Here is a 54139-nt window from a genome sequence, read left to right as displayed (position 1 = left end):
ACTGGTCCTGCAATCGCTCGATGACGACAAGGCCGAGGATGTCGTGCAGATCGACCTGCGCGGCCGCTCGTCCGTTGCCGATCACATGGTGATCTGTTCGGGCCGGTCCTCGCGTCAGGTGGCGGCGATCGCCGAAAAGCTGCTGCAGCGCCTGAAAGAGACCTATCGCATCACGGCCCGCTCCGAGGGCAAGGAAACCGGCGACTGGGTGCTGATCGATACCGGCGATGTTGTGGTGCATGTCTTCCGCCCGGAAGTCCGCGATTTCTATCAGCTCGAACGCATGTGGCAGGTGCCGCCCAGCAAGCCCTGAATGCTTAGGGCCTTTGCGGCGCGGTGCCATGCGCCGCGGCTCTGAGCGAACCGACGGAGCCGCGTCATGCGTCTGCATATCTGTGCCATGGGCCGCCTGCGCGGCGGGGCCGAGCGCGACCTGATCGACGATTACCTCAAACGCCTTGACCGCACGGGCCGCCCGATGGGGCTGGGACCGACGAGCGAGCACCAGCTCGACGACCGCAAGGGCGGCGGGATGGAGGCCGAGGCGGCGCTTCTGGACAAGGCCTGTCCCGCCGGCGCTGTCCGCGTCATGCTGGACGAGCGCGGCGAGGTGCTGTCCTCGCCCGAATTCGCGCGCAAGATCGAGCGCTGGCGCGATACCGGCGCGCAGGACGTGGCCTTTTTCATCGGCGGCGCCGACGGCCTGTCGCCGGGGCTCCGTGAGACCGGCGATGCCGCGATCTCGCTCGGGCGGATGGTCTGGCCGCATGCGCTGGTCCGGGTGATGCTGGCCGAACAGCTTTATCGCGCGGCGACGATCCTTGCGGGATCGCCCTATCACCGGGTGTGATACCGCCCGGCGTGGGCGCCCCATGCCGGTCGTCGATGAGTATTTGCGGCAGAATGAAAGCGCAGGGCGCGCGTTACCCGGCGCGATTCTCCGGGGGCGGGTTCAGCAGCACGGCGCGCGAATGCGAGGCGTATTCGCGCGACCAGATCAGCCAGGTGACGAAGGCGGTCGAGGCGAGCAGCGTCCAGGGTCCGAACAGCCAGGCCAGCGAGGCGAGGGCGAAATAGGTCGCGCGGAGCCCCCGGTTGAAGTTGAAGGCGGCGCGGATGTTGATCTCGGCCGATTGCCGGGCGCGGGGATAGGCGAGGGGATCTTCGGGGTCGTTCGGTACTGTCGACATCATGATCGAGGCATAGCCGAAGAGCCTGTTCGACCACAGGAATTTCAGAAATCCGTGCGACAGGAACAGCGCGGCCAGCAGTAGGCGCATCTCGAAGGCGCGTTCGCTGGGCGCGTCGAGGACCAGATCCTGTGCCACGCCGCGCAACTGCTCGGGATTGCCGATCAGCGCGAGCAGCCCGCCCAGCGCCAGCAGCGTCGTCGAGGCCAGCCAGTTGGTGCTCTGGCGCAGGCTGGAAATCACCGAGGCGTCGTAGATCCGGGGTTGGCGCGTGACGAAATGCACCAGCCATTCGCGTCGGTAATCGGCCATCAGGATCGTCACCGACGGCGTTTTCGCATCCACTTTCTCGATCCGCCAGCCCAGCAGGTACCAGCTGAGCGCCATCACCCCCAGCGCGAGGGCGTCGAGGGGCGAGAGCAGCGAGGTGAGCGTGGCCAGCGTCATGTCTCCGGTGTCCGATGCGGGGGATGCCCTGTCAAGATGCTGGACTTTGCCCTCAATTGGTATATTTTTCTTACCAAAGTGGCCGAAGGAGAGTGCCATGCAGATGCCAGCCCCCAGCGCCGATATTCTCGCCCGGCGTACCCGCATCACCCGGCGCCTGCGCGAGGTGCTGCCCGGGGACGCGGTGATCGACGATCCGATCGAGACCCGCGCCTATGAATGCGACGGGCTGACAGCCTATCGCTGCCCGCCGCTGGCCGCTGTGCTGCCCTCGACGACCGAGGAAGTGGCGGCGGTGCTGCGGCTTTGCCATGATGAGGGCGTGCCGGTCGTGCCGCGTGGTGCGGGGACCAGCCTTGCGGGCGGCGCGCTGCCCACCGCCGACAGCGTGATCCTGGGCGTGGCGCGGCTGACGCAGGTGCTGGAAACCGATTACGACAACCGCTTCATCCGCGTGCAGACCGGGCGCACCAACCTGTCGGTGACGGGTGCGGTCGAGGCCGACGGGTTCTTCTACGCGCCCGACCCCTCGTCGCAGCTGGCCTGCGCGATTGCCGGGAATATCGGCATGAATTCGGGCGGCGCGCATTGCCTGAAATACGGCGTGACCACCAACAACCTGCTGGGTGTCACGCTTGTGCAGATGGATGGCACGGTGCTGGAACTGGGCGGTGCGCATATGGATGCGGGCGGCTATGACCTGCTGGGGTTGATCTGCGGCTCGGAAGGGCAGCTGGGTGTCGTCACCGAGGCCACGCTGCGCATCCTGCCCAAGCCCGAAGGCGCGCGGCCCGTGCTGATCGGGTTCGGCTCGAACGAAGTGGCAGGCGCCTGCGTGTCCGACATCATCAAGGCCGGGATCCTGCCCGTGGCCATCGAGTTCATGGACCGACCGTGCATCGTCGCCACCGAGAATTTCGCCCATGCGGGCTATCCCGATTGCGAGGCGCTGCTGATCGTCGAGGTCGAGGGATCCGAGGCCGAGATCGACGCGCAGCTGGGCCTGATCCGCCAGATCGCGGCGCGCCACGATCCCGTCGAGTTCCGCGAAAGCCAGTCCGAGGACGAGGCGCGCAAGATCTGGCTGGGGCGGAAATCGGCCTTTGGGGCGATGGGGGTGATGGGCGACTACATCTGTCTTGATGGCACGATCCCGGTTTCGGAGCTGCCCTTCGTGCTGCGCCGCATCGGCGAATTGTCCGAGCAATTCGGGCTGAAGGTCGCCAATGTGTTCCATGCGGGCGATGGCAACATGCATCCGCTGATCCTGTTTGATGCCAACAAGCCCGGTGATCTGGAAACCTGCGAGGTGATGGGCGCCGAGATCCTGAAACTCTGCGTCGAGGTGGGCGGTTGTCTGACCGGCGAACACGGGGTGGGGATCGAAAAGCGTGACCTGATGAATGTGCAATTCGCGCCCGAGGATCTGGAAGCGCAGATGCGCGTCAAGGACGTGTTCGATCCGAAATGGCTGCTCAACCCCGCCAAGGTCTTTCCGCTCGCGGCCAGCGAAAGCCGCCGCGCGGGCTGATCCTGCACCTTCGTTATCGGATAACACATTTCCGCCACCGCATAACCGGGACACGATTTTGCCTGACCTGAGCCCCTGCCTGCACCTTGTTGCCATGACCTTCGGCGCCGATCCCGATCGCGCCGGACGGATCCATCGCAACCAAGGATTCAGCCATGCTCAGCCGCTTTCCAAAAACCGCCCTGACCGCCGGTCTTCTGGCGGCGCTCTCGTTCGCCGGGCCGGCCCTGACCAGCCCGGCTTTCGCCCTCGATACCGACAGCCCGCAGTTTGCGCAGCGAATGGCGGCGCATACGCCGCCCGGTTTCGCGTCGGCGCGGCCCTTGTTGCGCGCCGAGACGGTCGCGGGCCATCGCACGCCGATGTACAGTACAGCGCGGCGCGTGCGTCCGGCGATGCGGTGCATGGTGGGCGGCTCGCCCTCGGACTTTCCCGAAGACATCATGATGACCGCGACCGTCCCCATCTCGCAGGGGGCGGTGGCCAACTGGTCGATCGACGGCAGCCCGTTTCGCGGCACCGTGGTGCTGCCGCAGATGCGCGCGGGACAATCGGTCTTCGTGCCGCATGTGTTGCCGGGGGGACTGCCCGCCGGGATACCCTGTACCGCGCGGGTTATCTGGCACTAAGCGCCGCGCCCGTTCGCGCCATCGCAACCCCGGCAGGCCTTTGCCCGCCGGGGTTTTCCCCGTGCCCGCCCGCCGAAAGGAGCCCCCGATGACCGCCGATGCCCTCGCCGTCATCCGCCCGCAATCTGAAGCCGAGCTGGCGGAGGTGCTGCGCGGCGCCAGCGCGCCGGTGGCGATCCGGGGCGGCGGCACGCGGCCTGTCGGGCTGATCCAGCCGGGCGGGGTGCTGGAAACTGGCGGGCTGTCCGGGATCACGCTGTACGAGCCGGGCGCGCTGACGCTGGTCGCGCGCGCCGGCACGCCGCTGGCCGAGGTCGAGGCGGCCCTCGCCGCCGAGGGTCAGCGCCTGCCGTTCGAGCCGATGGACCACCGCGCGCTTCTGGGCACCACGGGCGCGCCCACGCTGGGCGGCATGGTCGCCGCCAATGCCTCGGGGCCGCGGCGGGTGGTGGCGGGCGCCTGCCGCGACAGCCTGATCGGGGTGCGCTTCGTCGATGGCACCGGCAACGTGGTCAAGAATGGCGGGCGGGTGATGAAGAACGTCACCGGCTACGATCTGGTCAAGCTGATGGCGGGAAGCTGGGGCACGCTGGGCGTGTTGACCGAGGTCAGCTTCAAGCTGCTGCCCGCCCCCGACAGCGCGGCGACGCTGGTCTGGGACGGTCTCGACGCCGCGCAGGCGGTGGCGCTGATGTCCACCGCCCTGAGCCTGCCATGGGAGGTGAACGCCGCCTCCCATCTGCCCGACGGCCGCACCGCCCTGCGGATCGAGGGGTTCGAAGCCTCGGTCGAATACCGTGCCGAGGAACTTGCCACGGCGCTTGCGCGGTTTGGCCGCTCGGTGCGCCTGTCGCGCAAGGATAGCGTCACGCTGTGGCAGCAGGTGCGCGACGTCACGCCCTTCGCGTCGGGGCAGGGCGCGGGCGATGTCTGGCGTCTGTCGGTAAAACCCTCGGACGCGCCCGCGCTGGCGGCAAGCGCCGGGGGCGACGCGCTTTTCGACTGGGGCGGCGGGCTGGTCTGGCTGCGCCTGGCCGAGGGCACCGACCTGCGCGCCCGGCTGGGGACGTTCCGGGGGCACGCCACCCTCATCCGCGCCAGCGTCGAGGCGCGGCGCAACCTGCCCAGCTTTCAGCCCGAACCGGCCCCCGTCGCCGCGCTGTCGCTGGGCCTGCGCGCACGGTTCGACCCGCGCGGGCTGTTCAATCCCGGTCTGATGGGCTGAGCGGATGGATATCGTCCTGCTCATCCTCAGTCCCGCGCTGGTCGGCCTCGCCACGATCTTGCTGATGCGCCGGATCATCATCGGCCGCCGCGACCCCGAAAGCGGCGCGACTACCGGCATCGCGCTGTCGCTGACCATCGCCATCGCCGCGATGCTGTGCGTCGTCCTGCTGCGCGCGCCGGGCTACAGCCTGCGCGCCGAGGCCGCCTTTCTCTCGCTCATCGTTACGCTCTACAGCGTCTCTTGCGGCGCTTTCGGCGCGGCGTTGACGCAAACCCCGCTGCCCAAGGCGCTGGGCTTTGCCGTCGCCCTTCTGGCGCCGCTGACTTTCTGGATCTGGGGATAGACATGCAGACCACGTTCACGCCCGAACAGCTCAAGGCCCCCGCGATCCAACGTGCCAACGAGGTGTTGCGCACTTGCGTGCATTGCGGCTTCTGCACCGCCACATGCCCGACCTATCAGGTGCTGGGGGATGAACTCGACAGTCCGCGCGGGCGTATCTACCTGATCAAGGACATGCTCGAACAAGACCGCCCGGCGGATGAAAAGACCGTCAAGCATATCGACCGCTGCCTGTCCTGCCTTGCCTGCATGACGACCTGTCCGTCGGGCGTGCATTACATGCATCTCGTGGACATTGCCCGCGCGCATATCGAAAAGACCTATAAGCGCCCGCTCATGGACCGCTTCCTGCGCTGGACACTGGCGCGGATCCTGCCGCATCCCACCCGCTTTCGGCTGGCGCTGCTGGGCGCCAAGATCGGTCGTCCCTTCGCTTTCCTGATGCCCGATGCGCGGCTGAAGGCGATGCTGGCCATGGCGCCGAAACAGATCCCGCCCGTCAGCCGCAACGACGCGCCACAGGTCTTCCCGGTGCAGGGGCCGCGCCGGATGCGCGTCGCGCTGATGACCGGCTGCGCGCAAAAGGCGCTCAACACCGATATCAACGACGCCACGATCCGCGTGCTGACCCGGCTGGGCTGCGAGGTTGTCGTGGCCAGGGGCGCGGGCTGCTGCGGCGCGCTGACCCACCATATGGGCCAGACGGATCAGAGCCATGCCTCCGCCGCGCAGAATATCCGCGCCTGGATGGCCGAGGTCAGGGGCGAGGGCCTCGACGCCGTGGTCATCAACACCTCGGGCTGCGGCACCACGGTCAAGGATTACGGGCACATGTTCCGCAACGATCCGCTGGCCGACGACGCCGCGACGATTGCCGGGCTGGCGCGCGACGTGTCCGAGGTCCTGACCCAACTCAAGCCCGAGGGCGCGGCGCCTGAGCCCCTGCGCGTGGCCTATCACGCCGCCTGCTCGCTGCAGCATGGCCAGCAGATCAAGGACGCGCCGAAGGCGCTGCTCAAGCGGCTGGGATTCACGGTCGTCGAACCCGCCGATCCCCATCTGTGCTGCGGCTCGGCGGGGACCTACAACCTGCTCCAGCCCGAGATTTCGGGCGAGCTGAAACGCCGCAAGGTCGCCACGCTCGAAGCCAAGACGCCCGACGTGATCTCGGCAGGCAATATCGGCTGCATGATGCAGATCGGCTCCGGCACCGGCGTGCCGGTGGTGCACACGGTCGAGCTGGTCGATTGGGCGACAGGGGGCCCGAGGCCGGCGGCGCTGGGCGAGAGGGCGGGCGTGCCGGTCCTGACCTGATCCCGTCGGGTGCGTGCCCGCACGCACCCCCTCACCCCGGATTGCCCGCATACCGCGCCTTCGCTACCGTGCTGCGTGTGCAAGGCAGGTGCGTGCGATGGATGCGAGCGAGATCAGGGATGGAGAAAGCCTGAGGGCGTGGCTGGAAAGCCTGCCTGACCGCATCGGAGAAGAGGAAGCGCAGCGATGGGCCGTCCTGATCGCGCACAGGGCGGCGATGCGGGTCTTGCCGATTTATTGGCGGTGGCAACAGGTTGCGAAGCACAACAACCGTGATGCTAACGCGAACGAAGTACTGCGCGTGAACCTGATTGGCGGAGTTGGGGGTACCTATCCAACCCCGCCAATCAGGCAAGCCGTCGCCCACGCCGCCCATGCCGCGGGCCCCGCCGCCCATGCCACTAATCCTGCCGGCAATGCTGCGGCTGATGCCTCCCGAGCGGCAATCTTCGCCGCCGATGCATCCCTTGCTTCCCGTGCCGCTTTTGCGGCCGCCTATGCATCCCATGCCGCTGCCGGTACTGCCGTTGCTGTCTTTGCCGCCTGTGCCACCGACGCCTCCGCCCTGGAGGCAGGCACAGACCTCAATGCCGTACGGCTTTGGCCCGAGGAAAATCCGTTCGAATCGCAATGGTCCGAAATCCGCGACACCCTCTCGGATCAGGGGCCCGGCTGGCACTTCTGGCTCGACTGGTACGACAAGGCCCTCAAAGGCGAGGCACAGGACTGGGACCTCCTGACCAAGATCGCGCTGATCGACGACGCGGACTGGGACAAACCCGAAGCAGAAGTCAACGCGCTGATCGCCGGTATCGTGCATGAACATCGGTCTCAGGCGACGAAGCCACCAGACCCTCCGCAAATCACCGACGTTGAACGTTCACATATCCAACTCGTGCTCGCGACGCCGACCGCCTCGCGGCGCTCCGCTGAGTTCTTGCGCGTTCAGTTCGAGACCATGGAAGCAGCGTATCTGCGGCAAGTAGGCTGCCCCAATGAGACGCCGCCGGAACTCGAGCCGATTGTAACACTTGCGAAGACCTTCGGAAAAATCGCGCAATTGCTGGCCGAGACCTCTGACAAGGAGCTGCTCATCGTCAGGCTCGAAGAACAAATCAGAGTTCTCAAACAGCAAAACGCCACTCTCATCGCCTCGGCCAACGGTCCGAAAGCATCGTTGATGCGCGAAGTGTTTGCCGGATGTCTCGGCAGCGCAACGGGTGCGCTGCTCGCAACAATGATTACCACGAATTTCAGCTTCTTCGGCGGTCCCGCCGTGGCCGAAGGCGCAGAAGCTCTAAGCAATATTATCGAACCTTTGGAGCCCGGACCGGTCATCCCTATCTGGCCTTCTATTCCAAGAGATTAAGAAGTGGCGTCTCAAACTCTGATTGTTTGCTGATTTCACCCTGCCCCCAATACTCCCGCCGGAGGCGTCCCCACCCCTCCGCCAAAATTCCGCCACCATCGCCGGGCACACCCGTCTCAACCCCGCCTGCGAGACCCCATGCGCCTGATCGCCCTTCTCCTTGCCGTGTTTCCGCTCGCCGTGCAGGCCCAGCAGGACAGCCGCCTGCAGAGCCTGCAGACCGGCGATGCCAGCCGGGGGTGGGAGGCCGTGGGTCGGCTCAACATGCAGGGCGTGGGCTTTTGTACCGCGACGCTGATCTCGGACACGCTGGTGCTGACCGCCGCGCATTGCCTGTTCGACCGCCGCACCGGTGTGCGGCTGCCCGAGGACCGTCTGGAATTCCTCGCCGGGTGGCGCACGGGCCGGGCCGAGGCGATCCGCGGCATCCGGCGGTCGTCGATCTGGCCGCAATTCGACTTCGCCGCCGGGGCCGAGCTGGGCAATGTCCCTGCCGATATCGCGCTGCTCGAACTCGACCGCCCGGTGCGGACCACGGCGATCCTGCCCTTCCGGGTGGCCGATCGCGGTGTCGAGACCGGCGATTCGGTGGCCGTGATCAGCTATGCCCGCAACCGCGCCGAGGCCCCTTCGATTCAGGAAAGCTGCCATGTCGTCGAGCAGCGCCATGACGGGATCACCGTGTTCTCGTGCGATATCGATTACGGCGCGTCCGGCTCGCCGGTTTTCATCGTCGAGGCGGGCGAGCCACGCATCGTCTCGGTGATCTCGGCGCGGGTCGAAAGCAGCGACCGGCCGCTCTCGCTGGGCATGGTGTTCGGCGAGCGGGTGCGCCAGCTTGCCGATCAGCTGAGCCCGGGCGCGGGCGCTGCCGGGGCGCCCGTGCGTCCCGGCCAGCAGGGCGCGCGCGATTCGGCGCGTTTCGTGCGGCCCTGAGATCCGCCCTTCGACCGGCTCGTTTCTCCCTTTTTGTCGCCGGTGATCGGGGGTCTTGAAACCCCGTTCAAGGCTTCCCACATCCATTGCATCGGGCGCCCATCAGGGGCCCGGTACCCCGCCCGGCCGGATGATCCGGCGGGCAAAACACTGATAACGCTTATCAAAGCAGACATCGCTTATCGAAGGATGACTCACATGCGTACGTTTGACCCGACCCCGCTGTTCCGCGCCTCGGTTGGTTTCGACCGGATGGCCGACCTGATGGATCGCGTTCTCGCTGCCGAACCCGTGCAGCCGACCTACCCGCCCTACAACATCGAAAAGACCGACGAGAATGCCTATCGCATCTCGGTCGCGGTTGCCGGTTTCAGCGCCGATGAGCTGAACGTCGAGATGAAGGAAAACGGCCTGACCATCTCGGGCCGCAAAGGCGAGGACAAGGACGAGCAGCGCAGCTATCTGCATCGTGGCATCGCCACCCGCGCCTTCGAGCGCCGCTTCCACCTTGCCGACCATGTCCGCGTCTCGGGCGCGACCCATGCCGACGGCATGCTGCATATCGATCTCGTGCGCGAGATCCCCGAAGCGCTCAAGCCGCGCCGGATCGAAATCGCCAGCGCGCATTCGGGCGAGCAACTGGTCGATGCCTCCGCGGCGTAAAAGTTGACGCCTCGGCGGCTCCGAGGTCTCCGCTGCCGAAGCGTGAAGGAGGGCGTGCCTGCAAGGGCGCGCCCTTTTCGCTGCGCGCATGCGCCCCTTCCGCAGTGCGCCGCTTCCGGGTTACCACTCGGGGAACGCGAACAGAGAGGCCCGCCGCGTCATGCTGAATTTCGAAACCTGGGATGTCTTCACCCGCACGCCGTTTTCCGGCAATCCGCTGGCTATCGTCCACGACGCGGGCGATCTGACCGTGGCGCAGATGCAAACCATCGCGCGCGAATTCAACCTGTCGGAAACCATCTTCACCCTGCCACCGCGTGACCCGGCGCACCGGGCGCGCGTGCGGATCTTCTTTCCCACCGCCGAGATCCCCTTTGCCGGTCATCCGACGATTGGTTGCGCAATCGCCCTGTCTGGTCTGGCCGAACCGGGGCCGGATGCCACCGCGCAGCTGGTGCTCGAGGAAGAAGCGGGCCTTGTCCCGGTCACCATCACCCGCAAGAGCAACGCGGTCAGCGCCGAATTCACGGCGCCCGTGACACCGCATGCCGCGCCCGGCAAGGCCGATCCGGCGCTTTGCGCAGCGGCGCTGGGCGTCAAAACGCTGGGTACCGAGGGGCACGCCGCCCCGGTGATCTGGCAGGGCGGACCCACCTTCCTGTACATCCCGCTGCCCGATCTCGCCACGCTGCAAGCCGCGCGCCCGATCGAGCCGCATTGGTCCCGGCTGATGGACGAAGCCGGGGTCGATAGCGCGTGGTGCTATGTGAAAACGCCCGAGGGCTACCGCGCCCGGATGTTTTCGCCCACTGCCGGCATTCCCGAAGACCCCGCCACCGGTTCGGCCAGCGCGATCTTCGCCGCCGAGCTTCACGCCCGCGGATTGCTGCCCGAGGGCGCCACGCCGATCCGCATCGATCAGGGTGTCGAGATGGGGCGTCCCTCGCAGATCTTCGTCACGCCCGAAATCGTGCAGGGCATGCTGCAGGCCGTTCGTGTCGCCGGGAGCGCGGTGAAAATCGCCGAAGGCCGCATCGCGCCGCCCCCGGCCTGAGCGCGCGCGCGCCCCTTCATTCTGCCGAAAATACTCACCCGCGCGACTGGAACCCGCGCGGCGGCCCGGATGTTCAGAACACAGCCGCCACCTCGTACATCACCGGCTCGAAGCGCGAACACAGCGCCGAGATCGCGCGATTGCGCTCGCGCATTTCGGGCGTGCGCAGCATGGCCTGAAAATCGCCGCGCTTCTCCCAGCGCGAATAGGTGCTGATCCGGGTCTGCGCGTCGTTCACGTGGATCGCGCCGCCCAGAAAGCCCGGCTGGTGCTGGATTACCGAGTCATAGGCATCCGTCAGCATCTCCAGAACGTCGCTGCAGGTGCCCGGCGTCATCTCGAAGGTCGAGATCACGGTCTGACCGTCGAAATCGGGGGTAATGGCAATGGGCATGAGAGTCCTCCCTTGGCTGGCCCCATGGTGCCCCCTTGCGGGCGCGGTGCAAAGGGTTATGTTGCCGCGTACCTCGGGGGGCCGGCGAACGCTGGCTGAGATGTGGCACGGCCGCGGACCCGTTGAACCTGAACCGGTTAAGACCGGCGGAGGGAAGGTGACAGGTTTTTCCTCACCCCGACCCCGCCCGTCGCAATGGAGGATAGACCATGACCAATCCGACCCTTGCCACGGGACTGCTTTCGGCCTTGTGCCTTGCCGTCCCCGCCACGCTTCCGCTCGCCGCGTCGGCGCAGACGCCGGAATTGCGCGTGCTGACCTATGACAGCTTCACCGCCGAATGGGGCCCCGGCCCGCAGATCGAAGCCGCGTTCGAAGAGACCTGCGGCTGCGATCTGGTCTTCGAATCGGCGGGCGACGGCGCGGCGATGCTGGCGCGGCTGATGCTGACCGGCGACCGGACCGAAGCCGACGTCGTGGTCGGTCTCGACACCAACCTGACCGCCGCCGCGCTGGACGCGGGGCTGATCGCGGAACACGGACTTTCGCCCGATCTCGACCTGCCGATCGCGTGGGATGACGCGCATTTCATCCCCTTCGACTGGAGCTGGTTCGCTTTCGTCTACGACACCACCCGCATCGACACCCCGCCCGCCAGCTTCGCCGAGCTGATCGACAGCGACCTGAGCGTGGTGATTCAGGATCCGCGCTCCTCCACGCCGGGGCTTGGCCTGTTGATGTGGGTCGAGGCGGCCTATGGCGATGAAGCCCCGGCGATCTGGGAAGGGCTGGCGCCGCGCATCCTCACCGTCACCCCCGGCTGGTCCGAGGCTTATGGCCTGTTCCTTGAAGGCGAGGCCGATATGGTGCTGAGCTACACCACCTCGCCCGCCTATCACATCATCGCCGAGGACGATGAGACCAAGGCCGCGGCCCTGTTCGAGGAAGGCCATTACATGCAGGTCGAGGTCGCGGGCATCGTCGCCAATACCGACCAGCCGGACCTGGCCGCGCAGTTCATGGAATTCGTGACCTCGGACACGTTCCAGTCGATCATCCCCGAAACCAACTGGATGTACCCGTCCGTGATGCCCGACGCGGGCCTCGCCGAAGGGTTCCAGGGTCTGATCCGTCCCGAAACCTCGCTGCTTTTCCCGGCGGACGAGGCACAGGCGCGGCGCGATGCGGCGCTTGATGTGTGGCGGGATGCGCTGGCACGCTGAGCCCCTGTGGATGAAGACCGGCGCCGCCCTTGTGGCGGCGCTTCTTCTTGCGCTGAATTTCGGCGCGCTGGTCGCCGTTGCACTGCGCGCCGAGCATAGCACCGGCTGGGGCGCCGCTGACTGGGCCGCGCTGCGCTTCACGCTTTGGCAGGCGGCCCTGTCGGCGCTGGTCTCCGTCGCGCTGGCGATCCCCGTCGCCCGCGCGCTGGCGCGGCGTCGCTTCGCCGGGCGCCGCGCGCTGATCGTGCTGATGGGCGCGCCCTTCATCCTGCCGGTTCTGGTGGCAGTCGTGGGTTTGCTGGCGCTCTTGGGACGCAACGGGATTCTCAACGACCTGCTCGACCTTGCCGGGCTGCCCCGGCTGCAGATCTACGGGCTGCATGGTGTGGTGCTGGCGCATGTCTTCCTGAACCTCCCGCTCTCGGTCCGGCTGTTGTTGCAGGGCTGGGCACGCATCCCGGCCGAGCATCTGCGCCTGCAGGCGGCTCTGGGCTTTGGCGGGCTGGCGCGGTTCCGGCTGATCGAGGCGCCGATGCTGGCCCGTATTGTGCCCGGCACGCTGGCGGTGGTGTTTCTCATCTGCCTGACCTCGTTCGCGGTGGCGTTGACGCTGGGCGGAGGGCCGCGCGCGACGACGCTGGAGCTGGCGATCTATCAGGCCTTCCGTTTCGATTTCGACCTTGGGCGCGCGGCGCTGCTGGCAGCGGTGCAGGCCGGGGTGGGGCTGGCGGCACTCTTGCTGCTTGCGCGGCTGGCCCTGCCGGAAACCGGCGCCGTGGGCATGGACCGCCCCGCGCCCGCGCCGCCCGGCGGGCTGGTCCGCGTGCTTGATGCCACGGCGATCGGGCTTGCCGCTTTGTTCCTGCTGGCGCCCTTGACGCTGGTGATCCTGCGCGGGCTGCCCTATGTCGCCGGGCTGCCACCGGTGATCTGGTGGGCGACCGGGCGCTCGCTGCTGGTGGCTTCGGCCTCGGTTCTGTTGCTGGCTGTGTTCGCGGCGCTTCTGACCGCCGCCGCCTTGCGCCGCACTTGGCCCGAGATCCTTGGCGCCTCGGCGCTCGTGGCCTCGCCCCTCGTGATCGGTACCGGGTTGTTCCTGATGGTCAATCCGTGGATCGACCCGCAGCGTCTTGCCCTGCCGGTGACCGCGCTGGTCAACGCGGCGATGGCGCTGCCCTTCGTGCTGCGCGCGATCATTCCCGCCGCGCGCCGGGCCGAGGCCGATTTCGCCCGGCTTTCGGCCTCGCTCGGGCTTGGGCCGGTGGCGCATTGGCGGCTGGTTCTGTGGCCACGGCTGCGCCGCCCGGCGGGCTTCGCGCTGGGGCTGGGCGCGGCGCTGTCGCTGGGCGATCTGGGGGTCATCGTGCTGTTCGCGCAAACGGGCTCTGAAACCCTGCCGATGGAGATGCACCGCCTTCTGGGCGCCTATCGCAGCGGCGATTCCTCGGGCGCGGCTGTTCTGCTGCTGGGCCTGTCGCTGGGCGCCTTCGTCGCGCTCGAACGTCTGATCGGAGGCCGCCATGCTGAGGCTTGAGAACACCGACATCACGCTGGGCAGCTTCCGGCTGCAAGCGGATCTGAGCGTCGCCGACGGCGCGCGGGTGGCGGTGATGGGGCCGTCAGGCGCGGGGAAATCCACGCTGATCGGCGCGGTGGCGGGTTTCGTGCCGCTCCGTTCCGGGCAGGTGCTGTGGGACGGGACCCGCATCGACACGCTTGCCCCGGCCAAGCGCCCGCTTTCCATCCTGTTTCAGGATAACAACCTGCTGCCGCATCTGAGCGTGTTCGACAACGTCGCGCTGGGCGCCGATCCCAATCTTCGGCTGAAGCCCGATCAACGTGGGGCGGTGAAGCAGGCGCTGGCTGAAACCGGGCTCGACGGGCTGGAGGCCCGCAAACCCGGTCAGCTTTCGGGCGGGCAGATCAGCCGCGCGGGGCTTGCGCGGGTTCTGCTGCGCGCGCGTCCTGTGATCTTGCTCGACGAACCCTTCGCCGCGCTGGGTCCGGCGTTGAAGCGGCAGATGCTGGACCTTGTCGCGCGTATCGCGGACGAGACGGGCGCGACGGTGCTGATGATCACCCATGACCCCGAGGACGCGCGCCGGCTGTGCGACTCTATCCTGCTCGTGGCCGATGGCGTGGCGCATCCGCCCGCGCCGACCGAGGCTTTGCTGGCCGATCCGCCGCCCGCTCTGAAAGCGTATCTGGGCTAGATCCCGCAGAGCCGTGCGACGGTCGCCCGGGCCGCGCCGGTGCCCGACAGGCGGAAGCGGGTGACGCTTTCGCCGGAACTGTCGCGCATCTCCATGCCCAGACCGCCCGCCAGCGCGTCGAGGAATTCGGGCGTCAATCCGCCATCGGCCAGCCAATAGCGGTCGTTGGGGCGGTATTCGAACGTGCCTGAAAAGGGCTGTCCGTCGATCAGCAGCGTCACCGACTCGCGGCCCGGCTGTTCGGGTGACAGCACCGATTCCGCCAGCCCCGGTCCGCGATAGGCGTCGAAGATCATGCGCCCGCGCGGATTGCCGGCGTCGCAAGACAGCGTCAGCCGGCCCAGATGGTTGTCGCCCTCGGCCGACATCTCGACCCGGCCACCGCGCTCCAGCACCATCCAGCGACCGGGCTGCACGTAGCGAAAGCCCGTCTCGTCGCCCCAGCGCCCGGCGGCGATCCACTGCGCCTGCGCGGGCAGGGCGGCGGCAAGGGTCAGAAGCGGCAGCAGGGCAAGGAAAGCGGTTCGAACCATGGTAACAACGTCTCGGCTGAAATCGGGCGCCGAAACCCTAGCGGCGGGAAATTGTCGTTTCCAGACCGCCAAACGCAAAACGCGCCCCGAAGGGCGCGTTTCGACAGATTTGTGATCGACGAGGCTCAGCCCTGCTTGGCCTGGTTCTTGATCGGCGCCCAGAGGCGCTTGTTGGTCAGGTACAGCAGCGAGGCCAGCATGGCGAGGAACAGCACGCCGATGAAGCCCCACATCTTGCGCTGCGGCAGGTGCGGCTCGGCCGCCCACATCAGGAATGCCGCGACGTCCTGCGCCATCTGCTCTTCGGTGGCCGGGGTGCCGTCCGAATACTCGACCAGATCCTCGAACAGGACCGGGGGCATGGCGACATTGCCGCCGAACGCTTCGTTCTCGTAGAACAGCGCGCCCGCCATCTCGGTTTCCTCGCCGGTGAAGCCGGTCAGGAACGACGCGATGTATTCCGGGCCACCCATCCCGTGGATGAGCTGGTTGATGCCCAGACCATAGGGGCCGTGGAAACCGGCGCGGGCCTTGGCCATCAGGCTCAGGTCCGGCGCGTTTTCCAGCGACGAGCCGGGGAAGTGGTCGGTCAGTTCAGCGGCGCGGTAACCGCCCTCGCCGTCCTCGACTTCATGCTCGGCGGCGAAGGCGCGAAGCGTGTCGCCCTCGACCGCCGGGCCGGTTTCGTCCGACAGCGAACGGAACGCGACCATGGTCAGGCCGTGACAGGCCGAACAGACCTCGTTGTAGACCTGCAGGCCGCGCTGAAGCTGCGCGCGGTCATAGGTGCCGAACGGACCCTCGAACGAGAAGGCGAAGTCGTGGACATGGCCACCTTCGCCCGCCGCCAGCGCCGGAGCGCTGCCGAGCGAGAGGACCGCCAGGGTCGAAAGGAGTAGTTTGCGGAACATGGGTATCACCTTTTCCTTTCGATCACTCGGCCGGGATCTGTTCAGGCGCGGGGCCCGACTTCTTGGCTTTGAGATGCGACTTGAAGTCCTGCTCGATGGTCGCCGGCGGGGTCTTCGGACGCTCAAGCACGCCCAGAAGCGGCAGAACCACCAGGAAGTAGGCGAACCAGTAGGTCGCACCGATCAGCGAGATCGTCGAGTAGGGCGGTTCGGCGGGCATGGCACCGGCCCACATCAGCACGACAAAGTCGATCACCAGCAGCCAGAAGAACGACTTGAACATCGGACGATAGCGGCCCGAGCGCACCGACGAGGTGTCCAGCCACGGCGTCAGAGCCATGACCGCGATCGCGCCGAACATCGCCAGCACGCCGAAGAACTTGGCGTCGATGATGCCGAACGAGATCCAGTTGGCGAACATCACGACCCAGACATCGGCGGTGAAGGCGCGCAGGATCGCGTAGAACGGCAGGAAGTACCATTCCGGGACGATATGCGCCGGCGTCGAAAGCGGGTTGGCCATGACGTAGTTGTCGGGGTGGCCCAGGAAGTTCGGCATGAAGGCGACGATCGCCCAGAACACCAGCAGCACAACGACCAGCGCGAACAGGTCCTTGATCACGAAGTACGGCCAGAAGGGCAGGGTGTCCTTCTCAGCTTCTTCCTTCGAGCCGCGACGCACTTCGACGCCCGTCGGGTTGTTGTTGCCGGTGGTGTGGAAGGCCCAGATGTGGACGATCACAAGACCCGCAATGACGAAGGGCAGCAGGTAGTGCAGCGAGAAGAAGCGGTTCAGCGTGGCGTTGCCGACCGCCGGTCCGCCCAGCAGCCATTGCTGGATCGGTTCGCCGATACCCGGGATCGCGCCGAACAGGCCGGTGATCACGGTGGCGCCCCAGAACGACATCTGACCCCACGGCAGCACGTAGCCCATGAAGCCCGTGGCCATCATCAGCAGGTAGATCAGCATGCCGACGATCCAGGTCACTTCGCGCGGGGTCTTGTAGCTACCGTAGTAGAGGCCGCGGAAGATGTGGATGTAGACGGCGAAGAAGAACAGCGAAGCGCCGTTGGCGTGCAGATAGCGCAGCATGTAGCCGCCGTTCACGTCGCGCATGATGTGCTCGACCGAACGGAAGGCCATGTCGGCATGCGGCGTGTAGTGCATCACCAGCACGATGCCGGTGACGATCTGCAGCGCCAGGCAGAAAGCAAGGACGATGCCCCAGATCCACCACCAGTTCAGGTTCTTCGGCGTGGGGATCATCAGGGTGTCGTAGAGAAGCCCGACGATCGGCAGGCGGCGGTTAAGCCACTTCTCCGCACCGGTCTTGGGCTCGTAATGGTCGTGGGGAATTCCGGACATGCTTCTGTCTCTCCCTTAGCCGAGCTGGATGGTGGTGTCGTCGACGAAGCTGACGATCGGAATATGCAGGTTCTGCGGCGCCGGACCACGGCGGATACGGCCCGCGGTGTCGTAGTGCGACCCGTGGCACGGGCAGAACCAGCCGCCGAAATCGCCCGAGCCATTGCCCAGCGGCACGCAACCGAGGTGCGTACACACGCCGGTCATGATCAGCCATTCTTCCTTGCCGGCAATCGCGCGGTTCTCGTCCGTGGCGGGCGAGCCTGCGGGCAGGTTCGGGTTCTCGGCGTTCTGGTCGATCAGATCCGACAGCTCGACGGCGCGCGCGGCGTCGATCTCTTCCTGTGTCCGGTGGCGGATGAACACGGGCTTGCCGAGGAAGTTCACCGTCAGCTGCGTGCCGACCGCGACACCGCTGATGTCGACGAAGATCGACGACAGGGCCTGCACATCGGCCGAGGGATTCATCTGGTTCACAAGCGGCCAGACAGCCGCGCCTGTGGCAACGACACCGGCACCGGCCGTCGCGTAATACAGGAAATCGCGGCGGGTGCCTTCGTGCTCTTCTGCGTGGGACACGAGCGTTTCTCCATTGTCACTGGGGCCGGTTGACCCGACCGCATGCGTTCAGGGCTGTGGTCGCCCACACCCCATCCGTGCTCGCGCTTTTAACGGGGGCGCAAGCCCGCGTCCAGCATACAATGGGCTGTATGCGCGTGAGTAAATGTCACACGCAGGCCGATCCGAATCACGCCGGGTTTTGGCGCTTCGCTGAGTGTTTCGGCGTCATGCGGCGCTCTGCGGCGGGGCGAAGGCATCGGCAGCAGGGCACCCGTCCGCTGCGCCGCGCGGCCCGAGTCGCGGGCAGGGCCGCTATTGGGGCAGCGTCGCCTGCATCGAGTCGCGCCCGGCAAAGCGCGCCGACCACGCCGCCAGCGCGGGATGTTGCGCGGCCCAGTCGCGCTCGGCAAAGCGGAAATCCAGATAGGACAGCGCGCAGCCTGCCGCGATCACGCCGATGGTCAGCGGCCCTTCGAGATGCGCCATCCAGCGTTGTTCAAGCACCGACAGGGCGCGCGAAACCTTGCCCCACTGACCCTCGACCCAGTCGCTGGCTTGCTGCTCGGGCGCGCGCAGCACGGTTTCGTAGCGCATCAGAAGCGCCGCATCGAGGATGCCGTCGGCGGTCGATTCGAGCGTCAGCGCCTCCCATAGGGCGGGCGCGGCGGGGTATAGGCCGGCGCCTTTGGGGCTTTGCGCGGCCAGATAGCGGCAGATCACCCGGCTGTCATACAGCGCGCAGCCATCCTCGCGTTCCAGCGCGGGCACCTTGCCCAGCGGGTTGGTGCCCAGAAGCGACTGCGCGGGGGCAACCGGCGTTCCCGAGCCGGGTACAAGTCGCACGTTGTCCAGTTGTCCGGTCTCGTGCAGCACGATCATCACCTTGCGCACATAGGGCGAGGTCGGGCTGTGGTGAAGCGTCATCATGGTGGCGGATCCTGTGGCCGGGGCGTTGCAATCCAGCGTATCACCTGCGCGCCAAAGGTCCATCGGCGCCCGCCCGTCGCGCCGCCGCTTCGGCAAGGGGCCGCCAGTCCCGCCGCCGCCCCCAGACCGGTGGCGCGCGCACGCGGTGCTTGATGCCCCGGCCCGCAACCCGTTAACTGCCGGCATGGCAAGATCGAGACGGGCAGCGACCCCGAAAAAGAAGAAAAAGGGCAAGCGCCCGGGAATGCTCGACCGGCTGGCCGCGGGCATCCGCCGGCTGTTCCGCTGGGCGTTGCTGGGCCTTCTGGGGCTGGCCGTGCTGCTGGTCGCGTGGATCGCGCTCTATCGCTTCGTGAACCCGCCCACCGGCTGGTACATGGCAAGCGAATCGCGCCGTCTCGGTGGCATCCAGCACGAATGGGTCGATTTCGACGATGTCGCCCGCGCCATGCCGCTGTCGGTGGTCGCCGCCGAGGACGCGAATTTCTGCCGCCACTGGGGTTTCGACATGGGCGCGATCCGGCTTGCACTGGAAGAGGGCGGGACGCGCGGCGCCTCGACCATTAGCCAGCAGGTGGTGAAGAACACCTTCCTGTGGCATGGGCGCAACTGGCTGCGCAAACTGCTGGAAGCGGTGCTGACCCCGGTGGTCGAGATCCTCTGGCCCAAAGAGCGTATCCTCGAAGTCTATATGAACATGGCCGAGTTCGACGAAGGCGTGTTCGGCGTGCAGGCGGCGGCGCGGCACTATTTCGACACCGACGCCGCCGGTCTGGGCGCGCGGCAGGCCGCGCTTCTGGCCTCGGTGCTGCCCGCGCCGCAAAGCCGTAATGCGGCCCGGCCCGACGCTTTCATGGAGCGCCGCGCCCGCGCCATCCGCGACGGCGCCGCCACCATCACCCGTGACGACCGCTCGGCCTGTTTCGGGGGCTGAGCGCACGCCTTCACCGCCCGGGCGGCTCGGCAAGCGGGCAACACCCCGCGCGCTTCGCCACCTAGGCCGGCCACGGGCGGTTGCAGTCCGCGCCGGGGGCGTGCGAAGGAAAGGGAAAGCCCAAATGAATGCGCCCATGCAGACGCAAGTCCACCTGCTCCACCATGTCCCGCTCTCGCCCTTCTGCCGCAAAGTGCGGCTGACGCTGGCCGAGAAACGCATCCCCTTCTCGCTGAAGGAAGAACGCTACTGGGAGGGCGGGACCGAATTCCTGCGCCTCAACCCCGCCGGCAAGGTCCCGATCCTGCGCTACGAGGGGCGGCTTTTGTACGAAAGCCAGGCAATTTGCGAATTCCTCGACGAGATCCACCCGACGCCGCCGCTGCTGCCCGACGATCCCGCCGGGCGCTACGAGGTGCGCAGGCTGTGTGCGTGGTTCGACGACAAGTTCCACACCGAGGTGACGGCCAACCTGCTCTATGAGCGGGTGAACAAGAAGATCATGGGCACCGGCTATCCCGATAGCCAGAACATCAAGACCGGCTCGGCGCGGATCAAGTACCATCTCGATTACATGAGCTGGCTTCTAGAACATCGCCGCTGGATCGCCGGGAACGCGCTGTCGCTTGCCGATTTCGCCGCCGCCGCGCATCTGAGCTGCCTCGATTACATTTCAGACGTGGACTGGGACCGCGCGCCCTCGGTCAAGGCGTGGTACGCGACGATCAAGTCGCGCCCGGCCTTCCGCCCGCTTCTGGCCGATCAGGTCCCGGGCTTCCCGCCGCCCCGGCGCTATGCCGATCTCGATTTCTGAGCGGGCTCGCAGCGGCTCGGGTCGGGCAGGGCGGCTTTCCGCCCTTCGGTCACGACCAAAGCAAGGGGGGCTGTCCGCCCCCCTCGGCGCTGACGCGCCTCACCCCCCGAGGATATTTGGAGATCAAAGATGGGGCTGAAAGCGGCCCTTGAAGCGCGTGCCAGAGACGAGGGTTTCGCGGCGATGGGCGTGACCCGGCCCGATGCGCTGCCCGAGCTGGCCGGGCGCTTGGAGGCTTTTGTCGCGGCTGGCTATCACGGGCAGATGGGTTGGATGGCCGAGCGGATGCATTGGCGCGGCGACCCCGCCGCGCTCTGGCCCGAGGCACGCTCGGTCATCATGCTGGCCGAGCTCTATTCCCCGGACGAGGACCCGATGGAGGCCGTCGCGCGGCGCGAGGCGGGGGCGATCAGCGTCTATGCGCGCGGGCGCGACTATCATGACGTGGTAAAGAAACGGCTCAAGCGGCTGGGCCGCTGGCTGATCGAGGAGGCCGCGCGGCAGGGCGAGACAGCCGGGATCAAGGTCTTCGTCGATACTGCGCCGGTGATGGAAAAGCCGCTGGCGCAGGCGGCAGGGCTGGGCTGGCAGGGCAAGCACACCAATCTTCTGGGCCGCGATCTGGGCAACTGGTTTTTTCTGGGGGCGATCTTTACCACGCTGGAGCTGGAGCCCGACGCGCCCGCGCGCGAGCGTTGCGGATCCTGCACCGCCTGCCTGACGGCTTGTCCGACCGATGCCTTTCCCGCGCCTTTCAAGCTGGATGCGCGGCGGTGCATTTCCTACCTGACGATCGAGCATCACGGCCCGGTGGACGAGGATCTGCGCGCCAAGATGGGCAACCGGATCTATGGCTGCGACGATTGCCTTGCGGCCTGTCCGTGGAACAAGTTCGCCGCCGAGGCCTCCGAAGTGAAATACGCGGCCCGCGACGATCTGATCGCGCCGCCGCTCGCCGAGCTGGCGGCGCTGGACGATGCGGGCTTCCGCGCGCGGTTTTCCGGCTCGCCCATCAAGCGGATCGGGCGCGACCGCTTCGTGCGCAACGTGCTCTATGCGATCGGCAATTCCGGCGCGCCGCATTTGCGCCCCTCGGCTGAGGCACTGCTGGACGATCCTGATGCCACGGTGCGCGACGCTGCCCGCTGGGCTGTCGCGCGGCTTACGCGCTAGGCCAGGGGCGCTGCGGATAGTCGCGGTCGTAGAAGGGCTGATCGGGGCCGTCGCTCAGCGATGCCTCGCGCCAGCGCCGGAACGAGGGATGCGCGAGATGGGCGGCGACATAGGCCTGTTCGGCCTCGCCCACGGGCAGGTTGTAGCCCGCGATCCGGGCGGCGACCGGGGCGTAGAACACGTCGGCCAACGAATAATCGCCGCAAAGCCACGGGCCCGTGCTGCCGGTTTCCTGTCGCGCCCAGTCCCAGATCAGCGCAAGCCGCGCCAGATCCCTGAGCACCGGCTCGGGCGGGGCGCAATCGGCGTAGCTGACGCGCAGGTTCATCGGGCAGTGATCGCGCAGCGCCATGAAGCCCGCATGCATCTCCGACACGAGCTGGCGTGCGACGGCGCGCGCGCGCGGATCGGCGGGCCAGAGCCCGGCATCGGGATGGCGGGTTGCGAGTTCCTCGGCGATAGCGAGGGATTCCGAGACCACGAGTCCGTCGGGCATCCGCACGGCGGGCACGGTCTTGGCGGGAAAATACTGCGCCAGCGTCTGCGCGAAGCCGGGCTCGTACAGCCGGGTCACGGTCAGGTCATGCGTGATGCCGAAGGCGTCGAACATCAGCCAGCCGCGCAGCGACCAGCTGGAATAGGCTCGGTCGGCGATGCAAAGGTCGTAGGTCATGGAAAGTCGGCTCCGAAACAGGGATGCTGACTTGGTTTCACACCCGCCCGGTTCTGGCAAATCAGCTTTTGTGCGCCAAATGATGACTTTTTTCGATTCATTGATGAACCAAATCGTCTCTCGCGCGTAATCCCTGCATAGACGGGAGACGACGATGGCGCTGGACACCACTGGAACCGACCGCATGGCACGTCAGGCGATGCGGGCTGAATTGCTCGATGCCGAGACCGAATTGCAGCTTGCCCGCGCATGGCGCGATGAACGTGACGAACGGGCCCTGCACAGGCTGGTGACCGCGTATATGCGTCTCGCGATCTCGATGGCGTCGCGCTATCGCCGCTACGGCGCGCCGATGGGCGATCTGATTCAGGAAGCGGGTCTGGGGCTGATGAAGGCCGCCGAACGCTTCGATCCTGATCGCGGCGTGCGCTTCTCGACCTACGCAGTGTGGTGGATCAAGGCCTCGGTGCAGGATTTCGTCATGCGCAACTGGTCGATGGTGCGGACCGGCTCCACGACCTCGCAAAAAGCGCTCTTTTTCAACATGCGCCGCGTTCAGGCGGAATTGCAGCGCGAGGCGCGGCAGGCCGGCGAAGAACTGGGCGGGCCCGAATTGATGGGGCGCGTGGCCCAGCGGCTGGGTGTGCCCGTGCATGACGTGATGATGATGGACGGGCGCCTTGCCGGCGGGGATTTGTCGCTGAACGCCAAGCCTTCGGGCGAGGATGACGGCCACGAATGGATCGACACGATCGAAGACGAAGCCTCGGCGCAGGGTGAGGTGGTTTCGGACCGCGAAGATAACCGGGTGTTGCGCGGCTGGCTCGCGCAGTCGATGGCGGCGCTCAATCCGCGCGAACGGATCATCGTCTCGGCCCGCAAGCTGGGCGAAGAGCCGCGCACGCTGGAATCGCTTGGGGCCGAGCTCGGCCTGTCGAAGGAGCGCGTGCGCCAGATCGAAGCGGCGGCGTTGGCCAAGATGAAACGCGATCTTGTCAGCCGGGCACCGGGGGTCTACGCCTTCTTCGCATGAAGGCGACGACACTGACTGTTCTGATCGCAGCCATGCCCGCACTCCTCCGGGCAGAGCCAGTACCGCAATCCGATCTCGACCGGCTGCCCCCGGCGCAGATCCTTGTGCTGGGCGAGGTTCACGACAACCCGCAGCATCATCTCAATCAGGCGCGCGCCATCGGGGCGCAGCGGCCTGCGGCCGTGGTCTGGGAAATGCTGACGCCGGAACAGGCGGCGGCGATGCCCGGGGACCGGACCGACGCAGAGGCGCTGGCTGTCGCTTTGGGCTGGGCCGAAAGCGGCTGGCCCGATTTCGCTCTGTATTTCCCGATCTTCGAAGCAGCGGGCTCGGCCCGTCATTACGGCGCGGGCATCCCGCGCCCTGAAGCGCGCCGCGCGTTTTCGGAGGGGGCGGCGGCGGTGTTCGGTCCCGAGGCCGCGCGGTTCGGACTGGACGCGGCGCTTCCCACAGCCGAGCAGACGGCGCGAGAGGCCGCGCAATTCGACGCCCATTGCGCCGCGATGCCGATCGGGATGATGGGCGGCATGGTCGAGGCACAGCGCCTGCGCGATGCGTCGCTCGCCCGCGCGGCTTTGCTGGCTCTCGATGAGACCGGCGGCCCGGTGGCGGTGATTGCCGGATCAGGCCATGCCCGCCGCGATCACGGCGCGCCCGCCCTCATCGCGCAGGCCGCACCCGGGGTGAGCGTGCTGGCGCTGGGACAGACGGAAAGCGACCCGGGCCCCGATGCGCCCTATGATCTGTGGGTGATCACCGAGCCGGTGGACCGTCCCGATCCCTGCGAAAGCTTGCGCTAAAGGGTGAGGGAAAAGGGGGGCCGTCTGCCCCCCTCTTGGCCTGCGGCCAATTCACCCCCCGAGGATATTTGTGGATTAAAGATGGGCTGAGCCTCACGCGGCGCTGCGTGCACCCGGGAAATGGGCGTCGATTGCAGCGACCAGCTTTTCCACCATGAGCGCGCCATATTTGGCATTGGCGTGATGCGGATCGGGTGTTCCCTTGGCGGTATGGGTCTGCGCGAAGTCCGGCAGCAGGAAGCCGTCTTCATCGGTGACGCCCTCGGGCGGGGCGACGAAGGGGATGTCGCGCGCGGCCAGCCAGCCGCGTAGGCTGGCGCGGGCACGGCGATCCACCTCCAGAAGCGGCCCGGTCGGAATGCCCGAGCGAATGTTCGGGGTATCCTTGCGCAAGGGCGGGCACGACACGACTAGAAACCGCGCGCCTATCGCGGCGAGATTTTCGAGAAACGCTCGGATATGCGACTGGTCGTCGAAAATGATCTGATCGATCACCGCGTCTGAAAGGGGTCTCTGGCGCGCCCCGGCAAGCGCCGAAGGGGCAGCTTCGCCCCAAAAACGGCCGCGCAGGATGCGGAAATTATGCGTGCCCATCACGACGGCCCAAACATGGGTCGCGTCGATGCTGTCGCTGCCAGTAGCCTGCCGCAAATTTTGTGCGTAATCGGGATCGCGCATCACCACCCGGTCACCCGCTCGCTGCGCGAAGGGAGTGACTTCGATCGCGCCCGAGCCGAAACCGAAAAACTGAACGTGCTCGGGCGGGATGCTCAGTGTCTTGGCCCCCTTGGCAAGCGCGACGGTATGCGAATTGCCTGCTACGAAAACCGTCATTGTCCAAACGCCTCAAGCAGGGCCTCTTCGCAGACAAGATCGTCATCCTGCGCTGCGGCTCTTGGTGCTGGGCGGGCGGGCATCGTCGGGCTTTCGGCCTCGGCCATCGGTTCTTCGCCACCGATCGAGCCGAAGAACACGTCCATGACCCGCGCCACGCCCTCGCTCGCGACGTTGCGCAGGTTGGGCATGTAGGACATCGCCCGCATTGGATGCGCGGCGACCAGCTCATACGAGGGGAAGTAATCGACGCAATCGTGACTGTCGTACAATTCCGCCGCCACCGCGCGCAGGATCGATTTCGACTGCATCGTTGCCACCAGAACATGCTGGTCGCTGGCAGTCGCAGTGAGCGGCACGGGCGAGACGGTGAACAGGAACTTCATCGCCGGATTGCGCGCACGGGCGATTTCGATGAAGCGGTTCATGTCGGTGAGCGTTTCAAGGAATGAGAAATTCTTGAACCGGTACTTCGCCGCGTCGAACGTGCCGCCGACGGTGCCGGGACATGTGGGCAGAACGACATCGTCGGCCACGCATTCCCAGGCCTCTGTCAGGCCCAGAGTGAAGACAAAGAGATCGGTGTTATCGAGAAGTGTCGCCACCTGTTGCAGGTGCCATTCCCGGTCCCGCGCCAGTTCGGCGGCGTCCGAGAATCCATCGGGCTCGATCGCTGGCCGAAACGGATCGCGCGCGCGGCCGTCAGGGTCAATCCAAGCTGTTTCCGAGGGTTCCAGCGACCCGTCGCCGCGCGCCAACATCTGCACCAGTTGGCGGGCGGTGTAGATATTGCCGTAGCGCGCGGAATAGAGGTCGAAGCCGAACTTATGCCAGTTCTCGCGCGCCAGCATCGGCGGCGCGGGTTCGAGGTCGACGAAGTTATAGCCTCGGCGCTTGAATTGCGCCCCGATATGCTGGGCGAAACAACTGCCGGCGCAGGTAATCCGCATCTTGCGGTCGATGTCGAAGCGCGGGCGGTAAATATCGGGCCAGGCCAGCGGCGAATGATCGGCGACCCCCGACCTCCAGAACGCGCGCTTGGGCAGGTCACTGTAGGGGTTGGTCATGGCCGTTTTCCTGTTTGACGAGGGTTTACTCTACTTTAGGGCGGTAATCGGTCCGTGCCAATGCGCCATTTCGCGCGTGCAGAAACCTGCCGGTTTGGGGGCCGTCTGCCTCCCTCTTGGCCTGCGGCCAATTCACTCCCCCGAGGAAATATTAGGAACAAAGATAGGGCATTAAGCTTTCGTTAAGCCCTTTCAGTTTGCTCCAAATACTCATCCTCCGCCGTCGTTTGCACCACCGCAGGGCGCGCAAGTCTCAGCGGTAGGTTTGATCGTCCGAGGGGAAAGCGCGGGATTTGACTTCGTCGGCATAATCCGACACCGCGCGCTCGATCATCCCGCCGAGCGCGCCGTAAACCTTGACGAATTTCGGCGGGCGCGGGTTCAGGCCCAGCATGTCTTCCAGCACCAGAATCTGCCCGTCGCAATCGGCCGAGGCGCCGATGCCGATGGTAGGGATCTCGACCTGCGCGGTGATCTCGCGGGCGAGGGGTTCGACCACGCCCTCGACCACCACGGCGAAGGCACCGGCTTCGGCTACCGCCTTGGCGTCGTCGATGTGGTGGGCCCAGGTCGCCTCGTCGCGTCCCTGCGTCTTGAAGCCGCCCATGACATTGGTCGATTGCGGCGTCAGGCCGACATGCGCCATCACCGGGATGCCGCGATCCACGAGGTAGCGGATGGTCTCGGCCATGCGCGCGCCGCCTTCCAGCTTGATCGCCTGGCATTGCGTCTCGGACATGATCCGCGCGGCGTTGCGGAAGGCCATCTGAGGGCTTTCCTCGTAGGTGCCGAAAGGCATGTCGACAACGATGAGCGCGCGCTTGGTGCCGCGCACGACCGCCTTGCCGTGGGTGATCATCATGTCGAGCGTCACGCCCACGGTCGATTCCATGCCGTGCATGACCATCCCGAGGCTGTCACCCACCAGAATGAAATCGGCGTATTTGTCGACGATGGCCGCGGTATGCGCGTGATACGAGGTCAGCGACACGATCGGCTCGCTGCCTTTGCGGGCGCGGATCTGCGGCACGGTGATACGGCGAATCGGGGCTTGGGCTGACATGGGGCTTCTCCTCCTCGGGGGTGGCGGCTCGGGTCGAGACGGCTAGGGGGTGACGACGCGCTGGTCGATCAGCAGGACCTTGCCGAAACGCACCGCCAGCAGGATCACGGCGGGGCGCTGCAACGGGCCCGAAATGGTGGCGAGCGTCTCGGCGTCGCGGATATCGGCGGATTGCAGGTCGGCGCGCGGATTGGCCTGAATATTGGCCGCGACCCAGGCCCGAAGGCGCGAGGCGGTGATGCCGGTCTTTGCCATTTCCTCGGCCTCGAACAGGGATTGCGACAGCACCACGGCGGCGCTGCGGTCCTCGGGCGTCAGGCGCACATTGCGCGAGGACATCGCCAGCCCGTCGGTTTCGCGCACCGTGGGGACGCCGACGATGCGCACCGGCATGTCGAGATCGCGCACCATCTGCCGGATCACGCAGAGCTGCTGGTAATCCTTTTCGCCGAAACAGGCGGTATCGGGCTGCACGATGTTGAAGAGCTTCGTCACCACGGTCGCCACGCCGCGGAAATGGCCGGGGCGCAGTTTGCCGATCAGGATCTTGGCCAGCTCGGTGGTCTCGACGATGGTCTGCGCGCCGGGGGCGTAGACCTCGGTCACGTCGGGCATGAAGACACCGGCGACGCCCGCCTCGCGCAGCATCGCAAGATCGCGTTCGGGATCGCGCGGGTAAGTCGCCAGATCTTCGGTCGGGCCGAATTGCGTGGGATTGACGAAGATCGACGCAATGACGCGGTCGCCTTCGGCCCGTGCGCGTTCGACCAGAGCCATGTGGCCCGCATGCAGATAGCCCATGGTCGGCACCAGAACGATGCGTTCGCCCGCCGCGCGCCATGTGGCGACCGCCTCGCGGACCGCATTTTTCGTCTCAAAGACCTGCATCGAGCCCCCCGTGATCGTGGCGCAACTCATACCGCCCGGTCGCAGGGGGAACAAGTCGCGTCGCTCGCACTCAGCGCCGGGCGCGGCGCAGGGCGTAGAACCCGCCCGCCATCATGCCGAGGATCCCGGCGAGATAGCTCGTGTCATGCATCAGGGCGGCGCGGGCAAAGCCCCGCGGGTCTTGGGCGGCGGTGGGGATCGGCACCAGTCCGTCGAGTAGGTCGCCGGGTACCAGAAGGCTCGCCAGTCCCAGACCCAGCGTTACCGCCAGCACGATGGCCGTACAGCGGAGGAACAGCCGCACCATCGCCCCGCCCGTGGGCGCCCGCGCGCAAAGCGCTGCGATGGGCAGCCCGACCACCAGCCCCATCCACCAGCTTGCCTGCAGCCCGACAATCGCAGCGCCGAGGCGCGGCGGCAGGTCCGGCGAAATCCGGAACTGGATGAACTTGAAGGCGTGAAAGTAATCCGGCCCGATTGCATAGCTGATCTGGTTGTGAAGCGCGCCGTAGAGCGCGGCCATGAGACAGGCGAGGGCGGTCAGAACCGGGATCAGGACAAGGCGCATGGCCGGAGGAATACGGCTTTCGGCGGCGGACCGAAAGAAATCTCGGCGCGCCGCGACGGAAGCGTGATGCCGTCGCGTATTACATTCGAAACATAGAATGTGAGGTATCCCCCATGCAACGGACAACAGCTATCGCCCTCGTCGCCGGTCTGGCCCTGACCGCAACCGCCGTTTTCGCCCAGAGCTATGGGCAGGGACAGGGTCAGGGACAAGGTCAGGGGCGCGGCGCGGGACAGGCCCAGATGCAGGGCCAGAACCCGGGGCGCGGGACGCCGCAAATGGCCGATTTCATCCTTGAATGGGACATGAACGAGGACGGGCGCGTTACGCTCGACGATGTCGCCACCCGGCGCGGCGATCTGTTCGAGATGTTCGACCTTGACGGCAGCGGAAGTATCGACAGGGCTGAGCAGGCGAATATGGCGCAGACCATCGCCACTCAGGAGGAGACCAACCGCGAGGCCCATGGCGGCGGGCAGGGGCAGCGACAGGGCCAAGGCCAGCGGCAGGGCCAAATGCAGGGTCAGGGTCAAGCTCAGGGTCATGGGCGCGGTCCCGGCGGGCGCGGCACCAGCCCGGGCCAGATGATCCATGGTGCGATGACGCCGGGCTTTGCCGACAGCGACCGCGACGGGCAGATTACGGCCCGCGAATGGGCCGAGGCCACGCCGCGCCTGTTTGCCCAGCTTGATGCCAATGGCGACGGGCAGGTCGATGCCACGGATTTCGGGCGCGGCCGCTGATATCCACGCCACGCGGGGCGCTTCCGGTGACGGTGGCGCCCCTTTGCGGCCCGGTCACGCCGGGGAGCCGCGCCGATTCGTAACGGCAGGGCAGGTGGGCACGGCACAGCGTGGCGCAGGGCCCTGAATTTCAAGCCGATGTCGCCCCTTGGCGGCTGTCCCCGTAAGTTCCGTATCGGGGCCCCGACATGACCGCGCGTCGTTTTTACGCGCCCATCGGTCGGCAGCATTTCACCGCCCGATGCGAATAGCTGCGAAACCGGGGCAAATCTCTTGCGGAGCCGGTGGAATGAAAACCCATGTGAAAGCCCTTGTCGTCGGTGGTGGTGCGGTCGGCACCGGCATCGCCTATCACCTCGCCAAGGCCGGCTGGGACACGATGCTGGTCGAACGCGACGAGCTGACGTCGGGCTCGACCTGGCACGCCGCCGGTCTGCTCCCGCTCTTCAACATGAGCTACGCGACCACCCACATCCACAAATACTCGGTGGAATTCTACAAGGGTCTGGAAGCTGAAACCGGCCTGAACGCGGGCTTTGCCGTCGTCGGCAACCTGCGCATGGCGCAAACCGACGAGCGCATGGACGAATACATGCTCTATTCCTCGGTCGCAGAAACGGCGGGTGTCCCGCATGAATTCCTGACGCCCGAGCAGATCAAAGAGCGCTGGCCGCTGATCGAGACCTCGGATCTGAAGGGCGCGCTCTATCACAGCACCGATGGCTACATTAACCCCGCCGATGTGACCCAGGCGATGGCCAAGGGCGCGCGCCAGCATGGCGCCGCGATCGAGCGCAAATGGCAGGCCGATGCCTTCCACTGGACCGGCACCCATTGGGAGGTGACCTGCACCAAGATGGTCGAGCAGGGCGGCAACCTGGTACCCAGCGACGAGCAGATCGTGATCACCGCCGAGCATGTGGTCACCGCCTCGGGCAACCACGCGCAGCGCACTGCGCGGCTTCTGGGCATCAAGATCCCCGCGATCCCGGTCGAGCACACCTTCATCGTCATGGACAAGGATCCCGAGCTGGTCAAATGGCGCGAGGCCGGCAATCCCGAGCACCCGGTCGTGCGCGATGCCGACAATGAATCCTATGCCCGCGAAGAGCGCGGCGGCTGGATCTTGGGCATTTACGAGCGCGGCGCCCCGGCGCGGTTCGAATATGGCGTGCCCGACAGCTTCCGCGCCGACCTGTTCCAGCTCGATCTGGACCGGATCGCCGACCAGTACATGGCGATGGCAGAGCGTGTGCCGTCCTGCGCCGAGTCCGGCCTGAAGGACGATTTCAACGGTCCGATCTGCTACACCCCTGATGGCAACCCGCTGGTTGGCCCCGCGCCCGGCCTGCGCAACATGTGGCTGGCCGAAGGGTTCAGTTTCGGCATCACTGCCGCGGGCGGCACCGGCTATTACCTGGCGCAGATGATGGTCAATGGCGAGGCCGATATCGACATGGCCAGCCTTGACCCCAAGCGCTACGGCAGCTGGATGACCACCGAATACGCCGCGCGCAAGAATGAGGAGTGCTACGAGCACGTCTACATCCTGCACCACCCGGACGAGGAACGCGAAGCCTGCCGCCCGCTGCGCACCGCCCCCGCCTATGACCGCCAGATCGCGCTGGGCGCGCAGATGGGTCAGGTGAATGGCTGGGAACGCCCGAACTATTACGGCCCCGTCGACGCCCCCGCCGATTTCGACCACAACTCGCGCAGCTTCCGCCGTGGCGCCTGGTGGCAATACGCCGAGGCCGAGGCGAAAGCCGTGCGCGAGAGCTGCGGCATCATCGATGCGTCGGCCTTTACCAAGCACCTCGTGCGCGGCCCGGGCGCGACTGCCTTCCTTGACCACTTCACCTGCAACAAGCTGCCGAAAGTGGGTCGCATCAATCTGACCTACGCCCTGACCGAGGCCGGGACGACCCGCACCGAATACACCATCGTGCGGCTCAAGGATGACGAGTATTATCTGATCTCGGCTGGCGCCTGGACCGATTACGACGCCGACTTCCTCAAGAAATCGATCGAGGATTTCCGCGCCGAGGGTGGCGATTACGTCGATTGCCACGACATCACCACGCAATGGGGCGTCTATGCGCTGGCCGGGCCGAATGCCCGCGCCATCCTGAACGAGATCGTCAAGGACGCGAACCCCGAGACCGTGCTGTCCAACAAGCGCTTCCCGTGGCTGTCGTACCGCGACATCGAGCTGGGCATGTGCCCGGTCCGCGCCGTCCGCGTCGCCTATACCGGCGAATTGGGATGGGAGCTTCACTTCCCGATCGAATTCGGCCGCTACCTGTGGGACCTGCTGATGAAAGCGGGCGAAAAGCACGGGCTGAAGCCTGTCGGCGCCCGCGCCCAGAACTGGCTGCGTCAGGAAAAGTCCTACCGCGCCTTCGGCAACGAACTGGGCCGCGACGCGACCCCTGCCGAGGCCGGGCTCGACCGCTTCATCGACCTGTCCAAGGAATTCCGCGGCAAGCAGGCGATGCTGGATACCGGCATCCGCGCCAAATGCGTGACGCTGCTGATCGACGGGCCGTCCGATACCGATCCGTGGGGGAAAGAGGCGCTGCTGAAAGACGGCGAGAAGGTCGGGCGCCTGACCTCGGGCGGGTATTCGGTGGCCTTCGGCAAGCAGATCGGCATGGGCTATGTCTCGCCCGAACTGGCTGAGGTTGGCACCAAGCTGAAGGTGAAGATCCTGCTCAAGGAATGGGACGCCGAGGTGGTCGAGGACTCCCCCTACGACCCCACCAACGCCGTGATCCGCAAGGACGGCTGAGCAGGGCCGCGCCTTGTAGGGTGCGTGATTCACGCACCATCCCGAGACCCAAAAGGGCCGCGCAAGCGGCCCTTTTTCTCGACCCTAATAAACTCAAGACCCCGACCCAATGCCCCAATAATAGGGCTCCCTCATCGGAACCCTGGCGGCCCGTCTCACACCCCGCCCGACAGGTCCACTTTCAGCCGCAGGAAGCCGCCTCGGGTCAGGCCGCGTTCGACCGGGCGGAAGGTTTCGATATCGGTCAGGAAGTGCCGCGCCTCCGGGCCGGTCTCGAAAATCGCCGAGGTGTCTTCCAGCGCCGTGAACAGCAGGCTCCCTCGCCGTTCGGCGGACAGGCCGCCCTGTGCGCTGACATGGTCGCACAGGATATCTCGCGTGACGCGCGCGTCGGACAACACGATATTCGCCGTCTCTGCGCCCGAGAACGCCCCCGCCCCACCGGCGCGGTAGCTGTTGGTGCACAGGATGTAATGCGCCTCGGGGTCCAGCGCCGCGCCGTCCAGACTGGCTTGCACGACCCGGCGGGCCTCGGGGTCAATCAGCGCGCCCGCAGGATCGTAGCGCGCGGGTTGGGACAGGTCATAGACCACGTCGAGCGGGTGGATGACCTCGAAGTTATAACCCGGTACGTCGTTGTTGCGCAGCGGTGTTTCCTGACTGCCCGGACGGATCCGGTTGAAGGCCGCCGCCGAACGCTCGAGCCATTCGATCACCTGCGCGCCGGTGAGCCGCAGGGCGGCGATGGCATTGGGGAACGGGTAGAGATCGGCCAGATGCCGCAGCGCGACCGGCCCCTTGGGGACCATCGTATAGCCCTGAGGCCCGCCGCGCCCGCCGGATTTATAGGGCGCCACCGCCGAGAGGATCGGCAGGGATTCGTGCAGCGTGCCGCTCAGCCGCTCGCTGACATAGCGGCGCTGCGCCTCGGCCACGACCCGCAGTGATGCGGTGACGCCGAGATGGCTGAAATAGGAATGCAGCGTTTCCTTCGCCTCGCCAACGGGCCGCCGGATCGCCGTCAGGGTGCGTTCGTGATGCGACGAGACCGCCTCGGTCACGCGCGGATCGGGGTCATGCGGTGCGTCGCTGTCGGGCGTGACCGCGCGCGCTTCCGAACGGGTGCCCAGCACGCGCCACGTCCCGCCATCGCGGGTCAGCAACAGGTCGATCAAGCCGATATGCGCGCCCCAGCAGCCCGCCATCACCGCCGGTTTCCCCGCGATCGTGCCGGTTGCGACATCGACATCGGGCAGCTTGTCGAAAACCGGCGAGGGGAACAGCAGATGGCTGTGTCCGGTCAGGATGGCATCGATGCCTTCGCTCCGCGCGAGCGGTATCGCGGCGTTCTCCATCCCGTCGCTATGGCGGGCCGCGCCGATCCCGGTATGCGCCAGCGCAACGACGATATCCGCCCCGGCCTCGCGCATTTCGGGGATCCACGCGCGAGCGCTGTCGACGATGTCGCGCGCGTCGAGCCTACCGGCAAGGTTCTGGCTGTCCCACATCGTCACCTGCGGCGGGGCGAAGCCGATGATGCCGATGCGGATCGGGTGGTCGAAGCCGTTTTCGTCCTGCAGCACCCGGTCGAGCAGCACATAGGGCCTTACCAGCGTCTGGTCTTCGCGCGGCGAAGCGCCCTTACGGGTGATAAGGTTCGACGACACGATCGGAAATTCAGCCCGGGCCAGCGTGGTCATCAGGAAATCGATGCCGTAGTTGAATTCGTGGTTGCCCAGCGTGATCGCGTCATAGCGCAGCGCGTTCATCGCGCCGATGACGGGATGCAGATCGCCCTCGGCCAGCTGGGTTTCATGCGCGACGTAATCCCCCATCGGGGTCCCCTGCAGGAAGTCGCCATTGTCGAACAGCACCGTGTTGCGCGCCTCGCCGCGCGCGGTCTCGATCATCCGCGCGGCATTGGCCAGACCCACGCCCTTGGCGGGCCGGTCGGCGTAATAATCATACGGCATCAGGTGCAGGTGAAGATCGGTCGTCTCGATGATCCGGAGATGCACACCGCGCTGCCCAGCAGTGAATCCACTGAAGGTTAAAGGGTTAAGCAACGCGTTGCCTCTTTCAATCACAGTTCAGGTCCTTTGGCGCGCCGAGAACACGAGGCCGTCGCGACGCTAAGAGCTCTGCTTTACTGGTGCGAGGACTCGATGGCATAAATTGGGCAAAAGGCGGGCTCGCAAAGGGTGATTATCCACAGCCTCAGGTTGAGACACAACATGAAATCAACCTCTTCCCGCCAAGACCCTGTTCCAACACTCAGGAAAATGGCCTAAACCGAGCTCAACCGACAGGGGGTGAAGGTGCCGCGCGATATTGTCTTTGCGTCCGAGTGGGATGACCGGCGGGCTGAGTGGCGTGGCGACGCCGAGAAACAGGCCGCGTTAAGGAATGATTCGGCCACCCGCGTGTTGCCGGTCTGGCGGGGCCGTCCGCTGATTTCCGATCCCGACGAGGCCCGCCTTGTCTGGCTGGATCCGGCGCATTCCGTGCTTGGCGATGCCGATCCGGCCTGGCTGTTTCTGGGCGAGCATGACGGCACGGCGCGTTTCGCGGCCGATCTGTCGTCCTGGGTTCCGGCCGGAATGGACGAGGCGGCGATGTCCGCCTTTTTCGATCCCACAGAATACACCCATCCCGACCTGCCGCCTGATCACCGCTTCGCCGATCTGCGCGGGTTGATGACGCGGCTGGACGGTGTCGACGCGGCGATGGGCTCGACCGCGCGGGCGCTGTTCAACTGGCATGGCTCGCACCGATTCTGCTCGCGTTGCGGGGCGCGCAGCGAAAGCGCCGAGGCTGGCTGGCAGCGGGTTTGTCCGACCTGCCGCGCGGTGCATTTCCCGCGCACCGATCCGGTGGTGATCATGATGATCGAGCGCAACGGGCGCGTGCTGCTGGGCCGCTCGCCGGGCTGGGTCGAAGGCATGTATTCCGCGCTGGCGGGTTTCGTCGAGCCGGGCGAGGCGCTGGAAGCGGCCGTGCGCCGCGAGGTGTTCGAGGAAACCAGCGTGCGCGTCGGGCGCGTCGCCTATGTGGCCTCGCAGCCTTGGCCGTGGCCCAATTCGCTGATGCTGGGCTGCATGGGCGAGGCTTTGAGCGACGAAATCGTGCTCGACCACGAACTCGAAGCCGCGATATGGGTGACGCGCGATGAGCTGGCGCAGGCGATGGCCGGCGAGCATCCGGTGATCCGCCGGCCTCGCAACGGGGCGATCGCACAGGAATTGATGGCGCGCTGGCTGGCCGGAGAGATCGGGTTCGCCGGGCGTGACGAGAAGGGTGAAGCGAATGCAGGTTAACGCGACCAAGGATTTCAAGCGCTCGCGCGAAAAGGTGCTCACGAAGTTCCGCTCGCCCGAACGGATCGAGGAAGTCCTGCGCCGGATGTCGATCGAATCCGCGCGTATCGCAGAGCCGCCGCAACCGGCATGGGATTGCACGATCCACTGGCGCGACGCCCCGCGCAGTTTCCGCGCGGTGATGACCGAGACGGTGCCGCACGAAACGATCGTGCTGAACATCACCTCGGATCTGGCCACGATTGTCATCACCTGCGAATTCTACGACCTGCCCGACGATGGCTGTCAGGTGAACGCCACTGCCGACATCACCGCCAAATCGATGATGATGACCATGGCGCTGCAATCCATGCGGCTGGTCAAGGGCAAGGCTTCGGAGCGCTTGAAGCGTATGGTCACGCTGATTGGCCAGCCCTGAACTTGCTGAACGAGGGCCGGATGGCCGGCGTCACCCCGCCGCGATGGTCGCCTTGACCGCGCGCTGCCACGCGGCGTAGCGCTGTTCGCGCGCCTCGGCGTCGAGCTGCGGCTCGAACCGGCGCTCCAGCGACCAGCGCTCGGCGAAGCCCTTGGCGTCGGGCAGCATCCCCTCGCCATTCCCGGCCAGCCACGCCACGCCCAGAGCCGTCGTTTCCAGCACGTCGGGCCGGTCGACCGGCGCGCCAAGGATATCCGCCAGCGATTGCATGGCGAAATCGCTCGCGCTCATCCCGCCATCGACGCGCAGCGTTGCCAGCTCCGCCTCGGCGCCCGACGCGGCCCAGTCGTCGCGCATCGCCTCGGCCAGATCGCGGGTCTGGAACCCCACGCTTTCCAGCGCCGCGCGCGCGAATTCCTCGGGCCCCGAATTGCGCGTCAGCCCGAAGATCGCGCCGCGCGCTTCGGGTCGCCAATAGGGCGCGCCCAGCCCGGTAAAGGCCGGTACGATGATGACCCGCTGCCCCGGATCGGCGGCTTCGGCCAGTGCCTGCGTCTCAGGCGCGGCGGCGATCATCTTCAGACCGTCGCGCAGCCATTGCACCACCGCGCCCGCGACGAAGATCGACCCTTCCAGCGCATAGGTCACCTTGCCGTCGATCTGATAGCCCACAGTTGTTAACAACCGGTTTTGCGATGCCACCCGTGTGTCGCCCGTGTTCAACAGCGCGAAGCAGCCCGTGCCATAGGTCGATTTCAACATGCCCGGCTGGAAACACGCCTGCCCCATCGTCGCCGCCTGTTGGTCGCCCGCCACGCCAAGGATCGGGATTCCCGCGCCGAACAGACGACATTCGCCGAATTCGGCGTTGCAATCGCGCACCTCGGGCAGGATCTCGATCGGCACGTCGAACAGGCGGCACAGCTCTTCGTCCCACGCGCCGGTATCGATGTTATACAGCATCGTGCGCGCGGCATTGGTGGCGTCGGTCGCGTGCACCCGGCCCTCGGTCAGGCGCCAGATCAGGAAGCTGTCGATTGTGCCCGCCGCCAGCTTGCCCGCTTTCGCCCGTTCGCGCGCGCCCGGCACGGTGTCGAGCAGCCATTTCGCCTTGGTCGCGGTGAAATACGGGTCCAGAAGCAAACCGCTGCGCGCCGTGACCTCGGCTTCGTGCCCGGCATCGCGCAATTCGGCGCAGAAATCGGCGGTGCGACGGTCCTGCCAGACGATCGCGTTGTGGATCGCCTTGCCAGTTTCGCGGTCCCAGATCACCACCGTCTCGCGCTGATTGGTGATGCCCAGAGCAGCGGGCGGCTTCACCCCGTCGAGCACCGCCTCGCAGCTTTCCAGCGTCGTGCGCCACAGATCCTCGGGGTCATGCTCGACCCAGCCCGAGGCCGGGTAATGCTGGGTGAATTCCTGTTGCGCGACCTTCATCACGGTCAGGTCCGCGTCGAAGAGAATCGCCCGGCTCGAGGTCGTGCCCTGGTCGATGGCGAGGATCGTCATTCTGGTCTCCTTTGTCCGATAGGGTGGCGCGAGAGGGGGGAAGCGTCAACCGCGCGGACGGAAAGGAATTCTCAAGCTTTGCGCGCCAAGGTGACGCGAACTGAGACGCGAGGTTGCGATGCGCCGCTGGACGCCACCGATATTCTGGATTGCGCTCGTTCTGTCGGCGCTGACACTGCCCGCTTTTGCCACGCAGGATCAGCCGGGCGCGGAAGACCCGTTGCCGTTGATTCGCGACCACGGGCAGACGCTGGCGATGCAGGTCCGCGATGTCGCGCCGCGCGATTTCCCGATCCCGGTCGGGCCGCTCGGCCCGCTGGCGCAGGTGGATGACTGGCTGCGCGTGCACGGGCTGGTCAGCCGGACCCTTTATACACGGCGGGGCCCGGCGCGACGGGTCGAAACCATGTATCAGCGCGAACGCGAGGTGCTTGAGCGGCAGGGTTTCGAAATCCGCGCTGCCGGGTTCACGCAGGATCGCGCGGGCGGCGGCGTGGGCAGCCGCCGCTGGATACTGGCCTATCTCGAAACCTATCCGGTGCCCGATGGCATGGCGGTTGCCCCGGGCGACGATGCGCAGGCGCAGGGTGTTGTGATCGGCGCGCGCGACGACGCCATCGGCACGCTCTGGGCGGTCGTGGTGCTGACGCAGCCCGAAGGCGGGCAGATCGCCATGCTGGTGGACACGGTGCAGACCGAACGCGCCGCCCCGCCGCCGCCGATCGGGGCCCTGACGCTGGTGCAAAGCATGGATACCTACGGCCACGCAGTGCTCGACGGGCTGGCTTTCAACGATGACGGCTCGCTCGGCGAGGGCTCCGAGACGGTTCTGGCGACGGTTGGCCATTTCCTCGGGCAGAACCTGCGGCAGAGTTTTCGCATCGTCGGCCATAGTGACGATACCGGCGATCTGGCCGAGGCCGCTCGCCGCTCGCAGGCGCAGGCCGAGGCGGTCGTCACCGCGCTTGTCGAGCGCCACGGCGCCAACCGCGAGCGGCTGCGCGCCTTCGGCATCGGCCCCCTCGCGCCGCTTTTCCCCAACGACACGGCGCAGGGGCGCGCGCGGAACCGGCGTGTCGAGCTGGTGGCGGGACCATGAGGGTACGAGTTTCGCGGCTTTGAACGGGGCCTCTTTTTGCTGGCGATTGAGGGTGAGGTCGGTTGGTTGCGACGCGTGGCGTGGCAAACCGTGTCTGCGAAGGGAGTCGGGCCTTGGGCCGCCATGAACGCGCATCGACGTCACCGTGTCGCGCGGGGACCGTTGTTTGACCATCCGAGCCATCAGGATTCGCGTGTCGCCTGCCGCGTGACAAAGCCTCCGCACTCTGCTTCCCTGCCTTCTGACCGAGGGCGCCGCGCCGCCACTGCGCACCGTCCCGACCGCATGGTCGCACAGGAGAGCCGAGATGAGCGATTTCCAACCCGTATCGGGTTTCGTCCTGCCGCGTTTCGCGGGCATCCCCACCTTCATGCGCTTGCCACATGTGCCTTTGGACGATCCCCGTCTGTCTCAGGTGCAGGTGGGCCTGATCGGCGCGCCATGGGACGGCGGTACAACCAATCGCCCCGGCCCGCGTCATGGCCCCCGACAGATGCGCGACGCCTCGACGATGATCCGCGCGCAGCACGGCGTGACGGGCTTGCGTCCGTTCGAGGCAATGAACTGCGCCGATCTGGGGGACGTGGCCCCCAACCCGGCCGATCTGCAAGACAGCCTCGCGCGGATGCAGGATTTCTACGCGCGGGTGAAGGCGGCCGGGATCATCCCGCTTACCGCCGGGGGCGATCACCTGTGCACGTTGCCGATCCTGCGCGCCTTGGCCAAGGACGGCCCGCTGGGCATGATCCATTTCGACAGCCACACGGATCTCTATCATTCGTATTTCAACGGCCAGATGTATACCCACGGCACCCCCTTCCGCCGCGCGGTGGAAGAGGGGCTTCTGGACCCCAAACGCGTCTGCATGATCGGCATTCGCGGCACCGCCTATGACAGCGAGGACCGCGATTTCGCCGACAGCGTCGGCATTCGCGTCATCCCGATCGAGGACTTTCACCAACGCGGCCCTGCCGAGGTGATGGCCGAGGCCCGCGCGATCGCCGGGCAGGGCGACACCTATGTCAGCTACGATATCGATTTCGTCGATCCGGCCTTCGCGCCCGGAACCGGCACGCCCGAAGTGGGCGGCCCCAACAGCTTTCAGGCGCTCGAATGCGCGCGCGGCCTTGTGGGCGTGAAGATCGTCGGTGCCGATCTGGTCGAGGTCTCGCCGCCCTTCGATCCGTCGGGCGCGACCGCCTATCTGGGTGCGAGCTTGATGTTCGAGATGCTCTGCGCCATCGTGAGCGCGCATTCTTAAGGAGGATCGCGTGCAGAAAGTAGCCCTCGTGACCGGAGCCGCGCGCGGCATCGGCCTTGCCACCGTGCAACTGTTTCTCGAACAGGGCTGGCGCGTTGCCATGCTCGACCGCGATGTCCCCGCGCTCGACAGCGCCTGCGCCGGGCTTGAGGGCGCGCACCCCTTCTATTGCGACGTGTCCGAACCCGACGAGATCGACAGCACGATCGCCGAGATCCTTGCGCATTTCGGCCGGATCGACGCGCTGGTGAACAACGCGGGCGTGGCTGATTTCGGCCCCATTGCCGAGACGGATTTCAAGCGCTGGCGGACGGTCATGGCGGTCAATCTGGACGGCGTTTTCCTGATGTCGCAGGCCTGCCTGCCCGCGCTGAAAGAGACCAGCGGCGCGATCCTGAACATCGCTTCGATCAGCGGGCTGCGCGCCTCGACCCTGCGGGTGGCCTACGGCACGTCGAAGGCGGCAGTGATCCAGCTGACCAAGCAGCAGGCGGCCGAGCTGGGCGAAAACGGCATCCGCTGCAACTGCGTCTGCCCCGGTCCTGTGCGCACCAAGCTGGCGATGGCGGTCCACAGCCAGGAGATCATCGACGCCTATCACGACGCGATCCCGCTCAATCGCTACGGGTCCGAGCGTGAGATCGCCGAGGTGATCGTCTTTCTGTGTTCCGACAAGGCCAGCTACGTCACCGGGCAGATCGTCGCTGCCGATGGCGGGTTCGAGAGCACCGGCGTGGGTCTGCCGGCGCTGCGCGCCTGAGCCAGAGGGATCAGACGACGCCCGATCAGACGAAGACGTCCATCGCCTCTTGCTCGCCCACGCCGAAGACGCGCTTGTAACGCTCGACTTCGGCGGCGGGGCCCATCGCCTTCATCGGGTTGTCGCTGAGCTTGACGGTGGGTTTGCCATTGGCCGAGACCGCTTTGCAGACCAGCGAGAAGGGCGCCAGCGTGTTGCCGGGCGCGAGGCCGCGGAAATCGTTGGTCAGCAGCGTGCCCCAGCCGAACGAGACCTTCACCCGTCCGGTGAATTGCGCGTGCAATTCCTCGATCTTTTCGACGTCCAGCCCGTCCGAGAAGATCACCAGCTTGTCGCGCGGGTCCTCGCCACGCTCTTTCCACCAACGGATCGCCACCTCGGCCGCCGAAGCGGGGTCGCCGGAATCGATGCGGATCCCGGTCCAGCCCGCCAGCCAGTCGGGCGCGCGTTTGAGGAAACCCTCGGTCCCGTAGGTGTCGGGCAGGATGATGCGCAGGTTGCCGTCATGCTCTTCGTGCCAGTCGGCGAGCACCTTGTAGGGGGCCTGCGCCAGCTCTTCATCCGTCTCGGCCAGCGCGGCGAAGACCATCGGCAGCTCATGCGCGTTGGTGCCCACGGCTTCGAGATCGCGGCGCATGGCGATGCGGCAATTCGAGGTGCCGATGAACGCGTCGCCCAGCCCCTCGGTCATCGCCTGCACGCACCAATCCTGCCACAGGAAGGAATGCCGCCGCCGGGTGCCGAAATCGGCGATCCTCAGACCGGGGATCTTGCGCAGGCGCTGCACCTTGTCCCAGACGCGGGTCATCGCGCGGGCATAGAGCACTTCCAGCTCGAACTTGCCCATCGTCTGCAGAACGGCGCGCGAGCGCAGCTCCATCAGGATCGCCAGCGCCGGGATTTCCCACAGCATGACCTCGGGCCACGCGCCTTCGAAGGTCAGCTCGTACTGTCCGTCGCGCTTTTCCAGCACATAGGGCGGCAGGCGCAGGTTCTCGAACCATTCCATGAAATCGGACCGGAACATCTGGCGCTTGCCGTAAAAGGTATTGCCCCGCATCCATGTGCTTTCGCCCCGCGTCAGCGACAGCGAGCGCACATGGTCGAGCTGTTCGCGCAGCTCGCCCTCATCCACCAGCTCGGCCAGCCGCACGTCCTTCGAGCGGTTGATCAACGAAAACGTCACCCGCGTATCGGGACGATTGCGAAAGATCGACTGACACATCAGAAGCTTGTAGAAGTCGGTGTCGATCAGCGACCGGATGATCGGGTCGATCTTCCAGTTGTGATTGTGCACGCGCGAGGCGATGTCGACCATGGGGTCCTCCTGGCCCCGGACAGCGTAAAATGGGGCGTTTCATCGTCTTAACGTTCCAACGCGGCGGCTGCAAAGCCCGAAAGGGCGGAAAGGAAGGCCAGAATGCGGCCTGAAATCGGAGTTCTGGGCGCGGGCGCCTTCGGAACGGCGCTGGCCATCGCGCTGGCACAGGCGGGGCGGCGGGTCACGTTGTGGTCGCGCGACAGGGCGCAGGTCCGCGCCATGACGCTCACGCGGGAGAACACCGCGCGGCTGCCGGGGGTCGATCTGCCCGCCGGTCTGACGCCGGTTTCCGATCTGGACGAGGCGGCGCGCGCGCCGGTTCTGCTGCTGGCCGTGCCCACGCAATCGCTGCGCGGGCTGGTGCAGGAGAACGCCCATGCGCTGCAGGGCCGGGTGCTGGTCGCGTGCTGCAAGGGGGTCGAGCTGGGCAGCGGGCTGTTGCCCACGCAGGTGCTCGACGACGTGATGCCCGGCGGGCGGCACGCGGTGCTGACGGGACCCAGCTTCGCCGCCGATATCGCGCGCGGCAAGCCCACGGCGCTGACGCTGGCCATGGCCGGGCGGGGCGATGACGCGCTGCAAGAGGCGCTGTCGACCCATCACTTGCGGCTCTATCTGGAAGACGATGTGCTGGGCGCGCAGCTGGGCGGGGCGCTGAAGAACGTGATCGCCATCGCGGCAGGTGTGGTGCTGGGCGCGGGGTTCGGCGAAAGCGCGCGCGCGGCGCTGATGACGCGCGGCTTTGCCGAGATCGGGCGGCTGGCCGAACAGCGCGGCGGAGAGGCCGAGACGTTGTTCGGCCTGTCGGGCTTTGGGGATCTGGTGCTGACCTGCACCTCGGAGAAATCGCGCAACTTCCGCCATGGACAGGCTATCGGCCGGGGCGAGACGCCCGATGAAAGTCAGACGGTCGAAGGCGTCATGACCGCCCATGCCATCGCCGCCGATGCCGATCCGGACATGTTGCCCGTCACCTGCATGGTCTCGGCGCTGCTGCGCGGAAAGGTGGGGCTGGAACAGGCCAAGGACCTGCTGCTGTCGCGGCCCTTGCGCCGGGAGCGGGGATAAGGGAACGGGAAGGGGGGCTTTGCCCCCCCCCTCGGCCTTCGGCCTCACCCCCCATGATATTTTGGGATTAAAGATGCGCGCTCAGGGCGCCGTCTCCTCATGGGTCTGTTTGCAGACCGGGCAATCGGCGCGCTGTTTCACGGCGATGCGGCGGGTTTCGCCATAAAGTCCGTCATAGATCAGCATCGCGCCCCGCAGGGTGGCGCCCGCGCCGGTCAGGTGTTTCACCGCTTCGAGCGCCATCATCGAGCCCAGCACGCCGGGCAGGGGCGCGATGACGCCCGCCTCGGCGCAGCTGGGGGCGAGGCCATCGGCGGGGCGTTCGGGGAAGACGCATTGGTAGCATGGACCGCCCCGGGCCGGGTCGTAGAGCGATATCTGGCCTTCCCATTGCGTGATCGCGGCAGCGATCAGCGGGGTGCGGGTTTCGACGGCGATCCTGTTGACGAGGAAGCGCGTGTCGAAATTGTCGGTGCCGTCGAGGATCAGATCGTATTCGGCAAAAAGTTTGCGCGCGGTCTCTTCGTCGAGACGGCGGTGATAGGGTTTCACGCTGATGAAGGGGTTGAGCGCCTCCATCTGCTCCTGCGCCGAAAAGACCTTGGGCATACCGATGGTGAGGTCGGTATGGATGATCTGGCGCTGAAGGTTCGACGTTTCGACCCCGTCATCGTCGATCACGCCGATCGTCCCCACCCCGGCGGCGGCGAGATAGAGCAGCGCGGGCGAACCAAGGCCACCGGCCCCGATCACCAGAACCCGCGCCTGTTTCAGTGCGCGCTGTCCCGGGCCGCCGACTTCACGCAGGATCATGTGGCGGGCGTAGCGGTTCAGCTCGGCCTCGGAGAAGAGCGGTTGTTTCTGCATGGAGGCGGCGTGCGCGGCCTCGTGTCGGACGGCGCGGGCGCGCAGGCGTTTGAGCCCGGTGCGGTAGCCCCAGAGCGCCAGCGCCACCAGCGCCAGAACCAGCCACGGGCGCACATCGCCGCCGGTCGAGACGCGGAACGGGGCGTCGGCGGGCATGGCCAGATGTGCCAGCACCATCGCCACCCAGATCGCGCCCAGCACGACCAGCCGCGCGCGCAGCGACACGCCGAAGGCCCAGCCCAGGGCGAAGAGCACGGCTGCGAGGATCAGGATGCCCAGCATCAGCCGCGCCCGGTCGAGCCGAAGCCGCCGTGGCCGCGCGGGGTGTCGCCCAGAACCTGCGCCAGTGAAAAGCGCGCCTGCATGACCGGCGCTACCACCCATTGCGCGACGCGTTCGCCGTGCTGGATCGTGTAGGGCGTGTCAGACAGGTTGATGAGCGGCACGCCGACCGGCCCGCGATAATCGCTGTCGATGGTGCCCGGCGTGTTGGGCAGCGTGATCCCGTGTTTCAGCGACAGGCCCGAACGCGGGCGCACCTGAATTTCGTAGCCCTGCGGGATCTCGACGAACAGGCCCGTGGGCATCAGCGCGCGCGCCAAGGGGGCAAGCGTGAAGCCCGCCGCGCGGTTCTCGGGGCGCAGGTTGACGCGGATATCGGCGCCGGCGGATCCGGCGGTGGCGTAGTCGGGCAGCGCGATTTCGGGGTCGGCCCAGTCCTCACGCTTCAGTTTGATCAGGATGCTCATGTCAGCTCTTTCGCGATACGGGCGGCGAGGCGGCGCGCGACCTCGTCCTTGGGCAGCCGGGGCCAGTCCTCGACGCTGTCTTCGGTGATCAGGTGGACGGCGTTCTCGGCGCCGCCCATGATGCCGGTCGCGGGCGAGACATCGTTGGCGACGATCCAGTCGCAGCCTTTGCGCGCGCGTTTGGCCTGGGCGTGGTCGATAACGTTCTCGGTCTCGGCAGCAAAGCCAATGACCAGCCCCGGTCGCTGTGCGTGACGGCTGATCGTGGCGAGAATGTCGGGATTCTCGGCGAATTCCAGCACGGGCAGGGGCTTGCCCGCCTGTTTCTTCATTTTCTGCCCGGCGGCATTGGCGACGCGCCAATCGGCCACGGCGGCGGCGAAGATCGCGGCGTCGGCGGGCAGCGCGGCTTCGACTGCGGCCAGCATGTCGCGCGCGCTTTCCACGCGGATCACCTCGACCCCCGTGGGCGGCGGGGTGGTGGCGGGGCCGGTGACGAAACTGACCCGCGCGCCCAGATCGCGCAGGGCGGCGGCGAGCGCGGTGCCCTGCTGGCCCGACGAGCGGTTGGCGATATAGCGGACGGGGTCGATGGGCTCATGCGTCGGGCCCGAGGTGACGAGGATTTGGCGGCCTTTCAACGGCCCTTCGGCCAGGGCTGCGTCGATCGCGGCGAGGATCGCCTCGGGCTCGGCCATGCGACCGGGGCCGTGTTCGCCGCAGGCCATGTCGCCCTCGTCGGGGCCGATGCTGAGGATGCCGTCGCGGGTCAGCGTGGCAAGATTGCGCTGGGTCGCGGGGTGGGTCCACATCCGCACGTTCATCGCGGGGGCGATCAGCACCTTCGTGTCGGTGGCCAGAAGCAGGGTCGAGGCCAGATCATCCGCGCGCCCCTGCGCCATCTTCGCCATCAGATCGGCGGTGGCGGGGGCGACGACGATCAGATCGGCCGAGCGCGAGAGCTGGATATGGCCCATCTCGGCCTCGGCGGTCAGGTCAAAAAGGTCCTGATGCACCGGGGCATTGGCCAGCGCCGAGACAGAGAGCGGCGTCACGAATTCGGCGCCCGCGCGGGTCAGGACCGGCGTGACGCTGGCACCCGCGCGCTGCAGGCGGCGGATCAGGTCGAGCGTCTTGTAGGCGGCGATGCCGCCGCCGATGATCAGAAGAATGCGCTTGCCGGTCAGCATCGGGGCCTCCGCTGGGATTGTCCTGATGTAGCCACGGGCGGAAGGGGTGGCAACCGTCATGCCGTCATGGCCCTTGGCGTTGGTGCACCGATGAGGGGACCGGGAAAAATGCCATCGGTGCGCCGCCGTATCGGACCACGCCTAGACCGCCGCGATGCGATGGGCGATATTGCGGCCAACCCCCGCCGTCCTTAATGGCCGCGCCCTTTCTCAATCAGAACAGCAGTCCCCCCATGTCCCAGATCGAATCCCTCTTCGTTACCCGCCTGTATCGTGCCCGTCTGGACGCGTACAAACCCAAGGTCGATAACGGCGAACTGGTCGCCTCGTGCTATTCCATCGCCGAGGATGACGAGGCCGGTCAGAACTGGTGCGAAGAGCAGGGCTATCCGGGCTATACCTCGTATGCCTCGCTGTCCGATCTGCCCTGGCGCTTCCCGATCTTTGCCGACATGCAAAAGGCGCTCGACAAGCACGTTGCGGCCTTTGCCAAGGATCTGGAATTCGACCTGAACGACCGCAAGCTGGTGCTCGAGGATCTGTGGATCAACATCCTGCCCGAGGGGGGCTTGCACACCTCGCATCTGCATCCGCATTCGGTGATCTCGGGCACGACCTATGTGCAGATGCCCGAAGGGACCTCGGCGCTGAAACTGGAAGACCCGCGTTCCAGCCGCCTGATGGCCGCCCCCACCCGCAAAAAGGACGCAAGGCGCGAGATGCAGACCTTCGTCTATGTGCAGCCCGAGGTGGGCGACGTGTTGCTGTGGGAAAGCTGGCTGCGGCATGAGGTGCCGATGAACATGGCCGAGGACGAGCGGATCTCGGTGAGCTTCAATTATCGGTGGGGGTGAGCGCCGGATCGGGCGCAGCCAGACGGAGTGTCCGGTGGACGGTCTGAGGCGCGAACGGGCGGAGCCCTGATGGCAGCCCAGTTCGCGCCCGACGCCACTTTTCCTGTGCCGATCTGAGGCCGACCGGAGAGCGAGCCATAGAAAAACCCCCGCCGATCGCTCGGCGGGGGTTTTGTTCTCTTGTCCGACCGTGTGGGGGCCGCCGAAAATCTACGATTTTCCGCTACACCCCACCCGGCGCGCTAATGCGCGCCGTTACCAGTCTTCGCGAACGACGACGCGGGTCTTGATCGGAAGCTTCATCGCGGCGAGGCGCAGGGCTTCGCGCGCGGTTTCTTCGTTGACACCGTCGAGCTCGAACATCACACGGCCGGGCTTGACCTTGCAGGTCCAGCGGTCGACCGAACCCTTACCTTTACCCATCCGCACTTCGACCGGCTTGGCCGAGACGGGGACGTCCGGGAAGATACGGATCCAGACACGACCCTGACGCTTCATGTGACGGGTCATGGCACGACGTGCGGCTTCGATCTGACGCGCAGTGATGCGCTCGGGCTCGGTTGCCTTCAGGCCGTACATGCCGAAGTTAAGGTCGGAACCGCCCTTAGCTTCGCCGTGAATCCGGCCCTTGTGCTGTTTGCGGAACTTCGTCCGTTTCGGTTGCAGCATGACTTACTCTCCTCAGGCGCGGTCGCGGCGATCGTCGCGACGATCGCGACGGGGCGCGCTGCTGGGGCCTTCCTGCAGCTCGGCCTGCCGGCGATCGCGCGCCTGCGGGTCGTGCTCCATGATGTCGCCCTTGTAGATCCAGACCTTGATGCCGATGATCCCGTAGGGGGTCATGGCCTCGGCCAGCGCATAGTCGATGTCGGCGCGCAGCGTGTGCAGCGGCACACGGCCTTCACGATACCACTCGGTACGCGCGATCTCGGCGCCGCCCAGACGGCCGGCGATGTTCACGCGGATACCAAGAGCACCGATGCGCATCGCATTCTGCACCGAGCGCTTCATGGCGCGGCGGAACGAGACACGACGCTCGAGCTGCTGAGCGATCGATTCGGCCACCAGCTGGGCGTCCAGCTCGGGTTTGCGGACCTCGACGATGTTGAGGTGCAGTTCCGAATCGGTGAAGTTCGACAGCTTCTTGCGCAGACCTTCGATGTCAGCGCCTTTCTTGCCGATGATCACGCCCGGACGCGCGGTGTGAATGGTCACACGGCACTTCTTGTGCGGACGCTCGATCACGACACGGCTGACGCCGGCGGCCTTGCACTCTTCCTTGATGAAATCGCGCATGCGCAGGTCTTCGAGCAGCAGATTGCCGTACTCTTCGCCGTCGGCGTACCAGCGGCTGTCCCAGGTGCGGTTGACCTGGAGGCGCATCCCGATGGGGTTAACCTTCTGTCCCATTACGCTTGCTCCTCGCGCTCACGCACCTTGATGGTGATTTCCGAAAACGGCTTCATGATCTTGCCGAAACGGCCGCGAGCACGCGGACGTCCGCGCTTCATGACCATCTTCTTGCCGACCCAGGCTTCGGCGACGATCAGGTTGTCGACGTCCAGGCCGTGGTTGTTCTCGGCGTTGGCGACAGCCGACTGAAGGCATTTCTTCACGTCGATGGCGATACGCTTTTTCGAGAAGGTCAGATCGGCGAGCGCCTTTTCGACCTTCTTGCCGCGGATGAGGCCGGCGACCAGGTTCAGCTTCTGCGGCGAGACGCGCAGCATGCTGGCCTTGGCCATGGCTTCGTTGTCAGCCACGCGGCGCGGATTTTGCTCTTTACCCATGACTTACTTCCGCTTCGCTTTCTTGTCGGCCGCGTGCCCGTAATAGGTACGGGTCGGCGAATATTCACCGAACTTCTGGCCGATCATTTCCTCGGTCACGTTGACGGGGATATGCTTCTTGCCGTTGTAGACGCCGAACGTCAGACCGACGAATTGCGGCAGGATCGTCGAGCGGCGCGACCAGATCTTGATGACTTCGTTGCGCCCCGATTCCCGAGCCTTTTCCGCTTTTTTCAGCAGAAATGCATCGATGAAGGGGCCCTTCCAGACAGAACGTGCCATGTGTTAGCGGCCCTTCTTCTTGGCGTGACGCGAACGGATGATGTACTTGTCCGTCGCTTTATTCGAGCGGGTCCGCGAACCCTTGGTGTCCTTACCCCACGGGGTGACCGGCGTACGGCCGCCCGAGGTCCGGCCTTCACCACCACCATGCGGGTGGTCGATCGGGTTCATGGCGACACCACGCACCGACGGACGAACGCCCATGTGGCGCTTGCGGCCGGCTTTACCGAGGTTCTGGTTCGAGTGGTCCGAGTTCGACACGGCGCCGATCGTGGCCAGGCATTCCTGACGCACCATGCGCAGCTCGCCCGAGGACAGGCGCAGCTGGGCGTAACCGCCGTCACGGCCGACGAACTGGGCATAGGTGCCCGCGGCGCGCGCGATCTGACCGCCCTTGCCGGGCTTCAGCTCGACGTTGTGGACGATGGTACCGAGCGGCATGCCCGAGAACGGCATCGCGTTGCCCGGCTTCACGTCGGTCTTCGTACCCGAGATCACGCTGTCGCCAACGGCCAGACGCTGCGGAGCGAGGATATAGGCCTGCTCGCCGTCTTCGTAGCGGATCAGCGCGATGAACGCGGTACGGTTGGGGTCATATTCGATACGTTCCACCGTGGCGGGAACACCGAACTTGCGACGCTTGAAATCCACAACGCGGTAGAGACGCTTCGCGCCACCGCCCTTGCGGAACGAGGTGATCCGTCCGGTGTTGTTCCGGCCGCCCGACTTCGTCAGACCCTCGGTGAGGGATTTGACGGGGCGTCCTTTCCAAAGCTCCGAACGGTCGATCAGCACCAGCCCACGCTGGCCCGGCGTCGTCGGCTTATACGACTTGAGTGCCATGCTTTCTGTCTTCCGTTGCTTTGCGGCGGGTTGCCCCGCCTGTCTCTTGTAAAGCCCCCCGAAGGTGGCCGAAGTTCACAATCCACGAGGCCCGGAACGAATCCCGGGCCTTCGCGATGGGGGCGTGTAACAGGGATGCGGGTGTGTGTCCATAGGAGTCAGGCCCTGCAGGCCCTGCGCCTCTGGCGGGGTGTCAGTCGCCCGGCACTTCCTGCACCCGGCGCACTGTCTTCAGCACGTAGCGCTGCGGCAGGAAAGGCAGAATGCGGTACTGGAACTTCCGCTTGGCCGAGACGCCCGCGAAGACATTCAGTTCGCCGCGCTCCATCGCCTCATAGCCAGTCTTTGCGACCTCGGAGGCCGGTGTCGGGGCGGCGAAAAGCGGGGTTCGGCTCATATCGGCGGTTTCGGCGAATTCGCTCGCCGTGGCGCCGGGCAGCAGGCAGGTCACCGTCACCCCGGTGCCGTCCAGCTCTTCGGCCAGTGCGTTCGACAGGCTTTTGACGAAGGATTTCGTGGCGAAGTAGACCGCCTGCAGCGGCCCCGGCGTCAGCGCGGCGGTCGAGGCCACGTTCAGCACCCGTCCCTTGCCCCGGGCCACCATCCCCGGCACGAAGAGCCGCGTGAGATGGGCCAGCGCGACCGAGTTCACCTGGATCATCGCCGCGTTCCCGGCCCAGTCCTGTTCGTGGAACAGCCCGCGCGCGGCGAAGCCCGCATTGTTGATCAGCGTGTCGATGGCGATGCCGTCTGCCTCGACCTGCGCGGCGATGCGTTCGGGCGCGCCGGGGTCGGCGAGATCCTCGGCAATGACCAGAACCTCGCGGCCCGATCCGGCTTGGATCTCGTCCTTCAGGGCGTTCAGCCGGTCCAGCCGTCGCGCGACCAGAACCAGATCGCCGCCCCGCGCCGCGTGCAGCCGTGCTAGTTCCAGACCGATCCCGCTGGATGCGCCGGTAATCAGGGCAACCTTTTGCATGTCTCTCTCCAAATGAAACCGAATTTGTATTCGGTTTTGACATTGTCGCGCTGATCCGTCAAATGGAATCCGAACCTTTATTCGGTTTTGGGCAGGGCATGAGCGAAAACCGCTGGATATCCGACCTTCACTGGCGCCGCGAAGGCCAGCAGACGCGCTCGGAGCGTACGCAGACCCGGCTGATCGACGCAGCCGAAGCGCTGATTTTGGAAAAGGGGACCGAGGCGACCTCGATCGCCGACATCGCCGCGCGGGCGGGCAGTTCGGTCGGCACCGTCTATCACCATTTCAAGGACAAGAAGGCGCTGTTCCTTGCGCTGTTTGCCCGCATGACCGAACGCTACAAGGCCCTCAACGCCGCCGGGGCCGACCCCGCCCGATGGCAGGGCGCGACGATCCGCGACCTGATGCGCGGTTATCTTGAGCTGACGATGGCGGCGTACCGCGAGAATGCGGCGGCCAAGGCGGCGGTGTCGGTGGTGATGGCCGATTTCCCCGAACTCGCCCGCCACTACGCCGAGATTCAGGCCGAAACCCGCAAGGCGCTCTACGCCCTGATGCATGAACGCCGGGCCGAGGTCGGGCATCCAGACCCCGATGCCGCGCTGGCATTTACCATCGACACACTTGCCGCGCTGATGCGCGCGCGTATGGATCCGGCGCAGCGCGCGGCATCCCTGCAGGATCTGTCCGATGAGGATTTCGTGGCGCAGGTACTGAGCCTTGCCGCCACCTATCTGCGGCTAAAGCCTTAGTCCGAAACCCGGTGCCAGATCGGCGCGAAGCCTTCTTCAGCGCCGGGAAAAGACACATGCTGTAACAGCTGGTCGAACTGTGCGCGTGTGACGGTGAAGGGATGCGCCCCCGACGCGGCACGCGCCTGCTGGCGTTCCCAGCACAGCTCGGCCGGGACATCGAGCACGTGCAGCGCATGGCTCACGCCCGCCGTTTCGGCCAGCCCGCGCAGCCTTGCCCGCTGTTCGGGGGTATTGGCGGGGAAGTCCAGAACCACCCGCAAGCCGGCCCGAAGCAGCGCCACGATATGCGCATCCAGAACCGCGTGCAGACGTTTGGCGCAGCGCTGGTAATCCGTCAGCGTCGTCATCTGGTCGCCGAACAGAGCCGCAAGCCATTCATCCTCGTGCAGGACAACGCAGCCCGAACCGGCGCCCAGTTTCCGCGCCAGCGTCGATTTGCCCGCTGCCGCCATGCCACAGATCAGTGTCAGGGCGGGGCCCTCGCCCACGGGCTGCTTCGGTGTCTCGCTCATCTCGCCTCCTTGGCACAAAAGAAAAGGGCCCCCGCGCGATGGCGGGGGCCCTTCGGTGTTTCCGGGACAGGGCGCCGGGGCCCCGAGCCACCGATCAGAGGCCGGTGGTCACATCAATGGCGTTGCCTTCCTCGAGGGTGACATACGCTTTCTTGACGTCCTTGCGCTTGCCGAGGATGCCCCGGAAACGCTTGACCTTGCCTTTGGTGATCGTGGTGTTCACCGCTTTGACCTTGACGCCAAACAGGCCTTCGACGGCCTCTTTGATCTGCGGCTTGGTCGAGTCGATCGCCACTTCGAAGACAACGGCGTTGGCTTCCGAAGCCATCGTCGCCTTCTCGGTGATGACCGGCTTGCGGATCACGTCGTAATGTTCAGCTTTCGCGCTCATGCCAGTCGAGCCTCCAGAGCTTCGACGCCCGCTTTGGTGATCACCAGGGTGTCACGCTTGAGGATGTCGTAGACGTTGGCGCCCATCGACGGCAGCACATCGACGCCATCGAGGTTGCGGGCGGCGGCGGCGAAGTTTTCGTTCACTTCGGCGCCGTCGATGATCAGGACCTTTTTCCAGCCCAGGTCGTTCACGGCCTTGGCCAGCATCGCGGTCTTGGCTTCGGCCATGTCAGCCGAGTCCAGAACCACCAGCTTGCCGGCAGCGGCTTTCGCCGACAGCGCGTGCTTCAGACCCAGCGCCCGGACCTTCTTGGGAAGGTCGAAGGCGTGGCTGCGCGGGGTCGGGCCCTTGTAGACACCACCTTTGCGGAAGATCGGCGCCTTCTTGGAGCCGTGGCGAGCGCCGCCGGTGCCTTTCTGGCGATAGATCTTCTTGGTCGAGTAGGACACGTCCGAGCGACCCAGCACCGAGTGGGTGCCGGCCTGCGCCTTGGCGCGCTGCCAGCGCACCACGCGGTGCAGGATGTCGGCGCGCGGCTCGAGCCCGAAGATGGCGTCGTTCAGATCGACTTCACCGGCTTTGCCGGCGTCGAGCTTGATCACGTCGAGTTTCATCACTTGTCTCCTTCGGGCGCGGCATCGCCGTCCGTCGCAGCACCGTCGGACTTCTCGGCGTCGATCGACGCTTCGGCTTCCTTCAGCGCGGCGGCTTCTTGCGCGGCCTGCTCTTCAGCCAGGCGCTTCGCTTCGGCCTCGGCCTCGGCAGCAGCGGCGGCAGCCGCTTCTTCCGCGGCACGGCGGGCTTCTTCGGCGGCGCTCTTCAGCGCGGCGGGCAGGATCGCGTTCTCGGGGAAGGGCTTCTTCACCGCGTCCTTGATCGTGACCCAGCCACCTTTCGAACCGGGGACGGCGCCCTTGACCATGATCAGGCCACGGTCGGCATCGGTGCGAACGACCTGCAGGTTCTGCGTCGTCACGCGGGCAGCGCCCATGTGACCGGCCATCTTCTTGCCCTTGAACACACGGCCCGGATCCTGGCACTGGCCAGTCGAACCATGCGAACGGTGGCTGATCGACACGCCGTGCGAGGCGCGCAGACCACCGAAGTTGTGGCGCTTCATGACGCCGGCAAAGCCTTTACCGATCGAGGTACCGGCGATGTCGACGAACTGGCCTTCGAAGTAGTGATCGGCGGTGATTTCTTCACCGACATTGATCAGGTTCTCGGGCGAGACGCGGAACTCGGCAAGCTTGCGCTTGGGGGCGACCGAGGCTTTCGCGTAATGGCCGCGCATCGGCGCGGACACACGCTTGGCCTTGGCCGTACCGGCGCCCAGCTGAACCGCGGTGTAACCGTCGGTATCGGCCGTGCGCTGCGCGACGACTTGCAACGAATCGAGTTGAAGGACGGTCACGGGAACCTGCTTCCCGTCCTCCATGAACAGCCGGGTCATGCCCAGCTTCTTGGCGATAACTCCAGAGCGCATCGGGGACACTCCTTAAACCTTGATTTCGACGTCGACGCCGGCAGCGAGGTCGAGCTTCATCAGCGCGTCCACGGTCTGCGGGGTCGGATCGACGATGTCGAGAAGACGCTTATGCGTACGGATTTCCCACTGGTCGCGCGACTTCTTGTCGATGTGCGGACCACGGAGAACCGTGAACTTCTCGATCTTGTTGGGCAGCGGGATGGGCCCGCGAACTTGAGCACCGGTGCGCTTGGCCGTGTTGACGATTTCCGCGGTCGACGCATCGAGCACGCGGTAATCGAAGGCCTTGAGCCGGATGCGAATGGTTTGACCTTGCATCTTCTAATTCCTCATGTCTCGCGGGACGGGCCCTGGGGCCCATCCCGCCTGACGGCCTTACTTGATGATTTTCGACACGACGCCGGCGCCGACGGTACGGCCGCCTTCACGGATAGCGAAGCGCAGCTTCTCTTCCATGGCGATCGGCG

At 66.2% G+C, this 54139-nt stretch carries 60 protein-coding genes and 1 riboswitch (1 of these 61 cut by a window edge); of the genes, 29 read left to right on the top strand and 31 right to left on the bottom strand.

What is annotated here, in order from left to right:
• Window positions 1-313, top strand: the 3' portion of a protein-coding gene (gene rsfS, locus JI664_RS11670; RefSeq protein WP_286174069.1) for a ribosome silencing factor. The gene continues 59 nt to the left of window position 1, outside the view; only the last 313 of its 372 coding nucleotides appear in the window; its start codon lies beyond the left edge, outside the window; the stop codon is at window positions 311-313.
• 66 nt (window positions 314-379) lie between these two features.
• Window positions 380-850 (top strand): 23S rRNA (pseudouridine(1915)-N(3))-methyltransferase RlmH, encoded by a 471-nt coding sequence (gene rlmH / locus JI664_RS11665; RefSeq protein ID WP_207013895.1) that lies wholly within the window; start codon window positions 380-382, stop codon window positions 848-850.
• Between the two features lie 73 nt (window positions 851-923).
• Here the strand turns inward: rlmH and JI664_RS11660 are convergent, their stop codons facing one another.
• Entirely contained in the window at window positions 924-1637 is a 714-nt protein-coding gene (locus tag JI664_RS11660; protein ID WP_207013894.1) for a DUF599 domain-containing protein, read from the bottom strand.
• 97 nt (window positions 1638-1734) lie between these two features.
• On the opposite strand from JI664_RS11660, the gene JI664_RS11655 reads away from it, so the two are divergent.
• The 9 genes from JI664_RS11655 (at window position 1735) to JI664_RS11615 (ending at window position 10703) form a co-directional block, all read left to right on the top strand.
• A complete protein-coding gene (locus JI664_RS11655; RefSeq protein ID WP_207013893.1) occupies window positions 1735-3168 on the top strand; it encodes an FAD-linked oxidase C-terminal domain-containing protein in 1434 nt (477 codons plus the stop codon).
• A gap of 155 nt (window positions 3169-3323) precedes the next feature.
• Window positions 3324-3797: a hypothetical protein gene (locus JI664_RS11650; RefSeq protein WP_207013892.1), complete on the top strand. Its 474-nt coding sequence runs from the start codon at window positions 3324-3326 to the stop codon at window positions 3795-3797.
• Window positions 3798-3909: 112 nt separating this feature from the next.
• Entirely contained in the window at window positions 3910-5022 is a 1113-nt protein-coding gene (locus tag JI664_RS11645) for an FAD-binding protein (RefSeq protein WP_207014088.1), read from the top strand.
• A gap of 4 nt (window positions 5023-5026) precedes the next feature.
• Window positions 5027-5368, top strand: a complete 342-nt coding sequence (locus JI664_RS11640) for a hypothetical protein (RefSeq protein ID WP_207013891.1) — start codon at window positions 5027-5029, stop codon at window positions 5366-5368.
• Window positions 5369-5370: 2 nt separating this feature from the next.
• Window positions 5371-6681, top strand: coding sequence for a glycolate oxidase subunit GlcF (gene glcF / locus JI664_RS11635; protein WP_207013890.1), 1311 nt, complete (start codon window positions 5371-5373; stop codon window positions 6679-6681).
• A gap of 97 nt (window positions 6682-6778) precedes the next feature.
• On the top strand, window positions 6779-8050 hold the full coding sequence (locus JI664_RS11630) for a hypothetical protein (protein ID WP_207013889.1): 1272 nt from the start codon (window positions 6779-6781) through the stop codon (window positions 8048-8050).
• A gap of 138 nt (window positions 8051-8188) precedes the next feature.
• Window positions 8189-8986: a trypsin-like serine peptidase gene (locus JI664_RS11625; protein WP_207013888.1), complete on the top strand. Its 798-nt coding sequence runs from the start codon at window positions 8189-8191 to the stop codon at window positions 8984-8986.
• Window positions 8987-9184: 198 nt separating this feature from the next.
• Entirely contained in the window at window positions 9185-9649 is a 465-nt protein-coding gene (locus JI664_RS11620; protein ID WP_207013887.1) for an Hsp20 family protein, read from the top strand.
• 160 nt (window positions 9650-9809) lie between these two features.
• A complete protein-coding gene (locus JI664_RS11615) occupies window positions 9810-10703 on the top strand; it encodes a PhzF family phenazine biosynthesis protein (RefSeq protein WP_207013886.1) in 894 nt (297 codons plus the stop codon).
• 73 nt (window positions 10704-10776) lie between these two features.
• Here JI664_RS11615 and JI664_RS11610 read toward each other — a convergent pair whose 3' ends face one another.
• On the bottom strand, window positions 10777-11097 hold the full coding sequence (locus tag JI664_RS11610; RefSeq protein ID WP_207013885.1) for an antibiotic biosynthesis monooxygenase family protein: 321 nt from the start codon (window positions 11095-11097) through the stop codon (window positions 10777-10779).
• 64 nt (window positions 11098-11161) lie between these two features.
• Window positions 11162-11269, top strand: a riboswitch (TPP riboswitch).
• Window positions 11270-11306: 37 nt separating this feature from the next.
• On the opposite strand from JI664_RS11610, the gene thiB reads away from it, so the two are divergent.
• The 3 genes from thiB to JI664_RS11595 are packed head-to-tail and all read left to right on the top strand — an operon-like array spanning window position 11307 to window position 14533.
• Window positions 11307-12320, top strand: coding sequence for a thiamine ABC transporter substrate binding subunit (gene thiB, locus JI664_RS11605; protein ID WP_207013884.1), 1014 nt, complete (start codon window positions 11307-11309; stop codon window positions 12318-12320).
• Between the two features lie 10 nt (window positions 12321-12330).
• Window positions 12331-13854, top strand: coding sequence for a thiamine/thiamine pyrophosphate ABC transporter permease ThiP (locus JI664_RS11600; protein WP_286174063.1), 1524 nt, complete (start codon window positions 12331-12333; stop codon window positions 13852-13854).
• A complete protein-coding gene (locus JI664_RS11595) occupies window positions 13841-14533 on the top strand; it encodes an ATP-binding cassette domain-containing protein (protein WP_207013883.1) in 693 nt (230 codons plus the stop codon). The genes JI664_RS11600 and JI664_RS11595 overlap by 14 nt, the downstream gene beginning before the upstream one ends.
• On the opposite strand, the gene JI664_RS11590 is transcribed toward JI664_RS11595, so the two are convergent.
• The 5 genes from JI664_RS11590 to JI664_RS11570 form a co-directional block, all read right to left on the bottom strand.
• Window positions 14530-15066 carry a hypothetical protein gene (locus tag JI664_RS11590; protein ID WP_207013882.1) on the bottom strand — a complete coding sequence of 179 codons (537 nt, stop codon included), beginning with the start codon at window positions 15064-15066 and terminating at the stop codon, window positions 14530-14532. The two genes, JI664_RS11595 and JI664_RS11590, sit on opposite strands and share 4 nt — an antisense overlap.
• Window positions 15067-15191: 125 nt before the next feature.
• Entirely contained in the window at window positions 15192-15977 is a 786-nt protein-coding gene (locus JI664_RS11585) for a cytochrome c1 (protein ID WP_207013881.1), read from the bottom strand.
• Window positions 15978-15999: 22 nt separating this feature from the next.
• Window positions 16000-17343 carry a cytochrome b gene (gene petB, locus JI664_RS11580; RefSeq protein ID WP_207013880.1) on the bottom strand — a complete coding sequence of 448 codons (1344 nt, stop codon included), beginning with the start codon at window positions 17341-17343 and terminating at the stop codon, window positions 16000-16002.
• Window positions 17344-17358: 15 nt separating this feature from the next.
• Complete coding sequence (gene petA / locus JI664_RS11575) at window positions 17359-17922, bottom strand: ubiquinol-cytochrome c reductase iron-sulfur subunit (protein ID WP_207013879.1); 564 nt, start codon at window positions 17920-17922, stop codon at window positions 17359-17361.
• Between the two features lie 294 nt (window positions 17923-18216).
• The gene (locus JI664_RS11570) at window positions 18217-18828 is read right to left on the bottom strand and encodes a glutathione S-transferase (protein WP_207014086.1); all 612 of its coding nucleotides are present in this window, start codon (window positions 18826-18828) and stop codon (window positions 18217-18219) included.
• Between the two features lie 247 nt (window positions 18829-19075).
• On the opposite strand from JI664_RS11570, the gene mtgA reads away from it, so the two are divergent.
• The 3 genes from mtgA to queG all read left to right on the top strand — a co-directional run bounded on the left by mtgA (window position 19076) and on the right by queG (window position 21752).
• The gene (gene mtgA, locus JI664_RS11565) at window positions 19076-19765 is read left to right on the top strand and encodes a monofunctional biosynthetic peptidoglycan transglycosylase (RefSeq protein WP_286174062.1); all 690 of its coding nucleotides are present in this window, start codon (window positions 19076-19078) and stop codon (window positions 19763-19765) included.
• Between the two features lie 136 nt (window positions 19766-19901).
• Window positions 19902-20579 (top strand): glutathione S-transferase family protein, encoded by a 678-nt coding sequence (locus tag JI664_RS11560; RefSeq protein WP_207013877.1) that lies wholly within the window; start codon window positions 19902-19904, stop codon window positions 20577-20579.
• Window positions 20580-20708: 129 nt separating this feature from the next.
• Window positions 20709-21752, top strand: coding sequence for a tRNA epoxyqueuosine(34) reductase QueG (queG, locus tag JI664_RS11555; RefSeq protein ID WP_207013876.1), 1044 nt, complete (start codon window positions 20709-20711; stop codon window positions 21750-21752).
• Here queG and JI664_RS11550 read toward each other — a convergent pair.
• Window positions 21742-22425: a glutathione S-transferase gene (locus JI664_RS11550; protein WP_207013875.1), complete on the bottom strand. Its 684-nt coding sequence runs from the start codon at window positions 22423-22425 to the stop codon at window positions 21742-21744. The genes queG and JI664_RS11550 overlap by 11 nt on opposite strands.
• 154 nt (window positions 22426-22579) lie before the next feature.
• On the opposite strand from JI664_RS11550, the gene JI664_RS11545 reads away from it, so the two are divergent.
• Both JI664_RS11545 and JI664_RS11540 read left to right on the top strand, forming a co-directional pair.
• Window positions 22580-23458: an RNA polymerase factor sigma-32 gene (locus JI664_RS11545; protein WP_207013874.1), complete on the top strand. Its 879-nt coding sequence runs from the start codon at window positions 22580-22582 to the stop codon at window positions 23456-23458.
• Window positions 23459-23490: 32 nt separating this feature from the next.
• On the top strand, window positions 23491-24258 hold the full coding sequence (locus JI664_RS11540; RefSeq protein WP_286174061.1) for a ChaN family lipoprotein: 768 nt from the start codon (window positions 23491-23493) through the stop codon (window positions 24256-24258).
• A 93-nt stretch (window positions 24259-24351) separates the two neighbouring features.
• Here the strand turns inward: JI664_RS11540 and JI664_RS11535 are convergent, their stop codons facing one another.
• From JI664_RS11535 to JI664_RS11515, 5 genes are all read right to left on the bottom strand, one after another.
• Entirely contained in the window at window positions 24352-25092 is a 741-nt protein-coding gene (locus JI664_RS11535; RefSeq protein ID WP_207013872.1) for a hypothetical protein, read from the bottom strand.
• On the bottom strand, window positions 25089-26159 hold the full coding sequence (locus JI664_RS11530; protein WP_207013871.1) for a GSCFA domain-containing protein: 1071 nt from the start codon (window positions 26157-26159) through the stop codon (window positions 25089-25091). Before JI664_RS11530 ends, JI664_RS11535 begins: the two co-directional genes overlap by 4 nt.
• 253 nt (window positions 26160-26412) lie before the next feature.
• Window positions 26413-27222, bottom strand: a complete 810-nt coding sequence (panB, locus tag JI664_RS11525; protein WP_207013870.1) for a 3-methyl-2-oxobutanoate hydroxymethyltransferase — start codon at window positions 27220-27222, stop codon at window positions 26413-26415.
• Between the two features lie 42 nt (window positions 27223-27264).
• The gene (panC, locus tag JI664_RS11520; protein WP_207013869.1) at window positions 27265-28110 is read right to left on the bottom strand and encodes a pantoate--beta-alanine ligase; all 846 of its coding nucleotides are present in this window, start codon (window positions 28108-28110) and stop codon (window positions 27265-27267) included.
• A gap of 70 nt (window positions 28111-28180) precedes the next feature.
• A complete protein-coding gene (locus tag JI664_RS11515) occupies window positions 28181-28678 on the bottom strand; it encodes a hypothetical protein (RefSeq protein ID WP_207013868.1) in 498 nt (165 codons plus the stop codon).
• A 113-nt stretch (window positions 28679-28791) separates the two neighbouring features.
• Here JI664_RS11515 and JI664_RS11510 point away from each other — a divergent pair, with 113 nt between their 5' ends.
• Together JI664_RS11510 and JI664_RS11505 are read left to right on the top strand one after the other, a co-directional pair.
• Window positions 28792-29421 (top strand): hypothetical protein, encoded by a 630-nt coding sequence (locus tag JI664_RS11510; protein WP_207013867.1) that lies wholly within the window; start codon window positions 28792-28794, stop codon window positions 29419-29421.
• A gap of 289 nt (window positions 29422-29710) precedes the next feature.
• A complete protein-coding gene (locus JI664_RS11505; RefSeq protein ID WP_207013866.1) occupies window positions 29711-32212 on the top strand; it encodes a GcvT family protein in 2502 nt (833 codons plus the stop codon).
• A 155-nt stretch (window positions 32213-32367) separates the two neighbouring features.
• On the opposite strand, the gene JI664_RS11500 is transcribed toward JI664_RS11505, so the two are convergent.
• Window positions 32368-34299 carry a bifunctional 2',3'-cyclic-nucleotide 2'-phosphodiesterase/3'-nucleotidase gene (locus JI664_RS11500; protein WP_349768715.1) on the bottom strand — a complete coding sequence of 644 codons (1932 nt, stop codon included), beginning with the start codon at window positions 34297-34299 and terminating at the stop codon, window positions 32368-32370.
• 231 nt (window positions 34300-34530) lie between these two features.
• On the opposite strand from JI664_RS11500, the gene nudC reads away from it, so the two are divergent.
• Together nudC and JI664_RS11490 are read left to right on the top strand one after the other, a co-directional pair.
• Window positions 34531-35529: an NAD(+) diphosphatase gene (gene nudC, locus JI664_RS11495; protein WP_349768714.1), complete on the top strand. Its 999-nt coding sequence runs from the start codon at window positions 34531-34533 to the stop codon at window positions 35527-35529.
• Window positions 35519-35947, top strand: a complete 429-nt coding sequence (locus tag JI664_RS11490; RefSeq protein WP_207013863.1) for a hypothetical protein — start codon at window positions 35519-35521, stop codon at window positions 35945-35947. Before nudC ends, JI664_RS11490 begins: the two co-directional genes overlap by 11 nt.
• 30 nt (window positions 35948-35977) lie before the next feature.
• On the opposite strand, the gene glpK is transcribed toward JI664_RS11490, so the two are convergent.
• Complete coding sequence (glpK, locus tag JI664_RS11485) at window positions 35978-37456, bottom strand: glycerol kinase GlpK (RefSeq protein WP_207013862.1); 1479 nt, start codon at window positions 37454-37456, stop codon at window positions 35978-35980.
• Window positions 37457-37574: 118 nt separating this feature from the next.
• On the opposite strand from glpK, the gene JI664_RS11480 reads away from it, so the two are divergent.
• The 3 genes from JI664_RS11480 to JI664_RS11470 all read left to right on the top strand — a co-directional run bounded on the left by JI664_RS11480 (window position 37575) and on the right by JI664_RS11470 (window position 40576).
• Entirely contained in the window at window positions 37575-38555 is a 981-nt protein-coding gene (locus JI664_RS11480; RefSeq protein ID WP_207013861.1) for an OmpA family protein, read from the top strand.
• Between the two features lie 307 nt (window positions 38556-38862).
• Window positions 38863-39816, top strand: coding sequence for an agmatinase (gene speB / locus JI664_RS11475; protein ID WP_207013860.1), 954 nt, complete (start codon window positions 38863-38865; stop codon window positions 39814-39816).
• Between the two features lie 10 nt (window positions 39817-39826).
• Entirely contained in the window at window positions 39827-40576 is a 750-nt protein-coding gene (locus JI664_RS11470) for an SDR family NAD(P)-dependent oxidoreductase (RefSeq protein WP_207013859.1), read from the top strand.
• 25 nt (window positions 40577-40601) lie between these two features.
• On the opposite strand, the gene pncB is transcribed toward JI664_RS11470, so the two are convergent.
• The gene (gene pncB, locus JI664_RS11465; RefSeq protein WP_207013858.1) at window positions 40602-41894 is read right to left on the bottom strand and encodes a nicotinate phosphoribosyltransferase; all 1293 of its coding nucleotides are present in this window, start codon (window positions 41892-41894) and stop codon (window positions 40602-40604) included.
• A gap of 102 nt (window positions 41895-41996) precedes the next feature.
• Here pncB and JI664_RS11460 point away from each other — a divergent pair, with 102 nt between their 5' ends.
• Entirely contained in the window at window positions 41997-42965 is a 969-nt protein-coding gene (locus tag JI664_RS11460; RefSeq protein WP_207013857.1) for an NAD(P)H-dependent glycerol-3-phosphate dehydrogenase, read from the top strand.
• Window positions 42966-43046: 81 nt separating this feature from the next.
• Here the strand turns inward: JI664_RS11460 and JI664_RS11455 are convergent, their stop codons facing one another.
• From JI664_RS11455 to coaBC, 3 genes are read right to left on the bottom strand one after another with little or no spacing between them, the layout of a single operon-like run.
• Complete coding sequence (locus tag JI664_RS11455; RefSeq protein WP_207013856.1) at window positions 43047-44114, bottom strand: HesA/MoeB/ThiF family protein; 1068 nt, start codon at window positions 44112-44114, stop codon at window positions 43047-43049.
• Complete coding sequence (dut, locus tag JI664_RS11450; RefSeq protein ID WP_207013855.1) at window positions 44114-44581, bottom strand: dUTP diphosphatase; 468 nt, start codon at window positions 44579-44581, stop codon at window positions 44114-44116. Before dut ends, JI664_RS11455 begins: the two co-directional genes overlap by 1 nt.
• On the bottom strand, window positions 44578-45771 hold the full coding sequence (gene coaBC / locus JI664_RS11445; RefSeq protein ID WP_207013854.1) for a bifunctional phosphopantothenoylcysteine decarboxylase/phosphopantothenate--cysteine ligase CoaBC: 1194 nt from the start codon (window positions 45769-45771) through the stop codon (window positions 44578-44580). Before coaBC ends, dut begins: the two co-directional genes overlap by 4 nt.
• A 233-nt stretch (window positions 45772-46004) precedes the next feature.
• Here coaBC and JI664_RS11440 point away from each other — a divergent pair, with 233 nt between their 5' ends.
• On the top strand, window positions 46005-46625 hold the full coding sequence (locus JI664_RS11440; protein ID WP_207013853.1) for a 2OG-Fe(II) oxygenase family protein: 621 nt from the start codon (window positions 46005-46007) through the stop codon (window positions 46623-46625).
• 255 nt (window positions 46626-46880) lie between these two features.
• Here JI664_RS11440 and rplP read toward each other — a convergent pair whose 3' ends face one another.
• From rplP to JI664_RS11410, 6 genes are all read right to left on the bottom strand, one after another.
• On the bottom strand, window positions 46881-47294 hold the full coding sequence (gene rplP / locus JI664_RS11435; RefSeq protein ID WP_109534650.1) for a 50S ribosomal protein L16: 414 nt from the start codon (window positions 47292-47294) through the stop codon (window positions 46881-46883).
• Between the two features lie 12 nt (window positions 47295-47306).
• Window positions 47307-48035 (bottom strand): 30S ribosomal protein S3, encoded by a 729-nt coding sequence (gene rpsC, locus JI664_RS11430; RefSeq protein ID WP_068305488.1) that lies wholly within the window; start codon window positions 48033-48035, stop codon window positions 47307-47309.
• Window positions 48035-48415 carry a 50S ribosomal protein L22 gene (gene rplV / locus JI664_RS11425; protein WP_207013852.1) on the bottom strand — a complete coding sequence of 127 codons (381 nt, stop codon included), beginning with the start codon at window positions 48413-48415 and terminating at the stop codon, window positions 48035-48037. Before rplV ends, rpsC begins: the two co-directional genes overlap by 1 nt.
• Window positions 48416-48418: 3 nt before the next feature.
• A complete protein-coding gene (rpsS, locus tag JI664_RS11420) occupies window positions 48419-48697 on the bottom strand; it encodes a 30S ribosomal protein S19 (protein WP_207013851.1) in 279 nt (92 codons plus the stop codon).
• 3 nt (window positions 48698-48700) lie between these two features.
• Window positions 48701-49540: a 50S ribosomal protein L2 gene (gene rplB, locus JI664_RS11415; protein ID WP_207013850.1), complete on the bottom strand. Its 840-nt coding sequence runs from the start codon at window positions 49538-49540 to the stop codon at window positions 48701-48703.
• A 193-nt stretch (window positions 49541-49733) separates the two neighbouring features.
• Window positions 49734-50519 carry an SDR family NAD(P)-dependent oxidoreductase gene (locus tag JI664_RS11410; protein WP_207013849.1) on the bottom strand — a complete coding sequence of 262 codons (786 nt, stop codon included), beginning with the start codon at window positions 50517-50519 and terminating at the stop codon, window positions 49734-49736.
• 98 nt (window positions 50520-50617) lie between these two features.
• Between JI664_RS11410 and JI664_RS11405 the strand changes: the two genes are divergently transcribed.
• Window positions 50618-51274: a TetR/AcrR family transcriptional regulator gene (locus tag JI664_RS11405; RefSeq protein WP_207013848.1), complete on the top strand. Its 657-nt coding sequence runs from the start codon at window positions 50618-50620 to the stop codon at window positions 51272-51274.
• Here JI664_RS11405 and JI664_RS11400 read toward each other — a convergent pair.
• The 6 genes from JI664_RS11400 to JI664_RS11375 form a co-directional block, all read right to left on the bottom strand.
• Window positions 51271-51789, bottom strand: coding sequence for an ATP-binding protein (locus JI664_RS11400; RefSeq protein ID WP_207013847.1), 519 nt, complete (start codon window positions 51787-51789; stop codon window positions 51271-51273). The two genes, JI664_RS11405 and JI664_RS11400, sit on opposite strands and share 4 nt — an antisense overlap.
• A 94-nt stretch (window positions 51790-51883) precedes the next feature.
• Entirely contained in the window at window positions 51884-52180 is a 297-nt protein-coding gene (locus JI664_RS11395) for a 50S ribosomal protein L23 (RefSeq protein ID WP_207013846.1), read from the bottom strand.
• On the bottom strand, window positions 52177-52797 hold the full coding sequence (rplD, locus tag JI664_RS11390; RefSeq protein WP_207013845.1) for a 50S ribosomal protein L4: 621 nt from the start codon (window positions 52795-52797) through the stop codon (window positions 52177-52179). Before rplD ends, JI664_RS11395 begins: the two co-directional genes overlap by 4 nt.
• Entirely contained in the window at window positions 52797-53669 is an 873-nt protein-coding gene (gene rplC, locus JI664_RS11385; protein WP_207013844.1) for a 50S ribosomal protein L3, read from the bottom strand. Before rplC ends, rplD begins: the two co-directional genes overlap by 1 nt.
• Window positions 53670-53681: 12 nt before the next feature.
• A complete protein-coding gene (gene rpsJ / locus JI664_RS11380; RefSeq protein ID WP_068305476.1) occupies window positions 53682-53990 on the bottom strand; it encodes a 30S ribosomal protein S10 in 309 nt (102 codons plus the stop codon).
• 57 nt (window positions 53991-54047) lie between these two features.
• On the bottom strand, window positions 54048-54139 hold a 92-nt coding region (locus JI664_RS11375; protein ID WP_207014085.1), incomplete at its 5' end, for a hypothetical protein.

Source organism: Rhodobacter sp. NTK016B (assembly GCF_017303295.1).
GTDB lineage: Bacteria > Pseudomonadota > Alphaproteobacteria > Rhodobacterales > Rhodobacteraceae > Pararhodobacter.
This window is presented reverse-complemented; position numbering and strand designations above follow the sequence as displayed.

Excerpts from the sequence above, each read along its gene's own strand:
- JI664_RS11490 (WP_207013863.1), top strand. The coding sequence starts at position 35,519 with ATGCAGGTTAACGCGACCAAGGATTTCAAGCGCTCGCGCGAAAAGGTG.
- JI664_RS11620 (WP_207013887.1), top strand. The coding sequence starts at position 9,185 with ATGCGTACGTTTGACCCGACCCCGCTGTTCCGCGCCTCGGTTGGTTTC.
- JI664_RS11460 (WP_207013857.1), top strand. The coding sequence starts at position 41,997 with ATGCGGCCTGAAATCGGAGTTCTGGGCGCGGGCGCCTTCGGAACGGCG.
- JI664_RS11455 (WP_207013856.1), bottom strand. The coding sequence starts at position 44,114 with ATGCTGGGCATCCTGATCCTCGCAGCCGTGCTCTTCGCCCTGGGCTGG.
- JI664_RS11585 (WP_207013881.1), bottom strand. The coding sequence starts at position 15,977 with ATGTTCCGCAAACTACTCCTTTCGACCCTGGCGGTCCTCTCGCTCGGC.
- JI664_RS11625 (WP_207013888.1), top strand. The coding sequence starts at position 8,189 with ATGCGCCTGATCGCCCTTCTCCTTGCCGTGTTTCCGCTCGCCGTGCAG.
- JI664_RS11540 (WP_286174061.1), top strand. The coding sequence starts at position 23,491 with ATGCCCGCACTCCTCCGGGCAGAGCCAGTACCGCAATCCGATCTCGAC.
- JI664_RS11590 (WP_207013882.1), bottom strand. The coding sequence starts at position 15,066 with ATGGTTCGAACCGCTTTCCTTGCCCTGCTGCCGCTTCTGACCCTTGCC.
- JI664_RS11630 (WP_207013889.1), top strand. The coding sequence starts at position 6,779 with ATGGATGCGAGCGAGATCAGGGATGGAGAAAGCCTGAGGGCGTGGCTG.
- JI664_RS11595 (WP_207013883.1), top strand. The coding sequence starts at position 13,841 with ATGCTGAGGCTTGAGAACACCGACATCACGCTGGGCAGCTTCCGGCTG.
- JI664_RS11510 (WP_207013867.1), top strand. The coding sequence starts at position 28,792 with ATGCAACGGACAACAGCTATCGCCCTCGTCGCCGGTCTGGCCCTGACC.
- rplD (WP_207013845.1), bottom strand. The coding sequence starts at position 52,797 with ATGAAACTCGACGTGATCAAGCTCGACGCCGGCAAAGCCGGTGAAGTC.
- JI664_RS11600 (WP_286174063.1), top strand. The coding sequence starts at position 12,331 with ATGAAGACCGGCGCCGCCCTTGTGGCGGCGCTTCTTCTTGCGCTGAAT.
- JI664_RS11660 (WP_207013894.1), bottom strand. The coding sequence starts at position 1,637 with ATGACGCTGGCCACGCTCACCTCGCTGCTCTCGCCCCTCGACGCCCTC.
- rplC (WP_207013844.1), bottom strand. The coding sequence starts at position 53,669 with ATGCGCTCTGGAGTTATCGCCAAGAAGCTGGGCATGACCCGGCTGTTC.
- glcF (WP_207013890.1), top strand. The coding sequence starts at position 5,371 with ATGCAGACCACGTTCACGCCCGAACAGCTCAAGGCCCCCGCGATCCAA.
- mtgA (WP_286174062.1), top strand. The coding sequence starts at position 19,076 with ATGCTCGACCGGCTGGCCGCGGGCATCCGCCGGCTGTTCCGCTGGGCG.
- JI664_RS11570 (WP_207014086.1), bottom strand. The coding sequence starts at position 18,828 with ATGACGCTTCACCACAGCCCGACCTCGCCCTATGTGCGCAAGGTGATG.
- JI664_RS11400 (WP_207013847.1), bottom strand. The coding sequence starts at position 51,789 with ATGAGCGAGACACCGAAGCAGCCCGTGGGCGAGGGCCCCGCCCTGACA.
- thiB (WP_207013884.1), top strand. The coding sequence starts at position 11,307 with ATGACCAATCCGACCCTTGCCACGGGACTGCTTTCGGCCTTGTGCCTT.
- JI664_RS11650 (WP_207013892.1), top strand. The coding sequence starts at position 3,324 with ATGCTCAGCCGCTTTCCAAAAACCGCCCTGACCGCCGGTCTTCTGGCG.
- rpsS (WP_207013851.1), bottom strand. The coding sequence starts at position 48,697 with ATGGCACGTTCTGTCTGGAAGGGCCCCTTCATCGATGCATTTCTGCTG.
- JI664_RS11440 (WP_207013853.1), top strand. The coding sequence starts at position 46,005 with ATGTCCCAGATCGAATCCCTCTTCGTTACCCGCCTGTATCGTGCCCGT.
- rpsC (WP_068305488.1), bottom strand. The coding sequence starts at position 48,035 with ATGGGACAGAAGGTTAACCCCATCGGGATGCGCCTCCAGGTCAACCGC.
- speB (WP_207013860.1), top strand. The coding sequence starts at position 38,863 with ATGAGCGATTTCCAACCCGTATCGGGTTTCGTCCTGCCGCGTTTCGCG.
- JI664_RS11405 (WP_207013848.1), top strand. The coding sequence starts at position 50,618 with ATGAGCGAAAACCGCTGGATATCCGACCTTCACTGGCGCCGCGAAGGC.
- queG (WP_207013876.1), top strand. The coding sequence starts at position 20,709 with ATGGGGCTGAAAGCGGCCCTTGAAGCGCGTGCCAGAGACGAGGGTTTC.
- panB (WP_207013870.1), bottom strand. The coding sequence starts at position 27,222 with ATGTCAGCCCAAGCCCCGATTCGCCGTATCACCGTGCCGCAGATCCGC.
- JI664_RS11640 (WP_207013891.1), top strand. The coding sequence starts at position 5,027 with ATGGATATCGTCCTGCTCATCCTCAGTCCCGCGCTGGTCGGCCTCGCC.
- JI664_RS11410 (WP_207013849.1), bottom strand. The coding sequence starts at position 50,519 with ATGCAAAAGGTTGCCCTGATTACCGGCGCATCCAGCGGGATCGGTCTG.
- JI664_RS11550 (WP_207013875.1), bottom strand. The coding sequence starts at position 22,425 with ATGACCTACGACCTTTGCATCGCCGACCGAGCCTATTCCAGCTGGTCG.
- JI664_RS11535 (WP_207013872.1), bottom strand. The coding sequence starts at position 25,092 with ATGACGGTTTTCGTAGCAGGCAATTCGCATACCGTCGCGCTTGCCAAG.
- JI664_RS11610 (WP_207013885.1), bottom strand. The coding sequence starts at position 11,097 with ATGCCCATTGCCATTACCCCCGATTTCGACGGTCAGACCGTGATCTCG.
- JI664_RS11395 (WP_207013846.1), bottom strand. The coding sequence starts at position 52,180 with ATGAGCGCGAAAGCTGAACATTACGACGTGATCCGCAAGCCGGTCATC.
- coaBC (WP_207013854.1), bottom strand. The coding sequence starts at position 45,771 with ATGCTGACCGGCAAGCGCATTCTTCTGATCATCGGCGGCGGCATCGCC.
- rplB (WP_207013850.1), bottom strand. The coding sequence starts at position 49,540 with ATGGCACTCAAGTCGTATAAGCCGACGACGCCGGGCCAGCGTGGGCTG.
- JI664_RS11655 (WP_207013893.1), top strand. The coding sequence starts at position 1,735 with ATGCAGATGCCAGCCCCCAGCGCCGATATTCTCGCCCGGCGTACCCGC.
- rpsJ (WP_068305476.1), bottom strand. The coding sequence starts at position 53,990 with ATGCAAGGTCAAACCATTCGCATCCGGCTCAAGGCCTTCGATTACCGC.
- dut (WP_207013855.1), bottom strand. The coding sequence starts at position 44,581 with ATGAGCATCCTGATCAAACTGAAGCGTGAGGACTGGGCCGACCCCGAA.
- rplV (WP_207013852.1), bottom strand. The coding sequence starts at position 48,415 with ATGGGTAAAGAGCAAAATCCGCGCCGCGTGGCTGACAACGAAGCCATG.
- rlmH (WP_207013895.1), top strand. The coding sequence starts at position 380 with ATGCGTCTGCATATCTGTGCCATGGGCCGCCTGCGCGGCGGGGCCGAG.
- JI664_RS11530 (WP_207013871.1), bottom strand. The coding sequence starts at position 26,159 with ATGACCAACCCCTACAGTGACCTGCCCAAGCGCGCGTTCTGGAGGTCG.
- glpK (WP_207013862.1), bottom strand. The coding sequence starts at position 37,456 with ATGACGATCCTCGCCATCGACCAGGGCACGACCTCGAGCCGGGCGATT.
- JI664_RS11545 (WP_207013874.1), top strand. The coding sequence starts at position 22,580 with ATGGCGCTGGACACCACTGGAACCGACCGCATGGCACGTCAGGCGATG.
- JI664_RS11560 (WP_207013877.1), top strand. The coding sequence starts at position 19,902 with ATGCAGACGCAAGTCCACCTGCTCCACCATGTCCCGCTCTCGCCCTTC.
- pncB (WP_207013858.1), bottom strand. The coding sequence starts at position 41,894 with ATGGTCGACATCGCCTCGCGCGTGCACAATCACAACTGGAAGATCGAC.
- panC (WP_207013869.1), bottom strand. The coding sequence starts at position 28,110 with ATGCAGGTCTTTGAGACGAAAAATGCGGTCCGCGAGGCGGTCGCCACA.
- JI664_RS11515 (WP_207013868.1), bottom strand. The coding sequence starts at position 28,678 with ATGCGCCTTGTCCTGATCCCGGTTCTGACCGCCCTCGCCTGTCTCATG.
- rplP (WP_109534650.1), bottom strand. The coding sequence starts at position 47,294 with ATGCTGCAACCGAAACGGACGAAGTTCCGCAAACAGCACAAGGGCCGG.
- JI664_RS11480 (WP_207013861.1), top strand. The coding sequence starts at position 37,575 with ATGCGCCGCTGGACGCCACCGATATTCTGGATTGCGCTCGTTCTGTCG.
- JI664_RS11505 (WP_207013866.1), top strand. The coding sequence starts at position 29,711 with ATGAAAACCCATGTGAAAGCCCTTGTCGTCGGTGGTGGTGCGGTCGGC.
- JI664_RS11615 (WP_207013886.1), top strand. The coding sequence starts at position 9,810 with ATGCTGAATTTCGAAACCTGGGATGTCTTCACCCGCACGCCGTTTTCC.
- petB (WP_207013880.1), bottom strand. The coding sequence starts at position 17,343 with ATGTCCGGAATTCCCCACGACCATTACGAGCCCAAGACCGGTGCGGAG.